The sequence below is a fragment of the Streptomyces sp. DvalAA-43 genome, from assembly GCF_900091725.1.
Classification (GTDB): domain Bacteria; phylum Actinomycetota; class Actinomycetes; order Streptomycetales; family Streptomycetaceae; genus Streptomyces; species Streptomyces pulveraceus.
The window spans coordinates 171,441-225,428 of sequence record NZ_FMBW01000091.1; the positions used below are offsets into that span (position 1 = coordinate 171,441).

General features: G+C 71.7%; 49 protein-coding genes, 2 pseudogenes and 1 riboswitch (1 of these 52 cut by a window edge). Of the genes and pseudogenes, 31 read left to right on the forward strand and 20 right to left on the reverse strand.

Features of this window, described 5'->3' with window-relative positions; all coding sequences use genetic code 11:
• On the forward strand, window positions 1-134 hold the end of the coding sequence (locus GA0115234_RS38280; protein WP_093550991.1) for a GNAT family N-acetyltransferase. The gene continues 409 nt to the left of window position 1, outside the view; only the last 134 of its 543 coding nucleotides appear in the window; its start codon lies beyond the left edge, outside the window; its stop codon occupies window positions 132-134.
• A gap of 231 nt (window positions 135-365) precedes the next feature.
• Complete coding sequence (locus tag GA0115234_RS38285) at window positions 366-854, forward strand: glutathione peroxidase (RefSeq protein ID WP_093550993.1); 489 nt, start codon at window positions 366-368, stop codon at window positions 852-854.
• A gap of 78 nt (window positions 855-932) precedes the next feature.
• Here GA0115234_RS38285 and GA0115234_RS38290 read toward each other — a convergent pair whose 3' ends face one another.
• A complete protein-coding gene (locus GA0115234_RS38290; protein ID WP_093550994.1) occupies window positions 933-2,159 on the reverse strand; it encodes an acyl-CoA dehydrogenase family protein in 1,227 nt (408 codons plus the stop codon).
• A gap of 173 nt (window positions 2,160-2,332) precedes the next feature.
• On the opposite strand from GA0115234_RS38290, the gene GA0115234_RS38295 reads away from it, so the two are divergent.
• Window positions 2,333-2,983 carry a TetR family transcriptional regulator gene (locus GA0115234_RS38295; RefSeq protein WP_093550996.1) on the forward strand — a complete coding sequence of 217 codons (651 nt, stop codon included), beginning with the start codon at window positions 2,333-2,335 and terminating at the stop codon, window positions 2,981-2,983.
• A gap of 29 nt (window positions 2,984-3,012) precedes the next feature.
• Here GA0115234_RS38295 and def read toward each other — a convergent pair whose 3' ends face one another.
• A complete protein-coding gene (gene def / locus GA0115234_RS38300) occupies window positions 3,013-3,558 on the reverse strand; it encodes a peptide deformylase (RefSeq protein ID WP_176729390.1) in 546 nt (181 codons plus the stop codon).
• A gap of 114 nt (window positions 3,559-3,672) precedes the next feature.
• Here def and GA0115234_RS38305 point away from each other — a divergent pair, with 114 nt between their 5' ends.
• The 6 genes and pseudogenes from GA0115234_RS38305 to GA0115234_RS38325 form a co-directional block, all read left to right on the forward strand.
• Window positions 3,673-4,911, forward strand: a complete 1,239-nt coding sequence (locus tag GA0115234_RS38305) for a Mur ligase family protein (RefSeq protein ID WP_093550998.1) — start codon at window positions 3,673-3,675, stop codon at window positions 4,909-4,911.
• Between the two features lie 34 nt (window positions 4,912-4,945).
• Window positions 4,946-5,674 (forward strand): type 1 glutamine amidotransferase, encoded by a 729-nt coding sequence (locus GA0115234_RS38310; RefSeq protein WP_093551000.1) that lies wholly within the window; start codon window positions 4,946-4,948, stop codon window positions 5,672-5,674.
• Window positions 5,675-5,844: 170 nt separating this feature from the next.
• The gene (locus GA0115234_RS38315) at window positions 5,845-6,873 is read left to right on the forward strand and encodes a 6-phosphofructokinase (protein WP_093551002.1); all 1,029 of its coding nucleotides are present in this window, start codon (window positions 5,845-5,847) and stop codon (window positions 6,871-6,873) included.
• A 111-nt stretch (window positions 6,874-6,984) separates the two neighbouring features.
• Window positions 6,985-7,935: a cytochrome c oxidase assembly protein gene (locus GA0115234_RS38320; protein ID WP_093551004.1), complete on the forward strand. Its 951-nt coding sequence runs from the start codon at window positions 6,985-6,987 to the stop codon at window positions 7,933-7,935.
• 66 nt (window positions 7,936-8,001) lie between these two features.
• Window positions 8,002-8,160, forward strand: coding sequence for a hypothetical protein (locus tag GA0115234_RS41665; protein WP_107405846.1), 159 nt, complete (start codon window positions 8,002-8,004; stop codon window positions 8,158-8,160).
• Between the two features lie 420 nt (window positions 8,161-8,580).
• Window positions 8,581-9,942, forward strand: a pseudogene (locus GA0115234_RS38325) (glycoside hydrolase family 6 protein); the annotation flags it as partial.
• 101 nt (window positions 9,943-10,043) lie between these two features.
• Here GA0115234_RS38325 and GA0115234_RS38330 read toward each other — a convergent pair.
• A complete protein-coding gene (locus GA0115234_RS38330) occupies window positions 10,044-11,642 on the reverse strand; it encodes an alkaline phosphatase D family protein (RefSeq protein WP_370804737.1) in 1,599 nt (532 codons plus the stop codon).
• 313 nt (window positions 11,643-11,955) lie between these two features.
• Between GA0115234_RS38330 and GA0115234_RS38335 the strand changes: the two genes are divergently transcribed.
• Genes GA0115234_RS38335 through GA0115234_RS38355 form a run of 5 tightly spaced genes read left to right on the forward strand, consistent with a single transcriptional unit; the run spans window position 11,956 to window position 22,104 of the window.
• Entirely contained in the window at window positions 11,956-14,886 is a 2,931-nt protein-coding gene (locus GA0115234_RS38335) for an alpha-L-rhamnosidase (RefSeq protein WP_093551009.1), read from the forward strand.
• Window positions 14,883-16,187, forward strand: a complete 1,305-nt coding sequence (locus GA0115234_RS38340; protein ID WP_093551011.1) for an extracellular solute-binding protein — start codon at window positions 14,883-14,885, stop codon at window positions 16,185-16,187. Before GA0115234_RS38335 ends, GA0115234_RS38340 begins: the two co-directional genes overlap by 4 nt.
• Window positions 16,184-17,146 carry a carbohydrate ABC transporter permease gene (locus tag GA0115234_RS38345; protein ID WP_256088916.1) on the forward strand — a complete coding sequence of 321 codons (963 nt, stop codon included), beginning with the start codon at window positions 16,184-16,186 and terminating at the stop codon, window positions 17,144-17,146. The genes GA0115234_RS38340 and GA0115234_RS38345 overlap by 4 nt, the downstream gene beginning before the upstream one ends.
• A complete protein-coding gene (locus tag GA0115234_RS38350) occupies window positions 17,143-18,018 on the forward strand; it encodes a carbohydrate ABC transporter permease (protein ID WP_256088917.1) in 876 nt (291 codons plus the stop codon). The genes GA0115234_RS38345 and GA0115234_RS38350 overlap by 4 nt, the downstream gene beginning before the upstream one ends.
• A 9-nt stretch (window positions 18,019-18,027) precedes the next feature.
• Window positions 18,028-22,104 (forward strand): glycosyl hydrolase, encoded by a 4,077-nt coding sequence (locus tag GA0115234_RS38355; RefSeq protein ID WP_093551013.1) that lies wholly within the window; start codon window positions 18,028-18,030, stop codon window positions 22,102-22,104.
• 127 nt (window positions 22,105-22,231) lie between these two features.
• On the opposite strand, the gene GA0115234_RS38360 is transcribed toward GA0115234_RS38355, so the two are convergent.
• The 5 genes from GA0115234_RS38360 to GA0115234_RS38380 are packed head-to-tail and all read right to left on the reverse strand — an operon-like array spanning window position 22,232 to window position 29,585.
• A complete protein-coding gene (locus GA0115234_RS38360) occupies window positions 22,232-24,436 on the reverse strand; it encodes an MGH1-like glycoside hydrolase domain-containing protein (protein ID WP_093551015.1) in 2,205 nt (734 codons plus the stop codon).
• A complete protein-coding gene (locus GA0115234_RS38365) occupies window positions 24,433-26,466 on the reverse strand; it encodes a beta-galactosidase (protein WP_093551017.1) in 2,034 nt (677 codons plus the stop codon). Before GA0115234_RS38365 ends, GA0115234_RS38360 begins: the two co-directional genes overlap by 4 nt.
• Window positions 26,463-27,320 (reverse strand): carbohydrate ABC transporter permease, encoded by an 858-nt coding sequence (locus GA0115234_RS38370; protein ID WP_256088918.1) that lies wholly within the window; start codon window positions 27,318-27,320, stop codon window positions 26,463-26,465. Before GA0115234_RS38370 ends, GA0115234_RS38365 begins: the two co-directional genes overlap by 4 nt.
• On the reverse strand, window positions 27,317-28,243 hold the full coding sequence (locus GA0115234_RS38375; RefSeq protein WP_093551020.1) for a carbohydrate ABC transporter permease: 927 nt from the start codon (window positions 28,241-28,243) through the stop codon (window positions 27,317-27,319). The genes GA0115234_RS38370 and GA0115234_RS38375 overlap by 4 nt, the downstream gene beginning before the upstream one ends.
• A 4-nt stretch (window positions 28,244-28,247) precedes the next feature.
• Window positions 28,248-29,585, reverse strand: coding sequence for an ABC transporter substrate-binding protein (locus GA0115234_RS38380; protein ID WP_093551022.1), 1,338 nt, complete (start codon window positions 29,583-29,585; stop codon window positions 28,248-28,250).
• Between the two features lie 143 nt (window positions 29,586-29,728).
• On the opposite strand from GA0115234_RS38380, the gene gcvPA reads away from it, so the two are divergent.
• The 8 genes from gcvPA (at window position 29,729) to GA0115234_RS38420 (ending at window position 38,587) form a co-directional block, all read left to right on the forward strand.
• Window positions 29,729-31,120, forward strand: a complete 1,392-nt coding sequence (gene gcvPA, locus GA0115234_RS38385) for an aminomethyl-transferring glycine dehydrogenase subunit GcvPA (protein WP_093551024.1) — start codon at window positions 29,729-29,731, stop codon at window positions 31,118-31,120.
• Window positions 31,117-32,715, forward strand: a complete 1,599-nt coding sequence (gene gcvPB, locus GA0115234_RS38390) for an aminomethyl-transferring glycine dehydrogenase subunit GcvPB (RefSeq protein ID WP_256088919.1) — start codon at window positions 31,117-31,119, stop codon at window positions 32,713-32,715. The genes gcvPA and gcvPB overlap by 4 nt, the downstream gene beginning before the upstream one ends.
• Entirely contained in the window at window positions 32,712-33,857 is a 1,146-nt protein-coding gene (locus tag GA0115234_RS38395; RefSeq protein WP_256088920.1) for an ATP-NAD kinase family protein, read from the forward strand. Before gcvPB ends, GA0115234_RS38395 begins: the two co-directional genes overlap by 4 nt.
• Before the next feature lie 62 nt (window positions 33,858-33,919).
• On the forward strand, window positions 33,920-34,666 hold the full coding sequence (locus GA0115234_RS38400) for an SDR family NAD(P)-dependent oxidoreductase (protein ID WP_093551025.1): 747 nt from the start codon (window positions 33,920-33,922) through the stop codon (window positions 34,664-34,666).
• A 49-nt stretch (window positions 34,667-34,715) separates the two neighbouring features.
• The gene (locus GA0115234_RS38405; RefSeq protein WP_093551027.1) at window positions 34,716-35,357 is read left to right on the forward strand and encodes a GntR family transcriptional regulator; all 642 of its coding nucleotides are present in this window, start codon (window positions 34,716-34,718) and stop codon (window positions 35,355-35,357) included.
• A 109-nt stretch (window positions 35,358-35,466) separates the two neighbouring features.
• Window positions 35,467-36,684, forward strand: coding sequence for a DUF4032 domain-containing protein (locus GA0115234_RS38410; protein WP_093551029.1), 1,218 nt, complete (start codon window positions 35,467-35,469; stop codon window positions 36,682-36,684).
• A gap of 69 nt (window positions 36,685-36,753) precedes the next feature.
• A complete protein-coding gene (locus tag GA0115234_RS38415) occupies window positions 36,754-37,473 on the forward strand; it encodes a lysophospholipid acyltransferase family protein (protein WP_093551031.1) in 720 nt (239 codons plus the stop codon).
• 64 nt (window positions 37,474-37,537) lie between these two features.
• On the forward strand, window positions 37,538-38,587 hold the full coding sequence (locus tag GA0115234_RS38420) for an NAD-dependent epimerase/dehydratase family protein (RefSeq protein ID WP_093551033.1): 1,050 nt from the start codon (window positions 37,538-37,540) through the stop codon (window positions 38,585-38,587).
• A gap of 19 nt (window positions 38,588-38,606) precedes the next feature.
• On the opposite strand, the gene GA0115234_RS38425 is transcribed toward GA0115234_RS38420, so the two are convergent.
• The 7 genes from GA0115234_RS38425 to GA0115234_RS38455 all read right to left on the reverse strand — a co-directional run bounded on the left by GA0115234_RS38425 (window position 38,607) and on the right by GA0115234_RS38455 (window position 43,645).
• The gene (locus tag GA0115234_RS38425) at window positions 38,607-39,374 is read right to left on the reverse strand and encodes an urease accessory protein UreD (protein WP_093551035.1); all 768 of its coding nucleotides are present in this window, start codon (window positions 39,372-39,374) and stop codon (window positions 38,607-38,609) included.
• Entirely contained in the window at window positions 39,371-40,048 is a 678-nt protein-coding gene (gene ureG, locus GA0115234_RS38430; protein WP_093551037.1) for an urease accessory protein UreG, read from the reverse strand. Before ureG ends, GA0115234_RS38425 begins: the two co-directional genes overlap by 4 nt.
• A gap of 26 nt (window positions 40,049-40,074) precedes the next feature.
• Window positions 40,075-40,737, reverse strand: a complete 663-nt coding sequence (locus GA0115234_RS38435) for an urease accessory protein UreF (RefSeq protein WP_093551039.1) — start codon at window positions 40,735-40,737, stop codon at window positions 40,075-40,077.
• Window positions 40,738-40,771: 34 nt separating this feature from the next.
• Window positions 40,772-42,493 carry an urease subunit alpha gene (locus GA0115234_RS38440; RefSeq protein WP_093551041.1) on the reverse strand — a complete coding sequence of 574 codons (1,722 nt, stop codon included), beginning with the start codon at window positions 42,491-42,493 and terminating at the stop codon, window positions 40,772-40,774.
• On the reverse strand, window positions 42,486-42,797 hold the full coding sequence (locus tag GA0115234_RS38445; protein ID WP_093551043.1) for an urease subunit beta: 312 nt from the start codon (window positions 42,795-42,797) through the stop codon (window positions 42,486-42,488). The genes GA0115234_RS38440 and GA0115234_RS38445 overlap by 8 nt, the downstream gene beginning before the upstream one ends.
• A gap of 11 nt (window positions 42,798-42,808) precedes the next feature.
• A complete protein-coding gene (locus GA0115234_RS38450; protein ID WP_093551045.1) occupies window positions 42,809-43,111 on the reverse strand; it encodes an urease subunit gamma in 303 nt (100 codons plus the stop codon).
• 249 nt (window positions 43,112-43,360) lie between these two features.
• Window positions 43,361-43,645 carry a type II toxin-antitoxin system Phd/YefM family antitoxin gene (locus GA0115234_RS38455; RefSeq protein WP_093551048.1) on the reverse strand — a complete coding sequence of 95 codons (285 nt, stop codon included), beginning with the start codon at window positions 43,643-43,645 and terminating at the stop codon, window positions 43,361-43,363.
• A 114-nt stretch (window positions 43,646-43,759) separates the two neighbouring features.
• On the opposite strand from GA0115234_RS38455, the gene GA0115234_RS38460 reads away from it, so the two are divergent.
• The 3 genes from GA0115234_RS38460 (at window position 43,760) to GA0115234_RS38470 (ending at window position 45,763) form a co-directional block, all read left to right on the forward strand.
• Window positions 43,760-44,395 (forward strand): ATP-dependent Clp protease proteolytic subunit, encoded by a 636-nt coding sequence (locus GA0115234_RS38460; RefSeq protein WP_093551106.1) that lies wholly within the window; start codon window positions 43,760-43,762, stop codon window positions 44,393-44,395.
• A 7-nt stretch (window positions 44,396-44,402) separates the two neighbouring features.
• Window positions 44,403-44,714, forward strand: coding sequence for a hypothetical protein (locus GA0115234_RS38465; RefSeq protein ID WP_093551051.1), 312 nt, complete (start codon window positions 44,403-44,405; stop codon window positions 44,712-44,714).
• Between the two features lie 391 nt (window positions 44,715-45,105).
• Window positions 45,106-45,286: riboswitch (cyclic di-AMP (ydaO/yuaA leader) on the forward strand.
• 3 nt (window positions 45,287-45,289) lie between these two features.
• The gene (locus GA0115234_RS38470; protein WP_093551052.1) at window positions 45,290-45,763 is read left to right on the forward strand and encodes a C40 family peptidase; all 474 of its coding nucleotides are present in this window, start codon (window positions 45,290-45,292) and stop codon (window positions 45,761-45,763) included.
• 66 nt (window positions 45,764-45,829) lie between these two features.
• On the opposite strand, the pseudogene GA0115234_RS44005 reads toward GA0115234_RS38470, so the two are convergent.
• Window positions 45,830-46,025: pseudogene (locus tag GA0115234_RS44005) on the reverse strand (LysE family translocator); the annotation flags it as partial.
• 189 nt (window positions 46,026-46,214) lie between these two features.
• Window positions 46,215-46,646 carry an ATP-binding protein gene (locus GA0115234_RS38480; protein WP_093551054.1) on the reverse strand — a complete coding sequence of 144 codons (432 nt, stop codon included), beginning with the start codon at window positions 46,644-46,646 and terminating at the stop codon, window positions 46,215-46,217.
• A gap of 202 nt (window positions 46,647-46,848) precedes the next feature.
• Here GA0115234_RS38480 and GA0115234_RS38485 point away from each other — a divergent pair, with 202 nt between their 5' ends.
• Window positions 46,849-47,709 carry a helix-turn-helix domain-containing protein gene (locus GA0115234_RS38485; protein WP_093551056.1) on the forward strand — a complete coding sequence of 287 codons (861 nt, stop codon included), beginning with the start codon at window positions 46,849-46,851 and terminating at the stop codon, window positions 47,707-47,709.
• Between the two features lie 23 nt (window positions 47,710-47,732).
• Window positions 47,733-47,939 carry a DUF397 domain-containing protein gene (locus tag GA0115234_RS38490; RefSeq protein ID WP_093551058.1) on the forward strand — a complete coding sequence of 69 codons (207 nt, stop codon included), beginning with the start codon at window positions 47,733-47,735 and terminating at the stop codon, window positions 47,937-47,939.
• Here GA0115234_RS38490 and GA0115234_RS38495 read toward each other — a convergent pair.
• Window positions 47,932-49,074 carry an 8-amino-7-oxononanoate synthase gene (locus GA0115234_RS38495; RefSeq protein ID WP_093551060.1) on the reverse strand — a complete coding sequence of 381 codons (1,143 nt, stop codon included), beginning with the start codon at window positions 49,072-49,074 and terminating at the stop codon, window positions 47,932-47,934. The genes GA0115234_RS38490 and GA0115234_RS38495 overlap by 8 nt on opposite strands.
• A 142-nt stretch (window positions 49,075-49,216) precedes the next feature.
• Here GA0115234_RS38495 and bioB point away from each other — a divergent pair, with 142 nt between their 5' ends.
• The 4 genes from bioB (at window position 49,217) to GA0115234_RS38515 (ending at window position 53,127) form a co-directional block, all read left to right on the forward strand.
• Window positions 49,217-50,383, forward strand: a complete 1,167-nt coding sequence (gene bioB / locus GA0115234_RS38500) for a biotin synthase BioB (RefSeq protein ID WP_093551062.1) — start codon at window positions 49,217-49,219, stop codon at window positions 50,381-50,383.
• Entirely contained in the window at window positions 50,376-51,680 is a 1,305-nt protein-coding gene (locus GA0115234_RS38505) for an adenosylmethionine--8-amino-7-oxononanoate transaminase (RefSeq protein WP_093551064.1), read from the forward strand. The genes bioB and GA0115234_RS38505 overlap by 8 nt, the downstream gene beginning before the upstream one ends.
• A 1-nt stretch (window position 51,681) precedes the next feature.
• Window positions 51,682-52,371: a dethiobiotin synthase gene (bioD, locus tag GA0115234_RS38510; protein ID WP_093551066.1), complete on the forward strand. Its 690-nt coding sequence runs from the start codon at window positions 51,682-51,684 to the stop codon at window positions 52,369-52,371.
• A 78-nt stretch (window positions 52,372-52,449) separates the two neighbouring features.
• The gene (locus GA0115234_RS38515) at window positions 52,450-53,127 is read left to right on the forward strand and encodes a class I SAM-dependent methyltransferase (RefSeq protein ID WP_093551068.1); all 678 of its coding nucleotides are present in this window, start codon (window positions 52,450-52,452) and stop codon (window positions 53,125-53,127) included.
• Between the two features lie 39 nt (window positions 53,128-53,166).
• Here GA0115234_RS38515 and GA0115234_RS38520 read toward each other — a convergent pair whose 3' ends face one another.
• Complete coding sequence (locus GA0115234_RS38520) at window positions 53,167-53,538, reverse strand: fic family toxin-antitoxin system, toxin component (protein WP_093551070.1); 372 nt, start codon at window positions 53,536-53,538, stop codon at window positions 53,167-53,169.
• The gene (locus tag GA0115234_RS38525; RefSeq protein ID WP_093551072.1) at window positions 53,535-53,762 is read right to left on the reverse strand and encodes an antitoxin; all 228 of its coding nucleotides are present in this window, start codon (window positions 53,760-53,762) and stop codon (window positions 53,535-53,537) included. The genes GA0115234_RS38520 and GA0115234_RS38525 overlap by 4 nt, the downstream gene beginning before the upstream one ends.
• Window positions 53,763-53,988 lie beyond the last annotated feature (226 nt).

Here is a 53,988-nt window from a genome sequence, read left to right on the forward strand (position 1 = left end):
GGCTGTACCGTTCGGCGGGCTGGACGGAGTGCGGCTCGATCCCGGAGTACGCCGGGGACCCGGCCGGAGTCCTGAAGCCGACGACCCTCTACTACAAGCCGCTCGGCCCCGCGCGGGCGACGCCCTCCCGATGACGGCGCGATCGCCGGGCCCCGTACCGATCCCCCGGGCGGGGCACAGGAGTTCGGCGCCCGGCGCGAACCGTACACGGGTCGCTCATCGGGGTCATGCCGTGTTCGAGGCGATGGCGGGACCCTCGCAGGTCGGCGAGGTGCGCGGGCTCCGGGCGGCCGACGACCGGCTTCGTACGGACCGGCTCCGGGCGTGACAATGGCTGCGGAAGTCACTTCTACGAGGAGACCCTCATGACGCTGCACGACATCCCCCTGCGCACCCTCACCGGCGAGCCCACCTCCCTGGCCGACTACAGCGGCAAGGTGGTCCTGTTGGTGAATGTCGCGTCCAAGTGCGGGCTCACCCCGCAGTACGCGGGCCTGGTGAAGCTCCAGAACGAGTACGCGGACCGCGGCTTCACCGTGCTCGGCGTGCCGTGCAACCAGTTCGCCGGTCAGGAGCCGGGCAGCGCGGAGGAGATCCAGACCTTCTGCTCGACGACGTACGGAGTCAGCTTCCCGCTGCTGGAGAAGACCGAGGTGAACGGCGACGGCCGCCACCCGCTCTACGTCGAGCTGGCCCGGCTGGCGGACGCGGACGGCGAGGCCGGTGACATCCAGTGGAACTTCGAGAAGTTCCTGATCTCCCCGGCGGGCGAGCCGGTAGCAAGGCTGCGCCCGCGCGTGGAGCCGGAGTCGCCCGAGCTCGTCACGGCCATCGAGTCCCTCCTTCCCGCCTGACACACCGCGCCCCCGACCGCCGGACGGGCCAGGATTCCGGCCCGTCCGGTGATCGGGGGCGGCCCCGGAGGGACGGCCTCAGCGGATCGGCATGCCCGAGAGGGTGCGGGCGATGACCAGACGCTGGATCTCGCTCGTGCCCTCGAAGATCGTGTAGATCGCCGCGTCCCGGTGCATCCGCTCCACCGGGTACTCACGGGTGAAGCCGTTGCCGCCGAGGATCTGGATGGCCTGGGCGGTGACCTTCTTCGCCGTCTCGCTGGCGTACAGCTTGGACATGGAGCCCTCGGCGGACTCGAACGGCTTGCCGGTGGTCGCCATCCACGAGGCGCGCCAGACCAGCAGCCGGGCCGCGTCGATCCGGGTGCGCATGTCGGCGAGCTGGAAGGCGACGCCCTGGTTGTCGATGATCGGTCGGCCGAACTGGGTGCGGGTCTTCGCGTAGTCCAGCGCCACCTCGTACGCCGCGCGGGCGGTGCCGACCGCCATGGCGCCGACCGCCGGGCGGGACGCCTCGAAGGTGGCCATCGCGGCGTTCTTCACCCGCTCGCCGCCGGACGCGGCACGTTCGCGGGCCCGTGCCAGGCGCTGGTCGAGCTTCTCCTTGCCCCCGAGCAGACAGTGGCCGGGGACCCGGACGTCCTCCAGCACGACCTCGGCGGTGTGCGAGGCGCGGATGCCGTGCTTCTTGAACTTCTGCCCCTGGGAGAGACCGGGGGTGTCCGGCGGCACGATGAACGAGGCGTGCCCCTTGGAGCCCAGCTCCGGGTCGACCACGGCGACCACGACATGGACGTTGGCTATGCCGCCGTTGGTCGCCCAGGTCTTGGTGCCGTTCAGCACCCACTCGTCCTTGGCCTGGTCGTACACCGCGCGGGTGCGCATCGAGGCGACGTCGGAGCCCGCGTCCGGCTCGGAGGAGCAGAAGGCGGCGACCTTCACGTCATCGGCGTCGCCGTACATCTGCGGGATCCAGGTCCCGATCTGCTCCTCGGTGCCGTTGGCGAGGACGCCCACGGCCGCCAGGCCCGTACCGACGATGGACAGGGCGATGCCCGCGTCGCCCCAGAAGAGCTCCTCCATCGCCATCGGGATGCCGAGTCCCGTCGGGTCGAAGAACTGCTGGGCGTAGAAGTCGAGGGAGTAGATGCCGACCTTGGCCGCCTCCTGGATGATGGGCCAGGGCGTCTCCTCACGCTCGTCCCACTCCGAAGCCGCCGGACGGATCACATCCGCGGCGAAGCCGTGAAGCCAGTCACGGACCTGCTTCTGGTCATCGTTGAGTTCGAGCGTGAACTCCGCCATGTTCCCCTCCACGTACTGCCGTGAAAAACCACTCGTTACTTGCGGTAACCGCAGTCTGTTACCGACAAGTAGCCTCTGTCAACCGCCCGGGTTCGGATCCGCACGGCGCTGGGCAGGGTGTTACGTTGCGCAGGCACGATGCATGTGCACGGCCAGGGGCGGGGAGAGGCGACATGGAGAGCACACGACAGGCAGAGCGACAGCGGACAGCGGCCGAGAGCCGCCGCCGGGAGCTGCTCGAAGCCGCCGACCGCGTGGTGCTCAGGGACGGGCCCGGGGCCTCGATGAACGCCATCGCGGCGGAGGCCGGAATCACCAAACCGATCCTCTACCGGCACTTCGGCGACAAGGGCGGTCTCTACCGCGCCCTCGCCAAACGCCACACCGACGCCCTGCTGATCGCCCTGCGCGCGGCCCTCGACGCCCCCGCCGAGCGCCGCAGGCGCGTCGAGTCGACGCTCGACACCTATCTCGCGGCCATCGAGGCCCGCCCGCAGGTCTACCGCTTCCTGATGCACCCGTCCGACGACGCGGCGCCCTCGACGGAGCAGGGCTTCGACGTCGGCCGGCACTCGGCGCCGCTGCTGCGCCGGCTCGGCGAGGAACTCGCCCTGGTGATAGCCGAGCGGGTGGACCTGGGCCCGGACAGCGCGGCCATGGCCCGCATCTGGGGCCACGGCATCGTCGGCATGATGCACGCCGCCGGTGACTGGTGGCTGGGCGAACGCCCCTGTTCCCGCGAGCAGTTGGTACGCAGCCTGGCCGATCTGCTGTGGGGCAGGCTGGCCGCGGCAGGCGACCGGCCGGGCGGCCCCGGATTCTGAGGCCTGGGTCACACCGGCCGCGGGAGTGGTCAGCCGGTGCGCGCCCAGGGCGCCCGGCGGGCCGCGCGCAGCGCCTTCCTGCGGCGCAGCCCGGTCAACCGGTCCGTGTAGACCGCGCCTTCGAGGTGGTCGCACTCGTGCTGGAGGCACCGCGCGAAGAAGCCGGTGCCGGTGACCCGGACCGGTTCGCCGTCGACCGTGAGCCCCTCGACGACGGCCCGGTCGAACCGCGGGGTGCCGGCTTCGAGGCCGGGCAGCGAGAGACAGCCCTCCGGACCGCGTACGGTGATGCCGTCGGCCTCGACGAGCCTCGGGTTGACGAGATGGCCGAGATGGCGGACGTCCTCGTCGTCCGGGCAGTCGTAGACGAACACCCGCAGCGGAACGCCGATCTGGTTGGCCGCGAGGCCGACGCCCTCGGCCGCGTACATGGTGGCGTACATGTCCTCGACGAGCCGGGCGAGCGAGGGACCGAAGTCGGTGACGGGTTCACAGATGCCGTGCAGCACCGGATCACCGAGCAGGCTCATGGCACGAATCAGTCCGGAACTGCCGGGGATCGGGCGGTTTCGCATGGCCGCAATCGTACGTTCCACGCGACCTCCACCTTCCCGGCGGTGCCAGGGTGCGGTCGCCGCGCCGGACATCGATAGGCTGGGCGTGGACCGATGCAAGGAGGATCTAGGACGATGGCAGGCAACACGGAGCCGCTGTCGCCGCGGGCCAAGCTGGCCGTGACGGCGGGCAAGGCCGCGGCGGCGGTGTCACGCGCCGCAGGGCGCGGCAGCGGATCGGTGATCGGCGGCCGGGTGGCGCTCAAGCTCGACCCCGACCTGCTGGGGCGGCTGGCGCAGCACCTGGACGTGATCCTCGTGTCGGCGACGAACGGCAAGACGACGACGACCCGGCTGATCGCCGAGGCGCTGCGGGCCGCCGGCCCGGTGGTGTCGAACGCGCTCGGCGCCAATATGCCGGCGGGTATCACCTCGGCGCTGGCGGGCGGCTCGGACGCGCAGTACGGCGTGATCGAGGTCGACGAGAAGTACCTCGCCGGGGTCGCGCGTGACACGACGCCCAAGGTGATCGCGCTGCTCAACCTCTCCCGCGACCAGCTGGACCGCGCGGCCGAGACCCGGATGCTGGCGGAGAAGTGGCGTGAAGGGCTGTCCGGCTCGAAGGCCGTGATCGTCGCGAACGCCGACGACCCGCTGATCGTCTGGGCCGCTTCCTCCTCCCCCAATGTGGTGTGGGTCGCGGCGGGACAGGCGTGGAAGGACGACGCCTGGTCCTGCCCCGCCTGCGGCGGTGTGATGCAGCGCCCCGGCGACGACTGGTTCTGCGGCGAGTGCGGATTCCGCAGGCCCGCTCCCAGCTGGGTCCTGCACGGCGACTACGTCCTGGACCCGCACGGTTCGGCCTGGCCGATCCACCTCCAGCTGCCCGGCCGCGCCAACAAGGCCAACGCCACCAGCTCCGCCGCCGTGGCCGCCGTCTTCGGTGTGCCGCCACAGGTCGCGCTGGAGCGGATGTACCAGGTGCAGGCCGTCGCGGGCCGCTACGACGTGGTGTCCTTCCTCGGCCGTGAGCTGCGGCTGCTGCTGGCGAAGAACCCCGCGGGCTGGCTCGAGACGTTCTCCCTGATCGACCCGCCGCCCACGCCGGTGATCCTCTCCGTCAACGCCCGCGGCGCCGACGGCACGGACACCTCCTGGCTGTGGGACGTGGACTACACCCAGCTCGCCGGTCACCCGATCTTCGTGCTCGGCGACCGCAAGCTGGACCTGGCGGTCCGCCTCGAAGTGGCCGGACTCGACTTCCGGGTCTGCGAGAACCTCGACGAGGCCGTGCAGCAGTCCCCGCCCGGCCGTATCGAGGTCATCGCCAACTACACCGCCTTCCAGGATCTGCGCCGTCGTGTCGGCAACTGACCCCGGGTCCGGCCACCTCCGGAGAGGACGAAGCATGAGCAACAACGGTCTGCGTCTGGTCTGGGTCTACCCCGACCTCCTCAGCACCTACGGCGACCAGGGCAACGCGCTGGTGGTGGAGCGCCGGGCCCGGCAGCGCGGTCTCGACGTGCAGCGCGTCGACGTGCGCAGCGACCAGCCGATCCCGACGTCCGGCGACATCTATCTGATCGGCGGCGGTGAGGACCGGCCGCAGCGGCTTGCCGCGGAGCGGCTGCGCCGCGACGGCGGGCTCAGCCGGGCCGCGTCGAACGGCGCGATCATCTTCTCGGTCTGCGCCGGCTACCAGATCCTCGGCCACGAGTTCATCAACGACCTCGGTGAGCGCGAGCCCGGCCTCGGGCTGCTCGACGTGGTCTCCACTCGTGGCGAGGGGGCCCGGTGCGTCGGTGACGTACTGGCCGACATCGACCCGCAGCTCGGCCTGCCGCCGCTGACCGGTTTCGAGAACCACCAGGGCGTCACCCATCTCGGACCGACGGCACGGCCGTTCGCCCGGGTGCAGTTCGGCCGGGGCAACGGCACCGGCGACGGCACCGAGGGCGCGTACAACGACACCGTCTTCGGTACGTACATGCACGGCCCTGTGATGGCGCGCAACCCGCACATCGCGGACCTGCTGCTGAAGCTGGCCCTCGATGTGAACGCGCTGCCGCCGACGGACGACCGCTGGTACGAGGCGCTGCGCGCCGAGCGCATCGCCTCGGCCACGCAGCCCGCCTGATGAGGCGCCGGACGTTCGACGATCAGACGCCCTTGCGTTCGCTCGTCTGAGCGGAGTCCAGCAGGCGGACGCCCGGTTCGGTCCCGCCACCCTGCGCCGGTAGGGTGGCGGGGATCCAACCGGACGACGTGGTCCGGTCGTCGGCCCACGTTGCAAAGGTTTCCCGGGCAATGCGAATTGGTGTGCTCACCTCCGGCGGCGACTGCCCCGGCCTCAATGCCGTCATCCGTTCCGTCGTGCACCGCGCGGTGGTCGACCACGGCGACGAGGTCATCGGCTTCCACGACGGGTGGAAGGGCCTCCTTGAGTGCGACTTCCGCAAGCTCGACCTCGACGCGGTCGGCGGCATCCTCGCCCGGGGCGGCACGATCCTCGGCTCCTCCCGGGTCCAGCCCGCCCATCTGCGCGGTGGCGTGGAACAGGCCAGGGGCCATGTCTCCGATCTCGGTCTCGACGCGATCATCCCGATCGGCGGCGAGGGCACGCTGAAAGCGGCCAATCTGCTCTCCGAGGCGGGTCTGCCGATCGTCGGCGTACCGAAGACCATAGACAACGACATCGCCTCCACGGACGTGACCTTCGGCTTCGACACCGCCGTCGGTGTCGCGACGGAGGCGCTCGACCGGCTGAAGACGACCGCCGAGTCGCACCAGCGGGTGCTGATCGTCGAGGTCATGGGCCGTCACACCGGCTGGATCGCCCTGCACTCGGGCATGGCGGCCGGCGCGCACGCCATCGTCGTGCCGGAGCGCCCGTTCGACATCGACGAGCTGACCGAGGTGGTCGGGGAGCGTTTCTCGGCCGGCAAGAAGTTCGCCATCGTGGTCGTCGCCGAGGGCGCCAAGCCCCGCGAGGGCTCGTCCATGGAGATCGAGCAGGGCACCAAGGACATCTACGGGCACGAGCGATTCGCCGGCCTGGCCACGCGACTCTCCAGCGAGCTGGAGCGGCGACTCGGCAAGGAGGCCCGCCCGGTGATCCTCGGCCATGTGCAGCGCGGCGGTACGCCGACCGCGTACGACCGGGTGCTCGCCACCCGCTTCGGCTGGCACGCGGTGGAGGCGGCGCACCGCGGTGAGTTCGGCATGATGACGGCGCTGCGCGGCACGGACATCGTGATGGTGCCGCTGGGCCGGGCCGTGGAGACGCTGAAGACCGTCCCGGCCGAGCGGTACGCCGAGGCCGAGTGCGTGCTCTGAGCGACACCCCGTCCGACGAACCGCCCCCGGTCGCAGCCGCGACCGGGGGCGGTTCTACTCTGGTCGGGACAACCGGCACGAAACGGGGACGTCCCCAGCAGGAGTGAACAGATGGATCACAGCGGGCACGGCATGGACATGGACCTGCCGCCGTTCACGCTGGGACGTGGGCTCCAATTCTCCGCGGACCCGTTCTTCCTCATCGGCTGCGTCCTCGCCATCGGCCTGTACACGTACGCCGTGCTGCGGCTGCGCAGACGCGGGGACAGCTGGCCGGCCGGCCGGATCGTGTTCTTCGTCGTCGGTGTGCTGAGCATCGCCCTGGTGATGTGCACCAAGCTCAACGACTACGGCATGGTCATGTTCAGTGTGCACATGGTGCAGCACATGGTGATCAGCATGCTGTCGCCGATCCTGCTGCTGCTGGGTGCTCCGGTGACCCTGACGCTGCGCGCGCTGCCGGTCGCGGGCCGTGGCCGCACCGGCCCGCGTGAGCTGCTGCTCAAGCTGCTGCACAGCCGGTACATGAAGGTCATCACGCATCCGGTCTTCACGATCCCGCTCTTCATCGCCAGCCTGTACGGCCTGTACTTCACCCCGCTCTTCGATTTCCTGATGGGCTCGAAGACCGGTCACATCGCGATGATGGTGCACTTCCTCGCGGTCGGCCTGGTGTTCTTCTGGCCGATCATGGGCGTCGACCCGGGGCCGCACCGGCCCGGCTATGTGATGCGGATGCTGGAGCTGTTCGCCGGGATGCCGTTCCACGCGTTCTTCGGCATCGCGCTGATGATGGCGACGACGCCGATGGTGGGGACGTACCAGCATCCGCCGGCCTCGCTGGGCATCGACGCGCTGAGCGACCAGGGCTGGGCGGGCGGGATCGCCTGGGCCTTCAGCGAGATCCCGTCGGTGCTGGTGCTGATCGCGCTGGTCTTCCAGTGGTACCGCTCCGAGCAGCGGACGGCGAAGCGCTCCGACCGCGCGGCCGACCGCGACGGTGACCAGGAGTTGCAGGCGTACAACGCCTATCTCGCCTCATTGCAGGCGCGCGGGCGGTAGCGGTGGAGCCGCCTCAGGGGTGACGATGGCATCCACGGCCGCACGGCCGGCGAGGAGGGTGCGGGCATGTCCGGATCCACGAAGGCCATGGGAGTGCTCACGCTGACGGCCCTGGTCGTGGTCACCGCGTACACGGTGGCGCTGGGGAGCAGCGGCTGGCTCTGGTTCGGCTGGGTGGTGCTCGGCCTGATCACCCTGGGGATGGCGGCGACGCGCCAGTCCTGAGCCACGGCCCTCGCCACCCCCTTACCGGCCGGGAACCAGAACGCGTTCCGACGCCCCCTCCATCCGTCGATGGAGGGGGCGTCCGCCGTCCCGCACCGATTCAACTCTTGACAGGTGCGCGTCACTGCGTCACCTTGGGAGCGCTCCCACAGTCAAGAGTCGCACACAGGGACGGTCGTGCGTCCGGCTGCGGGAGCGTTCCTGAAGGCCGGGTTCCGTCGTCCGCGGGACCCGTTCCGCACCGTGCGCACTCCGCTCCTCGCCCGGCACCTCTCCCCCACCACGCCACACCGATGGTCACCCCCCGCACCGGGGGCGCGGTGTGGGGCAGCGCACCCCGAGCCGCTGCCCCGGTCACGACACATCCCCGAGGCCCGTGGACCGACCACCCACGGGCACCCGAGAAAACTTGGAGCCGCAATGAGAAGGACAGGCACCACTTCGCGCGGAACACGCCGAAGGCTCGCCGCGCTCTCCGCCCTCGCGCTGGGCGCGGCGCTGACGGTCGCCCTTCCCGCACCGGCGTCGGCGGCCGGCCGGGTCGACAACCCCTACGCGGGCGCCACCCCCTATGTGAACCCCGACTGGTCCGCCAGGGCCGCCGCCGAACCGGGCGGCGGAGCCATCGCCGACGAACCCTCGTTCGTCTGGATGGACCGCATCGCCGCCATCGCGGGCACGGCGGGCGCACGGGGGCTGCGCGCGCATCTCGACACGGCACTGGCACAGGGCGCCGACCTGTTCCAGGTGGTCGTCTACGACCTGCCGGGCCGGGACTGCGCCGCGCTGGCCTCCAACGGCGAGCTCGGAGCCACCGAGATCGACCGGTACAAGAACGAGTACATCGACCCCATCGCCGACATCCTCGCCGACCCGGCCTACGCCGGACTGCGCATCGTCACCCTCATCGAGCCGGACTCGCTGCCGAACCTGGTGACCAACGCCGGCGGCTCGGACGGCTCCACCGAGGCCTGCGCGACCATGAAGGCGAACGGAAACTACGAGAAGGGCGTCGGCTACGCCCTGCACACCCTGGGGGCGATCCCCAACGTCTACAACTACGTCGATGCCGCCCACCACGGCTGGCTCGGCTGGGACTCCAATTTCGTACCGGCGGCGCAGGAGTTCAAGAAGGCCGCCACCACGGAAGGGGCGGCGGTCTCCGACGTCCACGGATTCATCGTCAACACGGCCAACTACTCGGCCCTGAAGGAGCCCTACGTCAAGATCACCGACACGGTGAACGGAACGACGGTACGCCAGTCCAAGTGGGTGGACTGGAACTACTACGTCGATGAGTTGTCGTTCGCCCAGGCACTGCGCACCGAGCTGGTGAACCAGGGCTTCGCCTCGGACATCGGCATGCTGATCGACACCGCGCGCAACGGCTGGGGCGGCTCCGCCCGGCCCACCGCCGCGGGGCCGCTGACCGGTGTGGACGCCTATGTCGACGGCGGCCGGGTGGACCGGCGCATCCATGCCGGCAACTGGTGCAACCAGAGCGGCGCGGGGATCGGCGAACGGCCGGCCGCCGCCCCCGAGCCGGGCATCGACGCCTATGTCTGGGCGAAGCCGCCGGGCGAGTCGGACGGCAACAGCCAGCCCGTCGACAACGACGAGGGCAAGGGCTTCGACCGGATGTGCGATCCGACGTACACCGGGAACGGCCGCAACGGCCACAACCCGTCCGGAGCCCTGCCGGGTGCCCCGCTCGCGGGCCACTGGTTCTCGGCGCAGTTCCAGGAGCTGGTGCGCAATGCCTACCCGCCGCTGAACGGCGGGAGCGCCTGACCCCGGCACAGCCCTCTCCGGGCAGGTGGTGACGCCCGCCCGGACACGGATCGCCCCCTGTCGCTCCGGCGGCAGGGGGCGGTCGCGTTCCCTCAGGCCTGCTGGAGTCCCGGGTGGCCGGCCTCGGTCACGTAGGAGGTCCGGGTCGAGACGGGCGCGCCGGGGGTGGTGACGTACGGGAGCACCCGGAAGTCGGCTCGGCACTGCTCCCGGGTCAGTGAGCAGCGTACGTAGCCACGCTGGAAATTGGTGAACTTGATGTGGTCGTTGGCGGCGAGCAGCTTGGCGCCGGAGGGGTCCAGATCCGTCCCGTCCTTGGTGGTGGAGATGGACGAGCCGACGAATTCGACGCCGAGCGTGGGCGACCCCGGGTCGTCGAAGTCCTGCTTGAGGTTGGCGGCGAGGTGGCGGTGCATGTCGCCGGTGAGGACGACGGGGTTGCTCACGCTGCGGTCGGTGAGCTGCTTGAACAGCCGTCGGCGGGCGTCCACGTAGCCGTCCCAGAAGTCCATCACAAAGGCCTGGCCGGGGCCGGGGTCGGTGTCGACCTGGGTCACGGGGATCTGCTGGGAGATCATGTTCCACGTCGTGTCGGAACGTCCGAGGCCGTTGTACAGCCACTGCTCCTGTTCGGGTCCGAGGATGGTACGGCCGGGCGTCAGCCGTTCGTCGCAGCCGCTCCTGGTACCGTCGCCGCAGGGCTGGTCGTCGCGGAAGAGGCGGGTGTCGAGGATGTGGAAGGTGGCCATCCGCCCGTAGCGCAGTCGGCGGTACATCCGGGCCTCGAAGCCGTTGGGCTTGTTCGGCAGCCGCAGCGGCAGGTGTTCGTAGTACGCCTGGAAGGCGGCCGCGGCGCGTTCGCGGAAGACCGCCGGGTCCTGGTCGGGTTCGTTGTCCGCCTTGGACTTGTCGCCCGCCCAGTTGTCCTCGACCTCGTGGTCGTCCCAGACCAGGGCGAACGGGTGGGCCTGGTGGGCGGCGATCAGGTCGGGGTCGAAGCGGTGGAGGGCGTGGCGGTTGCGGTACTGGACGAGGTTCATCGGCTCGGGCCGCAGTTCGGCCGCGACGGGGACGTTGCGTACGCCGCCCATGGCGTCGATGGCGTTCTCGTAGATGTAGTCGCCGAGGTGCAGGACCAGGTCGACGTCCTCCTCCGCGAGGTGCCGGTAGGCGGTGTAGAAACCCTCGAACCACGCCTGGCAGGAGACGAAGGCGAAGTCGAGCTCCTTGGGCCGGCTGGTCGGCGGGGGTGCGGTGCGGGTACGACCGACGGGGCTGAGCACGCCGCCGGCCCGGAAGCGGTAGTAGTAGTGCCGGTCGGGCTGGAGTCCGGAGACCTCGACATGGACGGAGTGGGCGAGTTCGGGCACCGCGCGGGCCTGTCCCCGGCGTACGACGGAGCGGAAGCGGTCGTCGCGGGCCACCTCCCACTGCACGTCGACGGCGGACGGCGGCATGCCTCCGGTTCCGTCGGGCGCGAGGGGCTGGGGGGCCAGTCGGGTCCACAGCACGACCCCGTCCGGCCACGGGTCGCCGGAGGCCACCCCCAGGGTGAACGGGTTCTCGTGGAAGAGTGTGTCGCCCCAGGCCCTGCCCGCCGACAGACCGGCCGCGGCCAGGGCGATGCCGACCGTTCCGCCGAGCATCGACCGTCTTCCGAACACTCCAGTACCACCTGACCCACTGTTCATTTGCATGAAACTCGTCCCTTCGTCGAACGGAATTCCGTCCGGTACGAGGTGGGATCGGCGCGTGATTTCACGCCCGTCCATGTGGTAATCACAGCGTGAATATCACAAGGGAATCATGCGCCACAAGACTAGCCACGCATGGTCATTTTGCCGTTCACAGGTGGTTAGTTGGGGATACACCAACCATTTTCGCCATGGTCGACGACAGACCGGCACCACCCTTGACACCCCTCGGAGCTGCTCATAGTCTCCACGCCACAGAATTAACGTTAGATTTCACATCGGGAAATTCGGTACGACGGAAGGACGTGCTGTGTCCGGTTCCCCGGCAGCGGGTGTACCCGCCCGCCATCCCGCCGAGGGCCGGACGGCGGGCCGTCCTGGCGTCCGGACTCTGCGGCCGTACGCGCTGCGCTGCGAGCACCGCATCACCCCGCTGGGCATCGACCAACCCGCGCCCCGGCTGTCCTGGCGTCTGGCCTCCGACCTCCGGGGTGACGACCCGGTGGCGTACCGGGTCCGTGTCACCGAGGACGCCGGGGACCTGGAGGACGGCGGCCGGCTTCTCTGGGACACCGGCCGGGTCGCCGATCCCGGCGCCACGGCCGTCGACTACGCGGGCCCGGCGCTCCCCGGCCGTACCCGTTTCCACTGGCGGGTCTCGGTGTGGCCGGCCGGATCGGATGCGCCGTCCGAGGCCGACTCGTGGTTCGAGACCGGTTTCACCCGGGCGGACGAGTGGTGTGCCGCGTGGATCGCCCAGGGCCCGTGTCCGGTCGACGTCATGGACGCCCCCACCGAGGGCGAGTTCGCGCTCGACGACCACGGGCTCGCCCCGTGCCCCCTGTTGCGCCACTCCTTCACCGCGCCCGCCGGTGCCCGGGGCCGCGTCCATGTCAGCGCGCACGGTCTGTACGAGCTGCGGCTCAACGGCGAACGGGTCGGTGACGCCGAGCTGGCCCCCGGCTGGACCGACTACCGCCACCGCGTCCAGTACCAGACGTACGACGTCACCGCCCTGCTGCGGGAGGGCGAGAACGTCCTCGCGGCCACCGTCGCCGACGGCTGGTGGAGCGGCTTCGTGGGCTTCGAGCCGCGCCGGTCCGGGGCGCACTACGGTTCGTCCCCCCAGTTCCTGGCCGAACTCCACCTGACCGGGCCGGACGGCCGGGCCTCCGTCGTCGCCACCGACGGGACCTGGCGCACCGGCACGGGCGCGATCCGCCACGCCGATCTGCTGAAGGGCGAATGCCACGATCTGCGGCGTGCCGCCGACGGCTGGGAGCTGCCCGGTTTCGACGACTCCGGCTGGCCCCGGGCGCTGGTCGCGGGGGCCGATCACCACCTGCTGGTGGCATCCGTCGACGAGCCCGTCCGGGCGATGGCCGAGCTGCGGCCGTACTCGGTCGAACGTGTCCTGCCCGGCACCCATGTCGTCGACTTCGGCCAGAACCTCGCCGGGCGGATCAGGCTGAAGGTCCGTCATCTCGCCGCCGGGGCCCGGGTGGTGATCCGGCACGCCGAGGTGCTGGACGGGTCGGGGCGGCTGTACACGGCCAATCTGCGCACCGCGGCCGCGACCGACGTGCTCATCGGGGACGGCCGCGAGCACATCGTCTTCGAGCCGCGCTTCACGTATCACGGGTTCCGGTACGCGGAGATCAGCGGTGTGCCCGAGCTGGCCGAGTCGGATGTCGTCGCCGTGGCGCTGCACAGCGACACCCCGTGGGCCGGGGAGTTCGACTGCTCGGACGCCGAGCTGAGGCGGCTGCACGACTGTGTGGCATGGGGGCAGCGCTCGAACTTCGTCAGCGTGCCCACCGACTGTCCGCAGCGCGACGAGCGGCTCGGCTGGCTGGCCGACGCGCAGGTCTTCCTCCCGACGGCCGCGCTCAACGCGGACGTCGCCGCGTTCTTCACCAAGTGGCTGCGCGACATCGATGACGCCCGCACCCCCGACGGCGGGTTCACCAATGTCGCCCCGCGTCTCGTGGGCGTCGCCGACGAGGGCGCGCCCGGCTGGGCGGACGCGGGGGTGATCATTCCGTGGCATCTGTACCGCGTCTACGACGATCCCCGGTTCCTCGCCCGGTCCCTGGAGGCGATGTGCGCCTGGGTCGATCTGATCCACCGCCACAATCCGGACCTGGTCTGGCGCCACCGGGTGGGCCCGCACTTCTCCGACTGGCTCGCTCCGGGCACCCCCACCCCCCGTGAGGTCGTCGCCACCGCGTACTTCGCGCACAGTGCCCGGCTCACCGCACGGGCCGCAGAGGTCCTGGGGCGGAAGGATGCCGGGGAGCGCTACCACCGGCTGGCGGACGACATCCGCCGTACGTTCGCCGAGCGCTTCGTCACCGCCGAGGAAGCCGACGCCGAGGTCGCGGACGGAGTCTCCGTGCGGGTCGCGGGCGACACGCAGACCGGGTATCTCCTCGCGCTCGCCTTCGAGCTGCTGCCCGACGCTCTCGTCGGTGCCGCCGCCCGCCGGCTCGCCGCGCTCGTCGAGTCGGCCGGTCCCGCGCTGCTGACCGGCTTCCTCGGGGTGGCGCTCGCCGCGCCCGTCCTCGATGCCCATGGCCGGGCCGATCTCGCCCATGCGCTGCTGCTCCGCGACGAGGTGCCGTCGTGGCGGTTTCCGCTGCGGCACGGCGCCACGACGATCTGGGAGCGCTGGGACGGGTGGACGCCCGACACCGGATTCCGGGCGCCGTCAATGAATTCCTTCAACCACTACGCGCTCGGCTCGGTCGGCGAGTGGCTGTACCGCGGTGTCGCCGGACTGGACCAGGCGCCGGACTCCACGGGCTACCGGAAGCTGCGGATCCGGCCGCGCCCCGGTGGCCTCCGCCACGCGAGCGCCCGCCACGAGTCGGTCCGCGGCACCGTCACGGTGACCTGGGAGCGGCACGACGGCCGGATCGCGCTGCGCGTCCTGGTGCCGCCCGGCGCCACCGCCGAGGTGTACCTGCCGACGACGGACCCCGGTTCGGTCCGTGAATCGGGGCTGGTGCCGAGCGCCGACGACCCCCACATCGTGTTCGTCTCGGCCGCCTTCGACCACGTGCTCTACCGCGTGTCCTCGGGCGCCTACCGCTTCACCGCGACCCATCCCCCGGTGGGCGGCCGTGCCGGGACGCCCGAGGCGGCCCGGCCGCGGCCGTCGCTCACCCCGAGCCGACGCACATCGGAACCGGCGGCGAAACCTTCGTTCGCCCGTTCGTACGAGGAGGACACACCATGACGACGGGTTCTCGCTTCCGGCCGGACCGAAGAACGCTCGGCCGCCGGGGATTACTCCGGATCGGCGGCGGGGCCGCGGCGCTCGCCGCCCTCTCGCCCGTACTGACGGCCTGCTCGGATTCCGGAGGTTCCGGCAAGCTGCGTCTCGTCGGCGTCGCCGACCAGCAGAAGCCGGTCGAGGAGCTGGTCGCCCGCTACCGCACATCCCACCCCGACGCGGAGTTCGCCACCTCCTTCGCGCCCACGGACCAGGTGCAGACGGTGCTGCGCACCCAGCTCGCCGGTGGCAACGCCCCCGATGTGCATGTGCTCTATCCCGGCAGCGGCAGCGCCATGTCCATGGTCGAGCTGGCCAAGGCCGGACTGCTCGCCGATCTCAGCGAGCAGTCGTGGACCAAGGAAGTCCCGTCGAACTTCCACCCGGCTTACCGACACGAAGGAAAAACGTATCTCTACTCGGCGGGAAGCAGCGTCATCGGCGCCATCCACAACAAGAAGGCCTTCGCCAGGGCCGGGGTCGAGCCGCCCAGGACATGGAAAGAACTCCTCGACGTCTGCGCGGAATTGAAGGCCAAGGGCATCATCCCGATCGCGCTCGGCACGCAGACTCCCTGGGTCACCCAGCTGATCAGCTACGCGCTGGTCCCCAACGCCGTCTATGCGCGGAACCCCGCATTCGACGCCGAGATGGCTTCCGGGAAGGCGCACTTCCGGGACTCCGGATGGGCCGACGCGATGGGCAAGTACCAGGAGCTGCAACGCCGGGGCTTCTTCAACGAGAACCCCAACGGGACGACGTACGAGCAGCAGACCTCGATGGTCGCGAGCGGCAGGGCGGCGATGGCCGTCCAGGTCTCCGCCGTGCTCGCCAACTTCCGCCAGGCCGCCCGGAATCCGGACGACCTCGGCATGTTCCCCTTCCCCGGCGGTGACGACGCCGCGAAGCTGTGGATCCCGGCGGGCATCGTCGTCGGGCTCGGGATCTCGGCGCGGTCCAGGAACTCGGCCGAGGCGAAGGCGTTCGTCGAGTTCCTCGGGAGGCAGCAGAACGTCGACCGCTGGGCGCGGTCCGTGGCCGCGATCCCGTTCAAGCGCGACGCCGCCACGAGGACCGACCCGGCCCTCGACGGCTTCCTGCCGCTCATCGACGACAACCGGGCGGTCCCCTTCATGGACCAGAGCTGGCCCAACGCCGAGGTGCAGCCCGCCCATTTCGCCGCCGTGCAGGACCTCCTCGCGGGGAAGACGGATGTCGACGGCGCCCTGGGACAGATGGACGAGGCCTACGGGAAGAAGTCGTGACGAGCACCTCCGAGAAGACCGTCCCCGGCCCGGCGGGCAGGGCCGCCGACGGACCGGACACCGGTCGCGGCCGCCGGGTCCGGCACCGCGATCACACCATCCCGCCCTGGCTCTTCGTCGTGCCGGCTCTGGTCGTCTACGGCATCGTCGTGCTCTACCCGAGCCTCGCCGGGGTGATGTACGCCTTCACCGACTGGTCCGGCATCGGCGGCTTCTCCTTCACCGGCACGGACAACTTCCGCGCCCTGCTCGACGACGGCCGGGCCCTGGAGTCCGTCAGCAACACGCTGCTCCTCACCCTCGCCGTGGTCGTCGTCCAGAACGGCATCGGCCTGCTGCTCGCGCTCGGCGTCCACACCAGCATCAAGTCGCGCGCGGTACTGCGGCTGGTCTTCTTCGCACCGGCCGTGGTCAGCCCGGTCATGGTCGCGATCCTCTGGAAGTACGTCTACAACCCCGAGAACGGCGCCGGTCTGAACGGTCTCCTCGGTGCGGTCGGGCTCGGCGGACTGCGCCAGGACTGGCTCGGCAATCCGTCACTCGCCCTCTGGTCCGTCGCGGCGATGGTGGTCTGGCAGTACGCGGGCTACTCGATGGTCGTCTTCCTGGCCGGGCTCCAGGGCGTGCCCGCCGAACTCCACGAGGCCGCCCGGATCGACGGGGCGGGCTCCTGGCAGCGCTTCCGCTATGTCACCTGGCCTCTCCTGGCCCCGGCACTGACGATCAACCTGATGCTGTCGACCATCGGCGGCCTCAAGCTCTTCGACCAGGTCTACGCCGCCACCAACGGCGGACCGGGCACCTCCAGCGAGACGCTGTCGACCGTCCTGTACAAGGAGGCGTTCGTCTACGGGAAGTTCGGCTACAGCACCGCTGTGGCCCTGGTCCTCGCACTGTTCGTGGCCGCGGTCTCGCTGGTCCAGCTCCGGTATCTGCGTGCGAGGGAGGTCACCGCGTGAGTACCGCAACGGCCCGCGGCCCGGCGAAGGCGAAGCCCGGACGTACGGGGCGCCGACCGAAGTACGGGCAGTACGCCCTCGAACTGCTCATGATCGCCGTCGCCGTCGTCTTCCTGTTCCCGGTGTACGCCCTGGTCACGCTGGCGATGAAGGACCCCCGGCAGATCTCCGAATCGCCCCTCTCGCTGCCCTCGCCGCCCACCTTCGGCAACTTCGGCGACGCCTGGTCCTCCGCGTCACTGGGGCCCGCCCTGCTCAACAGCACGGTCATCACGGCCGTCAGCCTGCTGCTGCTCATCGTCCTCGGCTCCACGGGGGCCTACTACCTCGCCCGGTGTGCCCGCGGCCTCGGCTACGGGCTGTACATCCTGTTCCTGCTGGGGATCGTGCTGCCGTTCCAGCTCGGCATGATCCCGCTCTACCGGCTGGTCGACGACCTCGGCTGGCTCGGCACGTACCAGGGCATGGTGCTCTTCTACACCGGCATCCAGCTGCCGTTCACGGTCTTCCTGTACACCGGATTCATCCGCGCCCTGCCGCAGGACTACGCGCAGGCCGCGCTGATCGACGGCTGCGACCACCGGCAGGCGTTCACCCGGATCGTGTTCCCCCTGCTGCGCCCCATCACCGGCACCGTGATCATCCTGAACGCGGTGTTCATCTGGAACGACTTCTTCACCCCACTGCTGTATCTGGGCGGTTCCGACAAGGAGACCGTGCCGGTCGGCATCTTCGCGTTCGTCGGCCAGTACGTCTCGGACTACGGACTCGTCTTCGCCGGACTGGTGCTCGCCGCACTACCGATCCTGATCGTCTTCGTGGTCCTCCAGCGCTATGTGATCAAGGGCTTCGCGGGCGGTCTCAAGGGCTGAGGAGCTCCTGTGACGCATCCGGCTCATCCGCTCCTCCCGCCGAGTGTCGCGGCGGTCCTCGCCGGGCCGCCGCGCGCCTTCTCACCGGTCGCCCTCTGGTGGTGGAGCGGGGAGCGGCTCGACCGGGCCCGGCTGCGGGCGCAGCTGGAGCGCTTCGCGCAGGGCGGGGTGCACCAGCTCGTGCTCCTCGACCTGGCACCGTCGGGGCCCCTGTTCGGCTCCGACGCCGACGACCCGCCGTTTCTCTCCGAGGCGTGGTGGGCGTTGCTCGACGGGGTGTGCGACGACGCCCGCGCACTGGGTGTCGGCCTCTGGTTCTACGACCAGCTCGGTTTCTCCGGCGCCGATCTGCAGGCACGTCTCGTCGACGAGCGGCCCGCCCACGGGGGCCGCCGTCTCGACCGGGTGCGGACCGTGGTGGAGTCCTCGGCGGACCGGCCCGGCGAGCTGTGGTGTCCGCCGGGCGGCCGGCCGCTCGCGGGCGGCGCCGAACCGCTCGACGGCGACGGCCGGAGCCTCGGTCCGGCCGTCCCGGCCCCGGTGGCCGACGGGGTCGTACGGGCACCCGGCCCCGGCCGGTGGCGTCTGACGCTCCATCACCACGGGGCGCTCGGCTTCGACTATCTCGGCGCGGAGGCCTGTGCGGCGCTGCTGGACCGGGTGCACGGGGAGTTCGAGCGCCGGCTCGGCGACCGGCTCGGGTCCGTCGTCGTCGGCTCCTTCCAGGACGAGCTGCCCTCCCTGCCCACCTGGTCCACCGGCTTCGCCGACGCCTTCCGGCGCCTTCGCGGGTACGACATCACCGAGCGGCTCGACGCCCTGTACGAGGACTGTGCCGATCCGGACGTCCACCGGATCCGCCGCGACTATCACCTGACCCGTGCCGAGCTGGCCGAGGAGGCGTTCTTCCGGCCGCTGGCCGCCTGGCACGAACGACACGGGCTGCTCATCGGCTGTGATCAGCAGGACCCCGCGCGCGCCGGACACCCGGTCGCGGGCGTGGAGCTGTACGCCGACTATCCGCGGACCCACCGCTGGTACTCCGCGCCCGGCTCCGACCACCACGGGGACGCCCGTGTCCACTCCTCGCTCGCCCACCTCTACGGCCGTCCCCGCACCTGGATCGAGGCCTTCCACTCCACCGGCTGGGGCGGCACGCTGGAGGAGACCTTCGACTGGCTGCTCCCGTGGCTGCGGGCCGGTGCCACGCTCTACAACCCGCATGCCGTCTACTACACGACCAAGGGCGGCTGGTGGGAGTGGGCGCCGCCCGCGACCGACTGGCGCCAGCCGTACTGGCGTCACCACCGCGTCTTCGCCGATGCCGTGACCCGGCTGTGCGCGATCCTGAGCCTCGGTCACCATCTGTGCGACATCGCGATCCTGCTGCCCACGACCACCGCCCAGGCGGGCACCGCCCTGGACGGCGTCGACGACGCGGCGGCCCGTGCCCAGTCGGTGTATCTGGAACTCGTCGGTGACATGACCTGGTTCCGCACCCGGCCGGGCGCAATGGACCGCCTGGGCCTGGACGCCGATGTGATCGACGACGCGTCCGTGGCCCGCGCCCATGTCTCCCGGCTCGACGACGGGGTGCGACTGCGGGTCGCGGACGAGGCGTACGCCACCGTCGTGCTGCCCTCGTGCACCGTCCTGGAACGGGAGACGGCTCGGCTGCTCGTCGAATTCGCCTCCGCCGGCGGACGGTTGATCGCACTGGGCGACCTTCCCGAGCAGTTGGTCGGTCCCGGCACGGCCACCTCGGCCGGGCTGCGGGCGTGCTTCGCTGACGGCCGGGCCGTGCGTGTCCCGATGACGGCCGAGCCGGACCGTCCGCTCGCCGCTGCTCTCGGCGGCGCGCACCCGGTCGTCCGCGCCCCGGTCCCCGCGCTCGCGCGGCGCGTGGACGGCGCTACGGTGGTGTTCCTGACCGCGGCCGCCCCACGGGCGACGCGTGCGGCGGTCGCCGCCCCCGACGAGCGGGGCGCCGCCCTGGGCTGGCTGGACGCCCGTTACGACTTCGACCCCGGCCGGTACGCGCGGCGGGCCCGGGTGCGGGTGCGGGACGTGGAGGGCCCGGCCGTTCTGGTGGATCCGTTCGGCGGCGCTCCCCGGACGCTGCCGGTGCTGCCCGCCGACGACGACGCGCGGGCCGTCGAGGTCGATGTCCCCTTCGATACGGGACCGGCGGCTGTCCTGGTCTTCCCTGCCCACGGCGTCCTCCCTGCCCACGGCCGGGAGCCGGCGGCTCCCGTGGCGCGGAGCTCCGGGCCGGGTACCACCGTCGTGGAGATCCCCCCGGACGCGGAGTGGGACATGGTGCTCGTCCCGACGCTCGACAACACCTGGGGTGATTTCGCCCGCCCCGCGACCGGTCCGCCCACCGGTCCGCCCGTCACCGAGTGCCGGACCTTCGGGCACCGGGTGGAGGCGGCCGGTGAGGACGGCCTCCGGGACGGCTGGGCCGCGTCCTCCGGTACCGCCCGCCCGGCGCGGGCCACGGTGCACGCGACGTTCGGCCCGCGCGCGGTCGTGCTCCGCGAGGGGCCCGGCCGGGACGGTGGCCCTTCGATGCTCGAATGGTCGGAAACCCTGGGCGTCCACAAGGACCCGGTGCATCGCGCGGTGCTGGGGCCGAAGGGGCATGTGCCGGAGGAGTTCGCGCACCTCGGCCCCGCGGTCGCCGGAGAGACGGTGCGGCTGCGGGTGGCGCTGCACCTGGACGCGCCCTTCGACGGACACCTCGCGGTCGGGGCCGCGGCGGCCAAGCGGGCCCGGCTCGACGGCACGATCCTGACGCTCGACGACGGGGGCCACCTCGCGCTGGGCCCGGTGCGGGCGACGGCCGGAGCCCATCTGCTCGAACTGGAGCTGACACCCGATCAGGACTGTGAGCTGCGGGCACATCTGGCGCTCGTGCGCGATCCCGAGGGCTACCGGCGCCCGGAGTGGATCCACGCCCCCGGAACGATGGGCACGACACTGCGGCTGTCCGCGCCCCCCGCCCGTGCCGTCGTCCAGGTGGCCTCCCGGGCGCCCTGCGTACTGCGGGTGAACGGGCAGGTCATGGGCAGGCAGGGCGGTTTCGACCCGTACGCCGCACACGCGGTGCCGCGTGTGCGGCGGCACGACGTGGCGGCGGCCCTGCGTGCCGGTGACAACGACATCACCGTCGAGACGTCCGGCGACGGCGAGCGCGCGGTCCTGGTCGACGCGGTCCTCGTCGACGGGCACGGCGGGCGGATCGCGGTGCTGCACAGCGGTTCCCACTGGTGGGCCGAGGGGGCGCGGGGGCGCGGGCCGGTCCGGGTACGCCGCGAGCCGGTGGGTGATCCCGCCGCGCTGTTCCTGCGCCGCCGCCCCCATCCGCTGCCGGGGGCCGCGTGGCTGGACCCGGAGGCCGACGACGGCACGGTGGTGCCGGTACGGTTCGCGGTGCCGGGGAGCCGGGGCGGTGTGGAGTGGCTGTGGTGCGAACTGCCGCCCGGAACGAGCCGGTTGACGGCGACGGTGCACGGCGAGGTCACCGTCCATGTGGACGGCTCCGCGTGCCCCGCCGCCACGACCGCCGTCGACGCGCGGGGGGTGCGTACCGTGACGGCCGAACTGCCGCCCGCCGATCGCGGCGGACCGCGGACCGCGGCGCTGCGGGTCCGGACCCGCCCCGGGTACGAGGGCGGTGCCGCGCTGGCCGGTCCGGTGTGCTGCGCGGTGGGCCCCGGACGGATCCGGCTCGGCGACTGGGAGGGCCAGGGGCTGGCCGAGTACAGCGGCGGAGTGCGGTACGGCCGCGTGGTGACCGTGCCCGCCGATGCCGCGGCGGGTCCGCTGTGGCTGGACCTCGGGCGGGTCCGGGGCACGGCCGAGGTACGGGTCGGGGGCGCCGAAGCGGGAGTGCGGGTGTGTTCCCCGTACGTGTTCGATCTGACGGGGCTGGTGGTGGCCGGGGCCAATGCTGTGGAGATCACCGTGTTCGGGACGCTGGCGCCCCACCTGGACGCGACGAGCCCGACCCATTTCGTCTTTCCCGGGCAGCGGGTCAGCGGCCTGCTGGGACCGGTACGGCTGCGCACCGGGCGGGTGTGACGGGGCGGGGCGCGGCGGGCCGGGCCGGGGCAGCCACGTACCGCCCCGGCCCGCCGCGTCGGGCACGCGCGGAGAGCCCACCGTTCCGCGCCGCGATCGCGCCGCCGCCCGCCCCCGTTCCGCCCCGCTATCTGTCTCCCGTCAGCATCGGCAGCAGCAGCGCCGCGGACCAGCTGAAGTTGGGCGAGTTGAGCGGCGCACCGGTCGTCGGGTCGTAGTTCTCCATGATCGGTCCGTCGCCCGCGAGACCCGACGCATGGGCGAGGAGCCGGTCCGTCAGGGCGTCCGCGTCCTTGCCGTAGCCGTAGCGGCGCAGGCCGCCGAGGGCGTAGTAGGCCTGGTCGAACCAGACGGGGCCGCGCCAGTAGGCCGTCGGTGAGAAGTAGGGGGAGCTCTTCGCCACGGTCGGGAAGGGAACGGCCGTGGCGAACTCCGCCGGGTCCGTCAGTTTCCCGCGCACGGCGCGGGCCTGTGCGGCGGACGCCGTGCCGGTCCACAGCGGGACCGCGCCCTCGATGCCGCGGCCGCGGTCCGTGAGCGGGGCGCCGGTGCCGAGCGCGATGTCGTGGAACCAGCCGTCGGCGGGGTCGTACATCTTCGTACGGACGGCGGTGGAGGTGGCGGTGGAGCGCCGCTTCCAGCGCTCGGCGTCGGCGCCGCGGCCGAGCGCGCCCGCGATGCGCGCCAGGTAGCCCTGGTCGGCGGCGAGATAGGAGTTCAGGTCGACGGACTCCTGGTCGATGGAGTAGCCGAGGAGCGTTCCGTCGGCGGCCTTGTTGGCGACGATGCCGGTGCCGAGGGTGGCGTCGAAGCGGGGCGCGTTGTCCATGCCGCTCTCCCAGGCCGCGGCGAGGCGCCGTTCCTCTGGAGAGTCGTTGGCCGGGTCGACGGTGGCGCCGTACTCGGCGAGGCCGTTGTGGTCGTGGTCCCGGTTGCGGTACCACCAGGCCTGGTACGCGGCGAGCTTCGGGTACATCTCGCGCAGGAAGGCCCTGTCCCCCGTCTTCGCGTACACCTCCCACACGGCCCATGCGGCCAGCGGGGGCTTGGAGTTGCGCTCGTTCCAGTTGCCGCCGCCGCGTGCGGGGTCGTTGTAGAAGATGACGTCCGGGATCATTCCGGCGTCCTGGGGGCGGGTAGTCGAGTCCGGCCCGATCTGCCAGTCGAACATGGCGCGGATCTGCGACTCGGCCAGCTCGGGCGCGAAGCGGGCGGTGCCGACGGCCTGCTTCCAGGTGTCCCAGGCCCAGATGCCGCCGGTGAACCACTTGTAGGAGATCGACGGTGTGATCCCGTCGTGCTTGATCCGCCCGGCCGCGCTGCGCCAGTTGGTGACGAGGGTCTCCAGGGACTTCACGGCCGTGCGCCGCCGGTCGGCGGGGACGCCGCGGATCACCCCGGCCACGTAGCCGCGCCAGCGTGCGTCGGAGGAGGACACGACGGACGCGGGGCGGGCCAGTACGTCGCGGGCCCTCGCCTTCTCCTTCGTGCGCTCGGCGGTGGTGAAGGTGTAGGACTCGGTCCAGTCGAAGCTGTGCGCGCGGCCGGGCGCGAGGGTCACCGGGGCCGCGGCCTCGGTGCGGTAGGTGTCGCCGTCCACCGTCGTGCGGACGCGGTCCTTGTGGGTGATCTCGAAGCGTTCCGTGCCGTCGGTGAGGTAGTCCCAGGTCTCGCGGACCTTCGCGAAGTCGACGCCGACGCCGGAGCCGGTGGCGGTCAGCGACGGTGCGCCGTGCATCGGCCGGCCGGCCGGCCGCAGCAGGCTGCCCGTCCAGTCGGCGCCCAGGGTGCGGGGTGACCGGCCGGTGTTGCGGACCTCGGCCCTGACCAGGGCGGTGCGGTCGGTGGCGAAGCGGAGTTCCAGGGTGAGGCGCAGCCCGCGGCCGAGGTCGTAGGACTGGCGGAGCAGGCCCGGGAGCGAGGTGAGGCGGGGTGCGCCGCCGCCGGCCAGGTCCAGGGCGCGGCCGTGTTCGGTGAGGCGGATGCGGCTGAAGGACTTGCTGAGCCACCAGGGGTATTCCTGGGCGATGTAGAGGGGCCCGGAGAAGCCGCCGTAGCCGTCCTTGTCACCGGCCTCCGGCAGGGCGTACGCGTGCCACGCTCCCCGGTCGGCGAAGACGTTGACGGGGTTGTTGTCCTCGTCGTCACCGGGCTGCGCGGTGGCAGGGGTGCCGTGCAGGTCGAGGACGTCGGCGTAGGCGGGCGGGGGCTCGGGGTGCCCGTGGGCGGTGGCCGTCTGCGGTACGGCGAGGGCGCCGCCGACCAGGAGGAGCGCGGTCAGTGCGCCCAGCGGACGGTGCCCGGTCAGGTGTCGGTCTCTCCAACGGGTCATTTCCCGGTCTCTCCAAGGGATTCGGTGGCGATGCGCAGGACTGCGGCGCCGAGCGGGCCGAGGGCGATGTGGTCGCGGACGGCGGTTCCGGTGAGCAGGTCGGTGCCGCCTGCGGCGAAGCGGCCGGTCAGCGGGGTGCTCGTGTCGTGGTCGCTGTGGTTGAGGACGAAGAGGTACGTGCCCCGCGCGCCGGAGCGCACGGTCGCCTCGACGCCCTCGGGGACGTCGAGCACGGGGCGTACGCCCGCTGCCCGCAGCGCCTCTTCGAGCACAGCCTCGATGCCGTCGCCGAGGTGTGCGCTCGCGTACCACGCGGTGCCGGTGCCGTACGGGTGGCGGGTGACGGCGGGGCGGCCGGTCAGCTCACCGGCCGCGTACACGTCCACGACCTCGGTGTCCGGACCCCCGGGCTCGATCCACTCGCTCCACAGGGTGGCCTCGGCGCCGGAGGCGAGGGGCACCGCCGCTCCGTCGGGGATCGGCCAGAACTCGTCGACGGACACGCCGAGTACGTCCCGCAGCGGTCCCGGCGCGCCGCCGTCGTGGATGTGGTCGTGGCCGTCGACGACGCCGCTGAAGGGGCCGCAGACGAGGTGGCCGCCGCCGTGTACGTAGGCGGCGATGCGTGCGGCGTTCTCGGGCCGCAGCAGGTGGAGGTTGGGGGCCAGGACCGCCCGGTAGCCGGTCAGGTCGGCGTGCGGGGGGACGAAGTCGGTGGTGACGGCGCGGGCGTGGAGTGCCGCGTACCAGGGGCGCAGGAGTTCGCGCCAGCGCATCCGCGCGGAGGGGTGGTCGTCGCCCTCCAGGGCCCACCAGGAGTCCCAGTCGTGGACGATCGCCACGTCCGCCGGGGTGGTGGCGCCGGTGAGCTCGCCGAGCCGGGCCAGTTCGGCGCCGAAGCGGACCGTCTCGCGCCAGCCCCGGGACGCGGTGCCGCGGTGCGGGAGCAGCGCGCTGTGGTACTTCTCCGCGCCGGCGCGGGAGGCCCGCCACTGGAAGTACATGATGCCGTCGGCGCCGCGGGCCAGCGCCTGGAGCGACCAGAGGCGTTGCAGGCCGGGCTTCTTGGGGACGTTGACCGGGCGCCAGCTGACGGCGGAGGGTGCCTGTTCGAGGAGGAGCCAGGGCCGGCCGCCCTTGAGGGAGCGCATCAGGTCGTAGTTGAGGGCGGCGTTGACGTGGGCGCGCGGGTCGGCGGGGTCCGGGTAGGCGTCGTCGGAGACGAGGTCCTCGTGCTCGGCCCACTTCCAGTAGTCGAGTGCCTGGCACATGGACATGAAGTTGGTGGTGGCCGGGGTGTCCGGGTCGAGTTCGCGCAGTGCCTCCCGCTCGGCGCGGTGGCAGTCGAGGAGGGCGTCGGAGCAGAAGCGCCGCCAGTCCAGGAGCTGCGTGGGGTTGACGGGTCCGGGGGCGGTGCGCGGCGGTTCGATCTCCTCGTACGTGCCGTAGTGCTGGGACCAGAAGGCGGTGCCCCAGGCGTGGTTGAGGGCGTCGATCGTGCCGTAGCGGTCGATGAGCCAGGCACGGAAGTGGGTGGCGGAGCGGGCGCAGAAGCATTCGGTGATGTGGTCGCCGTACTCGTTGTGGATGTGCCACAGCGCGAGGGCCGGGTGGTGTGCGTAGCGCTCGGCGAGGGTGCGGGTGAGGCGGAGCGCGGCGGCGCGGTATTCGGGCGAGGAGGGGCAGTAGTGCTGGCGCGAGCCGAATTCGAGGCGTACGCCGTCGGCGGTGACCGGGAGGATCTCCGGGTGGGCGCGCACCAGCCAGGCGGGCGGTGACGCGGTCGCGGTGGCGAGGTCGACGGCGATGCCGTGGGCGTGCAGCAGATCGAGAAGCCGGTCGAACCAGTCGAAGTCCCAGGTGTCGGGGCCGGGTTGGAGCCGCGCCCAGGAGAAGACGCCGACGGTCACCATGGTGACGCCGGCCTCGCGCATCAGCGCGGCGTCCTCGGCCCAGACGTCCTCGGGCCACTGCTCGGGGTTGTAGTCGCCGCCGTACAGGACGCCCTGGACACGGGTCAGACGGTTCATCCCTTCACCGCCCCGCCGAGGAGTCCGGCGACGAACTGCCGCTGGAAGAGCAGGAAGAGGAGCATCAGCGGAAGCGTGGCGAGGAGCGAGCCGAGCATCAGGCCCGAGTAGTCGACGTGGGAGAGCCCCGTGAGGGTGTTGAGCGCGACGGGCACGGTGTATTTGTCCTCGGAGTTCAGCATGAGCAGCGGCCAGATGAAGCTGTTCCACTGCGCCATGAACGTGAAGATGACCAGGGCGCCGAGCTGTGGGCGCACGCACGGCAGCACGACCTGGTAGAAGGTGCGCAGCTCGCCGGAGCCGTCGATCCGGGCCGATTCGAGGAGTTCGTCGGGGAAGTCGACGAAGCTCTGCCGCATCAGGAGGATGCCGAAGGAGTTCGCCAGGAACGGCAGGACCACGGCCTGGTACGAGTCGATCCAGCCGATGCTCGCCATCATCTGGAAGAGCGGCACGAGCAGGACCTGGAACGGGATCATCATGGTGGCGAGCACGGCCCCGAGCAGCAGCCCCCTGCCGCGGAAGCGGTACTTGGCGAGTCCGTAGCCGCACATGGCGGAGATCAGCGAGCTGAGCACGGTGTGGACGACGGCGATGCCGACGCTGTTGAGAAGGACCCGCCCGAAGCCGATGGTGTCCTGGAGCCGCACGAGATTGTCGAGCAGCCGGCCGCCGGGCAGGAACGGCGGCGGGGAGTGGAACAGCTCCGATGTGGAGTGCGTCGCGGCGATCGCCATCCAGAGGAACGGCACCAGGCTGACGACGGCGCCGGCCGCGAGGAGGAGGCGGGTGAGGTACCGGCCGGCGCGCCGGGCCGGGTGGATGCGTACAGGGGCCTGCTGGAGGGCGGTCACCGGCGGCGCTCCCTTCCGAAGGCGACGTACTGGAGGGCGGAGATCGCGGCGATGAGGGCCACGACGACCCAGGCGATGGCGGCGGCGTAGCCGAAGTCGAGCTGCTGGAAGCCGACTTTGTAGAGGTAGACGACCGGGGTGAGGGTGGCGTCGTCGGGGCCGCCGCGGGTGAGGACGTAGTTCTCGTCGAAGAGCTGGAGCGTGCCGATGGTGGAGGTGATCACGCAGAACAGGACGACGGGGCGCAGCTGCGGCAGGATCACACGCGCGTACGTGGACAGAGTGCCGGCACCGTCGATCGCGGCGGCCTCGTACTGTTCCTTGCCGATGGCCTGGAGCCCGGCGAGCAGGATGACGGCGTTGTATCCGGTCCAGCGCCAGGTCAGGGAGGCGATCAGGGAGACGCGAGCCCAGGTGGGGCTGTTGAGCCAGTCGATCCGGCCGATGCCGACGGCGCCGAGGATCTGGTTGACGAGGCCGCCGTCGGTCTTGAGGAGGACCTGGAAGACGACGGCGTACGCGACGAGTGTGGTGACGGCGGGCAGGAAGTAGACCGCGCGCCAGGTGCCTCGGAAGCGCAGCCAGGACTGGTTGAGCAGTACGGCGAGGACGAGCGCCAGGCCGATCATCACGGGGACCTGCACCACGAGGATGATCCCGGTGTTGAACAGGGACTCCAGGAACGCGGGGTCGTCGATCATCCGCCGGTACTGGTCGAGTCCGACCCAGTGGGTGGTTCCGGCGTCCTCGGTGGTGAAGCTCTGCAGCAGGCTCGCGCCCAGCGGATAGGCGAAGAAGAGCGCGAAGAGGGCGGCCGCGGGTCCGGCGAAGAGCCAGGCGGTGGGGCGCCGCCGTCTGCGGCGTGCCGGGGACGGGGCGCGGGCGGGGGCGACCGCCCGGTCGTAGGTGGTCTGGACGGCCATCGGGTTACTTCACCCTCTCGCGGCCGGTGGCCGTGGCGAGTTGCCGCGCGGCCGAGTCCAGGGCGGCGCGCGGGTCCTTGCCGCGCAGCATCACACCGGTGACGGCGGAGACCATGATGTCGGTGGCCTTCGCGTCGTCCTTGTCGTACTCGACCGGCGGGATGTTGCGGGCGAGCCGGGCGAACACGTCGAAGGCCGCCTGCCCGCCGAAGAACTCCTGCTTCGTGCTCAGATAGGGGTCGTCGAGTGCGGGCAGATAGGCGGGGAAGAGGCCCTCGCGCTTGAGCATGGAGACCTGGTTGGCCTTGCCGGTGAGCAGGAACTCGATGAACGCCCAGGCGAGGCGGGGGTTCTTGCTCTGTGCGGGGACGCAGAGCGTGGAGCCGCCGATGTTCGAGGTCCGGGCGCCGTCGGCGGTGAATCCGGGCAGCGGCACCACACGGAATCTGCCCTTCAGCTCCGGCATCTCGTCGGTGAGCGTGCCCGCCCACCAGGCGGCGGAGGGCGTGGTGGTGACCTTGCCCTCCTTGGTGCCGGTGACGAGCCCGTCCCAGCCCTTCTCGTAGTCGACGAGCCCCTTGTCGTGCAGGGTCTTCATCAGGGTGAGGGCCTTCACGGCCTCCGGGGTGTCGACCGCGACACGGCCGCCCTTGAAGTAGGACTGGCCCTGCTGCTGGAGCAGCATCGGCAGGATCCCGGTGTCGGTGGAGTCCATGATCAGCGTCTTGCGGCCGGTGGCCTGTTTGATGCGGATGCCCGCTGCCACGTAGTCGTCCCAGGTCAGCAGTGACGCGGGGTCGACTCCGGCGGCACGGAAGAGGTCCGTGCGGCAGTAGAGCGCACAGGGACCGATGTCCCAGGGCAGGGCGAAGACCGCGCTGTCCTTGCCGGTGACCGTGTGCCACGCGGCACGGTCGAAGTCGCCCCCGTAGCGGCCGCCGAGATTCGTCAGGTCGTAGAAGCCGCCCGGGAAGTTGCCCAGGTAGCGCGGCATGTGGCTGCCCTCGACCGTGAGGACGTCGGCGAGGCCCGAGCCGCCGCGCAGGCCCACGGTGATCTTGTCGTAGGCGTTGTCGTAGCCGATGTCGACGATGTCGACGGTGGTACCCGGGTGGTGCTCCTCGAAGGTGCGGGCCAGGCGCTTCATGGCCTTGGCGGCCACGTCCCACGACCAGACGGTGATCTTCCCGCTGACCTTGCCCCCTTCGTCGTCCTTCCTGCCGCCGATGTCGCGGGCCTGGCCGCCGCCCGCACCGCCCATGGCACATCCGCCGACCAGGGACGATGCCGCGGTCGCGATGCCGGTGGCCAGAACGGCCCGTCGGGTGGGTCCTGTTGACACTCTTGCCTCCTGGAGCCTGAATGCCTAATGCTGTATTCAGAACACTGAATGACGGAGGCTGCCGTCAAGAGGTGTACACCCAAAGACTTTTGCTGCTGTGGTCCACGGCCGGCCCCCGAGCCGGCTCACGCGAAAGGCGCGGCATGACGTCACCCCAGGACTCCGCCCACACCTACACCCATCCCTACATCCCCAACGCCGTCCCGGCCGTCCGGCAGGCGATGCTGGAGGAGATCGGCGCCGCGGGCGTCGAGGACTTCTACGCCGACATCCCGGACGGCATCCGGCTGCACCGCCCCCTCGACCTCCCGGCCCCCCTGCGTTCGGAGGCCGAACTCACCCGGCACATGGAGGGGTTGCTCGGCCGCAACACCTCGACGCGGCAGGCGCTCAGCTTCCTCGGATCCGGCTGCTACCAGCACCACGTACCGGCGGTCGTGGACGAGGTGGTCAACCGCAGCGAGTTCCTCACGGCATACGCGGGCGAGCCCTACGAGGACCACGGCCGCTTCCAGGCGCTGTGGGAGTACCAGTCGATGATGGCCGAGCTGCTCGACGTCGAGATCGTCAACGTCCCGGTGTACGACGGCTTCCAGGCGGCCGGGACCGCCCTGCGGATGGCCGGCCGGATCACCGGCCGCCGCCGGGTGCTCGTCGCCACCGCGATCGACGGCGACAAGCTCTCCCGCATCCGTGACTACGTACGCCCCGACCACGACGTGACAGTGGTCCCGGTCGATCCGGGCACCGGCTGCGCCGACCTCGACGCGGTGCGCGACGCGCTCGCCGCCGGTGACACGGCCGCCGTGTACGCGGACACGCCCTCCGCGCTCGGCATCGTCGACGGGGCGCTCCCCCGCCTCGCCGAACTCGCCCATCAGGCAGGGGCGTTGTACGTCATGGGCTGCAATCCGCTCACGCTCGGAGTGCTCGCGCCGCCCTCCGCGCTCGGCGCCGACATCGCGTGCGGCGACATCCAGCCGCTCGGCCTCCACCAGAGCTTCGGCGGCGGCAACGCGGGCTTCATCGCCACCCGTGACGAGGAGCGGCTGGTCGCCGAGTACCCCTCACGCCTGTTCGGCCTGGTCCCGACGACCGTCGAGGGCGAGTACGGCTTCGGCGACGTCGCCTACGAACGGACCTCGTTCGCACTGCGCGAGGAGGGCAAGGAGTGGGTCGGCACGGCCGCCGCGCTGCACGGCATCGGCGCCGGGGTCTACCTCGCGCTGATGGGACCGCAGGGCATGCGGGAGATCGGCGAGACGATCCTCGCGCTCACCGCGTACGCCCGCCGACGCCTCGCCGAGGTGCCCGGAATCGAGGTCCCGTACGGCGACGCCCTGCACTTCGCCGACTTCACCGTCCGCTACACGGGCGGCAGGACCGCGGCCGAGATCCGTACCGGACTCAAGGAGCGGGGCATCTTCGGCGGCGTACCGACCGGCGAGCAGGAGGCCGCGTACTGCGTCACCGAAGTCCACACCAAGGCCGACATCGACCGGCTCGCCGCGACCCTGGAGGAGATCGTCAAGTGACCGCCCACGCACCCGTGTCCGTCTCCCCCGAGGAGGCGCGCATCGCCGCCAAGCCGCGCCTGCGCCGATTCCGGCAGGCGTCCTGGGACGAGAGGCTGATCTTCGAGCTCGGTTCGCCGGGCGAGCGCGGCGTCCTGGTCCCGGTGGCGGACCCGTCCGTCGAGGCTCCCGCCATCCCCGCCGCCCTGCGCCGCGCCGAGCCGCCCGCCCTGCCGGAGATGTCCCAGCAGCAGGTCCTGCGGCACTACTTGCGGCTGTCGCAGGAGAACCTCGGCGCCGATCTCAACATCGACGTCGGCCAGGGCACCTGCACCATGAAGTACAGCCCCAAGGTCAACGACCAGTTCGTCCGCGACCCGCGGATCGCGGCGCTGCACCCCCTCCAGGACGCCGACACGGTCCAGGGCGTCCTCGGGATCATCCACAGCCTGGAGCAGCTGCTGAAGGAGATCTCCGGCATGGACCGGGTCTCGCTCCAGCCGGGTGCGGGCTCCGCCGCGATCTACACCAACGTCGCGATGATCCGCGCCCACTTCGCCGCGCGCGGTGAGCTGGAGCAGCGCGACGAGGTCATCACGACGATCTTCTCCCACCCGTCCAACGCGGCCTGCGCGAAGACGGCGGGCTTCAAGGTCATCACCCTGCACCCGGACGCGGACGGCTATCCGGACATCGAGGCGCTCAGGGCGGCGGTCGGCCCGTGCACGGCGGCGCTGCTCATCACCAATCCCGAGGACACGGGCATCTACAACCCGCGCATCGAGGAGTTCGTCCGGATCGTGCACGAGGCGGGCGGCCTCTGCTCGTACGACCAGGCCAACGCGAACGGCGTCCTCGGCATCACCCGGGCCCGGGACGCGGGCTTCGACCTGTGCCATTTCAATCTCCACAAGACGTTCTCGACGCCGCACGCCTGCGGCGGCCCGGCGGCGGGTGCCTGCGCGGTCACCGCGGAGCTCGCCCCGTATCTGCCGCGCCCCACCGTCGAGTTGGACCCGGAGACGGGTGTGTACCGGCTGGACGACGACCGGCCCGAGTCCGTCGGCAAGATGCGGCCGTTCTACGGCGTGGTGCCGAATCTGGTGCGCGCGTACGCGTGGATCATGTCGCTCGGCGCCGAGGGCCTGCGGGCCGCCGCCGAGACGGCCGTCCTCAACAACAACTACCTGCTCCACAAGGTCCGGCGGATCCCGGGCGTCTCCGTGCCGTACGCGGCGGGGCGCCCGCGCGTCGAGCAGGTCCGCTACAGCTGGGAGAAGCTCCACGAGGACACCGGCCTGCACTCCGAGGACCTCGGCCTGCGCGCCGCGGACTTCGGCACGCACTACTGGACCAGCCACCACCCCTACGTGGTGCCGGAGCCCATGACGCTGGAGCCGACCGAGTCCTACACCCGCGCCGACCTCGACGAGTACGCCGCGATCCTCGCGGAGATCGCCCGCGAGGCGTACGAGGACCCGGAGACGGTGCGCACGGCACCGCACCGTTCCACCATCCACCGGGTGCGCCCCGAGGCCCTGGACGACCCCGCAACCTGGGCGGTCTCCTGGCGCGCCTACTGCCGCAAGGTGCTGGGCGGAGCGGGCCGCCCGTGACGAGGGTCGGCCTGGTGGTCAACCCGGTCGCCGGGCTCGGCGGCCGGGTGGGCCTGGGCGGCACCGACGGCCCGGACCGGGCCCGCACGGCCCTGGCGCTGGGCGCACGCCCGCTGGCGGAGACACGCGCGGCCGCGGCCCTGGGCGAGCTGGCGGCGCGTGCCGCCGGGCCGGCCCGGGACGGGCTCCTCGTCGTCACCGCCGCCGGTCCGCTGGGCGCCGGGTCCGTCGCCGCCGCGGGACTCACGGAACGGGTCGTGTACGCCGCCGGGGCCGGGCGGGACACCTCCGCGGCGGACACGGTTGCCGCGGTGCGCGCCGTGGTCGCCGAGGGGGTGGACCTCCTGCTCTTCGCGGGCGGCGACGGCACCGCGCGGGACGTGCTCGGCGCCCTCGGCGACGTACCCTGCCCGGTCCTCGGCGTGCCGACCGGCGTGAAGATGCACTCGGCCGTCTTCGCCGTCAGCCCGCGCGCCGCGGGTGAGGTCGCGGCGGCCTGGCTCGCCCGTACGGGCGGCGTCCGACTGCGGGACGCGGAGGTGATGGACCGCGACGAGGACGCCGTGGGCGAAGGGCGCGTCACCTCCCGGCTCTTCGGGTGGCTGCCCGTCCCCGACGTGCCGGTCCGGGTGCAGCAGCGCAAGACCGGCAGCACCGCGACCGCGCCGGACACGGTCGCCGGGATCGCGGCCGAGGTCGCCGAGCGGGTCGGGGAGGGGCTGCTCGCGCTCGGCCCCGGCAGCACCACCCGGGCGGTGGCGGCCGTGCTCGGCGCGGACGTCTCGCTCACCGGGGTCGATGTGCTCGCCCTGCGGCCGGGCCACCCGCCCCGGGTCGTGGCGCGCGACGCCGCCGAGGAGGCCCTCCTCGCGCTCGCCCCTGACTGGGTCGCCCTCTCCCCCATCGGCGGACAGGGCTTCCTCCTGGGCCGCGGCAACCAGCAGATCTCGCCCCGCGTCCTGCGCGCGGCGGGCGGACGCGAGCGCCTGCTCGTGCTGTGCACGGAAACGAAACTGGCCGCGCTCGGCGGCCGCCCCCTCCTCCTCGACACCGGCGACGACGCGCTCGACGCGGAGCTGTCCGGCCACCTTCCCGTCATCACCGGCAGGCGGCGCACCTCGCTGTACCGCCTGGCCGGGTGACCCCCGTACCCCCGACACCGGACACAACTCGTACCCCCGACACCGGACACAAGGAGCCCAGGATGATCTCCCTCGACGGCAAGCGCGCGATCGTGACCGGCGGCGGAGCCGGCATCGGCCGCGCCACCGCGCAGGTCCTCGCCGAGCTCGGCGCCCGCGTGGTGATCGCCGACATCGACACGGACGGCGGCGAACGCACCGCCAAGGACACCGACGGGATCTTCGTGCGCTGCGACGTGTCGCGGCGCGAGGACTGCGAGGCGGTCGCGCACACGGCGCAGGAGCGGTTCGGCGGTGTGGACGTCCTCTTCAACAACGCCGGCATCATCCGCCGCTCCACGGTCTGCGAGATCACCGAGGACGACTGGGACCTGGTGATGGCCGTGAACATCCGCTCGGTGATGCTGATGAGCCGCCTGGTGATCCCCGGGATGGCGTCCCGGGGCGGCGGCTCCATCATCAACACCGGCTCCGGATGGGGCATCCGGGGCGGTGGCCGGGCCGTCTCGTACTGTGCGTCGAAGGGCGCCGTCGTCAATATGACCCGCGCCATGGCCATCGACCACGGCCCCGACAACATCCGCGTCAACTGCGTCTGCCCCGGTGACACGGCCACCGGGATGCTCGCCGAGGAGGCCCGGCAGCTCGGCGAGAGCTCCGACGCCTTCTACGCCGACGCCGCCGACCGGCCGCTCGGCCGGATCGGGCAGCCCCGCGACATCGCTCAGACCGTGGCGTTCCTCGCCTCCGACGCCTCGGCGTTCCTGAGCGGAGCGGTCATCCCGGTCGACGGCGCCGGTACCGCGTGACTTTCCGGTAGCGGATAATCGACCGGACCGAAGGGGAGGGCAGCCTCACATGCCAATCGAAAACCGCCCGCTGCGCGAACAGGTCAAGGAGGAACTGATCAAGCGCCTCGGGCGCGGCACGATCGCGACCAACTCGCCGATCAACGAGGGGCAGCTCGCCACCGAACTCGGCGTCAGCCGTACTCCGCTGCGCGAGGCCCTGATCACGCTGGAGCGCGAGGGCGTCATCACCAGCGAGCGCGGCAAGGGCTTCCGCTTCACCCCGCTCAGCGCGCGGGAGTTCCGCGACCTGTCCGCGATCGTCGCGACTCTGGAGGCGCTCGCCCTGGAGTCCAGCGATCCGGAGCACCTGGCGGCGACGGCCCCCCGTCTCCTGGAGGAGGCACGCGCCTTCTCGGTCCCGCAGGCACCGCACGACGTCATAGAGCGCTACGACGACGCGTGGCACGACCTCCTCCTGTCCGGCTGCACCAACGACCGCCTGATGAAGCTGATCACCTCCCTGAAGGTGACGATGCACCGCTACGAGCGGGTGGCCCTGGGGGACCAGGACATCCTGGAGCGTTCCGCGGAGGAGCACGAGCGGATCGCGGAGTGCCTGCGACGCGGCGATCTGGACGCGGCCGTCGCGGCGCTCAAGGAGAACTGGAACAGCGGGATGCACCGGATCCTGGAACATCTGAAGGACTGACCGCGGGCGGCGCGGTGACGGTGCGGGTCGGACCCGGGTCTTGACCCGCACCGCCTTCCCGGGGTCCGATCGGGGTCGACCCGCCGCGCGACCCAGGGACCGTGACCGCATGACTCTGCAGATCAGCGCCACCAACCCCGAACACCCGGCCCTCCTGCTCGCACTGCCCTGGCACACCCCCCTGGAGCAGTGGCCGGACGAGTATCTGGTGCCGCTCCCCCGCGGCATCTCCCGGCACGTGGTGCGGTACGCCCGAGCGGGCGAGGAGACCGTGGCGGTGAAGGAACTCGCCGAGCGTCCCGCGCTGCGCGAGTACGAGCTCCTGCGGACGCTCGACCGGCTCGGGATACCGGCCGTCGACCCGCTCGGCGTGGTCACCGGCCGCACCGAGGCCGACGGATCGCCCCTCGAACCCGTCCTGATCACCCGCCACCTGGGCGGTTCGCTCCCCTACCGGTCGATGTTCGAGACGACCATGCGCCCGGGTACGGTGCACCGCCTCATGGACGCGCTCGCCGTCCTCCTCGTGCGGCTGCATCTGACGGGGTTCGCCTGGGGCGACTGCTCGCTGTCCAACACCCTGTTCCGGCGGGACGCGGGCGCGTTCGCCGCCTATCTCGTGGACGCCGAGACCGGGGAGCTGCACCCGCGGCTGAGCGACGGGCAGCGCGCGTACGACATCGATCTCGCGCGGGTCAACATCAGCGGCGAGATGCTCGACCTGGAGGCGGCCGGCGCGCTGCACCCCTCCATCGACCCGATCGCGTTCGGTCTGGAGATCGAGGAGCGCTACCAGGCGCTGTGGTCGGAGCTGACGCGCACCTCCGTCTACCCGGCGGGCAAGTACCACTACATGGAGCGCCGTATCCGCCGCCTCAACGACCTGGGCTTCGACGTCGCCGAGATGCAGATATCGCACGCGGACCACGGGGACACGGTCACGTTCGTGCCCAAGGTGGTGGACGCCGGTCACCACCAGCGCCAGCTCCTGCGCCTCACCGGGCTGGACGCCGAGGAGAACCAGGCACGACGGCTCCTCAACGACCTGGAGAGCTGGATGGCGACCCAGGACGACTACGCTCCCGGCGACCGGAACGGCGCCCGCACCGAGGTGCTGGCCCACCGCTGGGTCCGCGAGATCTTCCGGCCCGCCGTCCGCGCGGCGCGCGACCACGTGCCCACCCGGACGGACGCGGCCGAGCTCTACCACGAACTCCTCGAACACCGCTGGTCGCTGTGCGAACAGGCCCAGCAGGACATCGAACTCGACGCGGCGGTCGCGGACTACGTGGGGAAGGCGCTTACACCGGACGACAGCGGCACATAGGCTGCCCCTCCCGGAGCCGTGCGCCGGCGAGCCGGACAGGATCCAGACGAGAGGCCCAGGAGCCGCCCCGTGTTCTACCAGGTGCTCAAGTACGTCGTCATCGGGCCGCTGCTCCGGTTGTTCTTCCGCCCCAGGATCGAGGGCCTGGAGCACATTCCGGAGGAGGGCGCGGCCATCGTCGCCGGCAACCATCTGTCGTTCTCGGACCATTTCCTGATGCCCGCGATCCTCAAACGGCGCATCACGTTCCTGGCCAAGGCCGAGTACTTCACCGGACCGGGGGTGAAGGGACGGCTGACCGCCGCCTTCTTCCGCGGCATCGGACAGATCCCGGTGGACCGCTCCGGGAAGGAGGCGGGGCAGGCGGCGATCCGGGAGGGGCTCGGTGTGCTGGGCAAGGGCGAGCTGCTGGGCATCTATCCGGAGGGCACCCGCTCGCACGACGGCCGCCTCTACAAGGGCAAGGTGGGCGTGGCCGTCATGGCGATCAGGGCCCAGGTGCCCGTGGTGCCGTGCGCGATGGTGGGTACGTTCGAGATCCAGCCGCCGGGACAGGTCGTCCCGCGCATCAGGCGCGTCACCATCCGCTTCGGTGAGCCGCTGGACTTCTCCCGCTACGCCGGGATGGACAACCAGAAGGCCGCGATCCGGGCGGTCACCGACGAGATCATGTACGCGATCCTGGGGCTGTCCGGTCAGGAGTACGTCGACGAGTACGCGGCCAAGGCGAAGGCCGCGCAGGCCGAACAGGACGGTCAGCCCAGGAAGTTCCCGAAAAGGCGACGCTGACGGCGGATCCGCGCTCGGTGAACGCCACCGGCACGGGCGACCGCCCGGCCCTAGCGTGACCCTCATGGCCAAGGGAAACGCATGGGTTCTGGGAGCGACGGGACAGATCGGACGAGCGGCCGTGCGGTCGCTCGTCGAGGACGGCTGGGAGGTGACGGCCGCCTCGCTCGGCGGCGGCCGGGACGCACGGTGGGACGAGGGGGTGCGCACCAGGGCCCTGGACCGGGACGCCGAGGGGGCGCTCGCGGCGGCGCTGGGCGACGGCTGCGACGTACTGGTCGACATGGTGGCGTACGGGGCGGAACACGCCCGTCAGCTGACCGGTCTCGCGGACCGGATCGGTTCGGCGGTGGTCATCTCCAGCGGTGCGGTGTACGAGGACGACCGGGGCCGCAGCTTCGACACCCAGGGCGATCCCGACGGCGCGCCGCACTATCCGGTGCCGATTCCCGAATCGCAGCGGACCCTGCCGGCCGGTGACGCGACGTACGGGACGCGGAAGATCCGGCTGGAACGGGATCTCCTGGCCGCCGGGGACACGTTGCCGGTGACGCTGCTGCGGGCCGGGGCGGTCCACGGGGAGCACTGCCGCTCGCCGCGTGAGCTGTACTTCGTGAAACGGCTGCTGGACGGCCGCGACCGGCGGGTGCTCGCGTTCGGCGGGGAGTCCCGTTTCCACCCGGTCCATGTCTCCAATCTGGCCGAGCTGATCCGGCTCGCCGCGCGGCGGCCCGGTTCGCGGGTGCTCAACGCCGGGGACCCGCAGGCGCCGACGGTCGCGGAGATCGGCGCGGCGGTCGACGCGGTGCTCGGCCGCACGACCACGACCGCGTTGCTGGCGGGCGCGCCCGGGGAGGACGGGGTCGGAGGGACACCCTGGAGCGGCGCCCACCCCATCGTGTACGACATGACGGCCGCCGAGCGCGAGCTCGGGTACCGGCCGGTCACGGACTACGTCCGGTCGCTGCCCGCCACGGTCGAGTGGATCGCGGCGCAGCTGGACGGGAGGGGCTGGAAGGAGGCCTTTCCCGCCATGCTGCGGGCGTACGGGGAGAAGCTCTTCGACTACGCGGCGGAGGACGCCTGGCTGGCGGCGTACGACCGCAGGGCGTGAGGGACAGGCCCGGCCGTGTTCACTCCACCGGGGCGCCGGCCAGTTCGTCCAGCGCCCGGTCGAGGACACGGCGCAGCGGGCGTGCGTCGGGAGCGACGGCGGTGACCAGCACGGCCGGTCCGGCGAGCGGGGTGAGGACGGCGGTCTCGCCCAGCAACCGCGCCGCAGGCGGCTTCTCCTCGAACGCCGGGTCCACGACGAGGAGTTGACCGGCGGCCCGGTGGCCGTCCAGGACCGCCGCGCCGTCCCAGCCGCCGGGTGCTCCTGGCCCGTACGCGAGCTGCTGGTCGAGCAGCGGGCGGCCGGCGCGGTGCACGGTGAGGCGGCTGACGAGGGTGCCGGTGCTCTCGGCGTGGCGGCCGAGGATCTGTTCCTCCCGCAGCACCAGCCGTGCGGTGGCGGCGAGCCGGACCCGGGTGGTCGTGCGCAGCACGCTGCCGTGTGCCGAGACGAGCTGCTGCGGCAGCCAGCGCAGCTCGGCCCGCTCCGCCACGTCCAGCTCGATGTCGTACGTGGCGCTCCCGCCCGCCGGTCCCGGCAGGGCCACGGTCGCGGCTGCCGCGTCGACGGTGAGCCGGGCGCCTTCGCCGACCCGGGCCACGAGGGCGAGCCGGTCGCCGCCGAGCGGTGCGCTCATGGCGCCGACGACGGTGACCCGGCTGCCGGTCCCGGCGGTGTTCCTGGTCCGGCGCAGGGCGAGTGGCCCGTCGCCCCTGAGCACGGGGAGCGAGGTGGTGCCCCGGCTGTCGAGGGCCGCGGCGATCCGGGCGGTGGCCCGGACGCTCATGCGGTCCAGTCGGCGAGCCGGGCACGCACCCAGTCCGCGACGGGCCCCACGCCCTGCTCGGAAGTGAGCGAGGTGAGGGCCACGGGGAGCGGGCCGCGCTGCTGTGCGGCGTCGTGGGCCATCCGGTCGAGGTCGGAGCCGACGTGCGGGGCGAGGTCGGTCTTGTTGATGACGAGCAGGTCGGAGGTGGTGACGCCGGGGCCGCCCTTGCGCGGGATGTCGTCGCCGCCCGCCACGTCGATGACGAAGATCTGGGCGTCGACCAGCCCCTTGGAGAAGGTCGCGGTGAGGTTGTCGCCGCCGGATTCGACCAGGATCAGATCGAGGGGCCCCAGGGTGTCCTCCAGTTCCTCGACCGCTTCGAGGTTGGCGGAGATGTCGTCGCGGATCGCGGTGTGCGGGCAGGCGCCGGTCTCCACGGCCCGGATGCGCTCGGGCGGCAGTACGGCATGGCGCAGCAGGAAGGCGGCGTCCTCGCGGGTGTAGATGTCGTTGGTGACCACCGCGATGGAGAGCCGGTCGCGCAGGGCCCGGCAGAGGGCGGCGACGGTCGCGGTCTTGCCGGAGCCGACCGGTCCGCCGAGTCCGATGCGCAGGGCGCGGCGGGTGCCGTCGGGGCGGGCGGCGTCGGCGCTCACGGCGGCGGGGCCGTGCCGGGTGTGATCGAGATGCATGGGTGCGGCTCCTGATGCGTAGGGGGTCATGAGGCGAACAGGCGGACCGGACGGGCCGCGTGTGCCTCGGCGCCGATGTCGAGGAGCGGGGCCGAGGCGGCGGGCAGCGCGTCGATGGTGCCGTGCGCCGCCGCGGCGGCCTGCTCGGCGATCCGGTCGAGTTCGGGGGCGAGGCGGGCGAGGACGGCGGTGGCCTCGAAGGGGTCGAGGGAGAGCAGCCGGACGACGGCGGTGGCCGGTCCGCTGACGGTTTCGTAGGCGGCGCAGTGCGCGGCGTCCTCGGGCCCGAGCCCGGCCGAGCGCGCGGTGAGGCCGAGGACGACGGGCTGGTGGGCGCCGCGCGGCCGGGCCGTGGCGAGCGCGGTGAGTTCGGTGCCGGGCCAGGTGGCACGGGCCGCCCTCATCAGTTGCCGGCCGAGCTTGCGGGCGACGGCCCGCAGTGCGGGTGACGGGGTGCGGGCGTCGGCGGCCTCGTCGAGCGCGAGCGGATCGTGGCCGTGGGCGGCGGCCGCGGCGAGTGCGGCGGCGGTGAGCCCGGTGGTGTGCAGGCGGCCCCGGCAGAACTCGGCGAGGTCCGCCGCGTCACGGATCCGTCCCGCTGCCACCGCCGGTTCGGCCCCGCCGGAGTGGGCGTGGCCACCGGCGGGGAACCGGCCGTCGGCGAGGACGAGCAGCGCCGCGCGGCTCATCGAGCCACCCGTCCCGGGCCTCGTGTGTGCCGCATCAGAAGAGGAAGTAGCGCTGGGCCATGGGCAGTTCGGTGGCGGGTGCCGGTTCGACCGGTTCGCCGTCGATCGTCACGGCGAAGCTGTCGGGGTCGACATGGACCTGCGGCATCGCGTCGTTCTCCCGCATGTCCGCCTTGGTGACGCCCCGGGTGCTGGTGATCGGTACGAATCCTTTGCCGAGGCCGAGGCGTTCCGGCAGACCGTCCTCGATGGCCGCTTCGGCGGTGAAGTTGACGGAGTTCGCCGCCGGGGCGCGGCCCACCGCGCCGAACATCGGGCGGGGCAGCACGGGTTGCGGGGTCGGAATGGAGGCGTTGGCGTCACCCATCTGCGCGTACGCGATCTGGCCGCCCTTGATGACGGTCCGCGGCTTGACGCCGAAGAACGCCGGTTCCCACAGCACCAGGTCGGCGAGCTTGTCCGTCTCCACCGAACCGGTCTCCCGGTCGATCCCCTGGGCGATCGCCGGGTTGATGGTGTACTTGGCGACATAGCGACGCACCCGCCGGTTGTCGGCCCGTCCGTCGCCGGGCAGTGCCCCGCGGCGCTTCTTCATCACGTGCGCGGTCTGCCAGGTGCGCAGCACGACCTCGCCGATGCGGCCCATGGCCTGGGAGTCGGAGGAGATGATCGAGATGGCTCCGAGGTCGTGGAGGATGTCCTCGGCCGCGATGGTGGACGGTCGGATCCGGGATTCCGCGAAGGCGAGGTCCTCCGGCACGGCCGGGTTGAGGTGGTGGCAGACCATCAGCATGTCGAGGTGTTCCTCGATGGTGTTGACGGTGTGCGGGCGGGTCGGATTGGTGGAGCTGGGCAGGACGTACGGCTCGGAGACGACGCCGATGATGTCCGGGGCGTGCCCGCCGCCCGCCCCTTCGGTGTGGTAGGCGTGGAGGGTGCGCCCGGCGATGGCGGCGAGGGTGTCGGCGACGAATCCGGCCTCGTTGAGGGTGTCGGTGTGGATGGCGAGCTGGGCGCCCGTCTCCTCGCAGACGCCCAGGCAGGCGTCGATGACGGCGGGGGTGGCTCCCCAGTCCTCGTGGATCTTGAATCCGAGTGCGCCGGCGCGCAGTTGGGAGTGCATGGCCTCGCGCGACATGGTGTTGCCCTTGCCGAGCAGGCCGATGTTGACGGGGTACGCGTCCAGTGCCCCGAACATCCGGGCCAGGTGCCACGGGCCGGGGGTGATGGTGGTGGCCTTGGTGCCTTCGGCCGGTCCGGTGCCGCCGCCGACCAGGGTGGTGATCCCGGACGAGAGCGCCTGGTCGATCAGGGTCGGCGAGATGAAGTGGACATGGGCGTCGATGGCTCCCGCGGTGAGCAGCATGCCGTTGCCCGCGATGATCTCGGTCTCGGGGCCGATGACCAGGTCGGGGTGGACGCCGTCCATGGTGTCCGGGTTGCCGGCCTTCCCGATCCCGGTGATCCGGCCGTCGCGGATGCCGATGTCCGCCTTGACGACGCCCCAGTGGTCGATGATCACGGCGCCGGTGACGACGGTGTCCGGCGCGCCTTCGGCGCGGGTGGTGCGGGCCTGGCCCATCGATTCGCGGATGACCTTGCCTCCGCCGAACACCGCTTCGTCTCCGGCGAGTCCGGGGCCGCCCGAGCGGTCCTCCTCGATCTCGACGAGCAGACCGGTGTCGGCGAGCCGGATGCGGTCGCCGGTCGCGGGGCCGAAGAGGTCGGCGTGGACGGCGCGGTCGAGTTCAGCCATCGAGGGCACCTCCGGTCCCGCCGCGCAGGCCGGGGACGATGCGCCGTCCGGCGATCGGGACGAGCTCGATGTCGACCGGTATGCCGGGTTCGAAACGCACGGCGGTGCCGGCGGCGATGTTCAGCCGCAGGCCGCGCGCGGCCGAACGGTCGAAGTCCAGGCCGGGGTTGGCCTCGGCGAAGTGGTAGTGGGAACCGACCTGGACGGGCCGGTCGGCGGAGTTGAGGACGGTGAGGCGGGTGACGGGGCGGCCCTCGTTGAACGGCACGGGCCCGTCCGCGTACAGGATCTCTCCGGGAATCATCGACGCCCCCGTCAGACGATCGGTTCGTGGACGGTGACGAGCTTGGTGCCGTCCGGGAAGGTCGCTTCGGCCTGGACGTCGTGGATCATCTCGGGCACCCCGTCCATGACGTCGTCGCGGGTGAGCACCGCACGGCCCGACGCCATCAGTTCGGCGACCGTACGGCCGTCCCTGGCCCCCTCCAGCAGATGGGCGGTGATCAGCGCGAGCGCCTCCGGGTGGTTGAGCCGCAGTCCGCGCGCCCGGCGCTGCCGGGCCACATCGGCGGCGACATGGATGAGCAGGCGTTCCTGTTCGTGCGGGGTCAGTCGCATGCGTCCACCTCACAGTCTTGCGCCCAGTGCCGGACCGGGGCGTGGCGAGGCGTCGGCCGCGTCCAGCAGGGGAGGTTGAACGGCGGTCCGCCGACTCGCGGCGAGACGGTGCACGGTAGAGCCGAAATTTTTCCGGCGCGTTAACGAACCCTCCGGCGGACCGGCCCCACGCCGACACGCCGGGCGCCCCCGTCGCGGCGGACGGGGGTACCCGGCTCTCCCGTATCGGGGAACGTCGGCGTGCGGCGGTCAGCTGCCCGGCTCGTGGTGCCCCGGGTGCTGCGCCGCGATACCGAAGCGCCGCCGTTCGCCGGGAGCGGACACCGAGGAGCCGATCGAGGAGACCGAGCTGATCACCTGCTCCTCGGCGGCCGCCTCCCCCTTCTCCAATCGCTCCAGGTCAGCGGCCGAGACAAGCGCCACCAGCGGCTTGCCGTGGCGCGTCACGACCACGCGCTCACCGCCGTAGACGACACGGTTGATCAGTTCGGCGAGCTCAGCTCGGGCTTGCGTCACCGGAATCTCATAGGCCATGCTCCCCATCATAACCTTCTGTACGTCCTGTACATTTTTTACGGACACCAGTGCAGAGGCCCGTGAAGCAAGCGCAGACCCCCGTACAGACCCCGCAGGAGAGGCATCGCCATGCTGTTCCGTCCCGCAGCCCGTCATGTACTGCCCGAGTTCACCGAACGCACGAGCAACGGAACCCGCACCCTCGACCCGTACTCCAAGCTGCTCGCCGAACGGATCGTCTTCCTCGGCACCCCGGTCGACGACGCCGCGGCCTCCGATCTGATCGCGCAGTTCATGTACCTGGAGCACGCCGCCCCGGACCGGCCCATCGCGCTCTACATCAACTCCCCCGGCGGCTCGTTCGGAGCCATGTCCGCGATCTACGACACGATGCAGTACCTCACCTGCGAGGTGGAGACCTTCTGCCTCGGCCAGGCCGGTTCCTGCGCCTCCGCCCTGCTCGCCGCGGGCGCGCCCGGCCGCCGGCACGCGCTGCCCGGCGCGAGGGTCGTCGTGCGACAGCCGGAGCTCGCCGAGCCGCTGCGGGGCCAGCCGTCCGATCTGGAGATCGAGGCACAGGAGCTGGAGCGGGTCCGCACGATGCTCACCGCCCTGTTGGCCCGTCACACCGGCCGCGACGCGGGACAGATCGGCGACGACATCGAGCGCGATCTCATTCTCGACGCGGCGGGCGCCAAGGCGTACGGCCTGGTGGACCACGTCCTGGAGAACCGGAACACCTCGCTCCCTCCGCACGGCGCGAGGTGAACACCCGATGCGGCCACCACCGGAGTTCCCGCCGCTCCCCGCACTGACGCGCGCCGAGGGGGAGTTCATCGACCGCTACCTCGAAGTCCTCGACCAGGTCGGCCGGATCAACCCGGCCCGTGGCAGCGACACCTACGGGGCGCTGCGTGCCGCACAGGCGCTGGCCTCGCACGCCGGAGCACTGCGCGACGCCCTGGCGTTGATGCACGAGCGCGGCGAGGCGCGGATCCACACCGCGACGCTCACCCGGGCGCTGCGCGTCCTGGACGGGGAGCGACGGGCCGGGCGCGTCACCGTACCCCCCGCTCCGACGAGTTGACCGAGCCACGCCATTCGCACGCGCGGCACCGTCCGGTCAACTCCCCCTGCCCCGGGGTCCGGCGGCCGTCACCCAACTCCCGTACCCGACACGCCCGACGGGCCGACCGAAATTCCTCGCTCGTTCGGCGTAGGGAGTCCCTCTCGTGAGGGACTGCTCAACTTGCGCTTTCCGTGTGGGCAGTGGACGGAATCCACCCTTCCGCTGCTGGTACGGCGTAGGTCCGCAGCATCGGAAGAGCATCAAAAATCATCATGTCCACCCGAACGGATCAGTCGTGAGGAGCCTCACATATCCCTGTTTCGGCTCGGAAATCCGACAGTCGGTGAGTCAAGATCCCTGGGACGACAAGCCCCCGCCACCGCGGCGGGGCGGTCCGGGCGGACGCCGAGTCCTGCCGCCGCCCGGATGCCTGGTCGACAGAAGTGGATCGGCAGGAGTGGAGGACCCGAGCACAACGGGTCGACCTGAACACCGGTCGACCCTCGGGGTGAAGCCGCCGAACGCGGCCGGGCAACTTCGCCAGCCCGAACCCGACAGGTCATCCTTCACAGGCGGCTGACGAAGGGTTGCGCATGACTGCGCAGGTTCATGTCCCGTCTCTGCTCGCCCGAGCCGGTACGGCCTCGGTTCTGACTCTCGCCGCCGTCGGCGGCACCATGTTCGCGCCGGGCGCCGCGACGGACGCCCAGGCGGCGACCCTGTCGATGAAGGCGCTCAACATCGCGGCATCGAAGAAGGGATCGCCGTACAGGTGGGGGGCCACCGGCCCCAGCCGCTTCGACTGCTCGGGCCTGACGCTCTACGCGTTCAAGAAGGCGGGCAAGAAGCTCCCCCGCACCGCCCAGCAGCAGTACAACCGGGCCCGCCACATCTCGGCCTCGCACCGGCAACGCGGCGACCTGGTCTTCTTCCACTCCGGCCGCAGCGTCTACCACGTGGGGATCTACGCCGGCAAGGGCAAGATCTGGCACTCGCCGAAGACCGGCGCGGTGGTCCGGCTGGAGAAGATCTGGACCAGGAGCGTCTACTACGGCCGGATCAACTGAGGCGGGGCCCGTCCGGCGGGTCGGAGCCACGCCCCGCCGGACGGGCCCACACGCGGGCCACGCTCGGCGCAGCAGCTGACCGGTCACCAGCACCGAACCCAGCACGGTGAGCGCCGCACCGCTGCCGCCCCCGACGGCGCGCGGTACGGGACCGGCGCAGCCACCCGCCCAGCCGGTCCACGAACAGCGCCACGGCGGGGAACCAGACCAGCACCACGACGATCGTCGCGGGCAGCAAGGTCCTGGGCAGCGGGAGGCTCCCGGTGACGGAACCGGCGGGACGGCCGCTCATCGGCAGCGCGCCGACCCATTCCACCGCGCCGTGGGGTCCGCGGCGGCGGCCACGCTCCAGGCCCTGTTACGCAGCGGGTTCGGGCGGGCGGGGCCGGCCCGGCGGACGGGCGGCGGGGCCGGGTGACCGCGCGGGCGGGCAGGTGCCGGAACACGTCGGTCAGCTCTGTACGGGGACGCTCCAGGGAAGCGCGATCCACACCGTCTTGCCTCCGTCGGCGGTGGGGGTGACGGTGAGCCGGCCGCCGCACTGCTTGGCCAGACAGCGGATGATGACCAGGCCGCGCCCGTTGTCCTGCTGCACGGCGGCGGGCAGCCGCCTGGGCCAACGGGGGTGACTGTCCGTCACGCCCAGATACAGGTGTTCCTCCCGCTCCAGCCGGAGGTCCACGGTGAAGGTGGGCGACTGCCCGAAGGTGTGCTGGACGGCGTTGGTCGCGAGCTCGGAGACGATGAGCCGGATGCTGTCGGCGAAGTCGGTGTCGGCGGCCAGGCCCCATTCGCCGAGCACCCGGGCCACGAACCTGCGGGCCGCCGGAACCGAGACCGGCTCGCTCGCCAGAGTGACGTGTACTTCTTGCTGGTCTGCCATGGCGGGCCGTCCTTTCCCACCCGTACCGACCGCGATCGGCCCGGGTTGCGCTTCGAGCCAGACTGCCATCGATGCTGCCCGCTGTGACAGCGATCCACCAAGATATGCATATATCTGTCGCTCGATGCGGTGAACCCTGCGACGCGAGACCGTATGCGGGCGGCACACTGTCGGCTCGGCGGAAGAGGGAGGGAGGCCGCGGATGCAGCACGGCCCTGCGGTGCGACGCCGCAAGCTCGGGGAGGAGCTCCGGAGTCTGCGCCATGCGTCGGGACTGACCAGTCGGGACGCGGCACGGATGCTCGGCTGGCACCAGTCGAAGGTGAGCCGGATCGAGACCGGGGTGAGCGGGGTGCAACCGGCCGATGTCACCCGGCTGCTGGACGCGTACGGCGTGGACGACGCCCGGCTGCGGGATCTGCTGGCCACCCTGGCGGGTTCGGCGGGCGGCGGCGGCACCGGATGGTGGCACGCCTACCGCGGTCTGATCCCGCCCCAGTACCGCGACTTCATCAGCCTGGAGTCCCAGGCGCGGACCGCGCGCACGCTGGAGACCTCGGTGGTGCCGGGGCTCCTCCAGACGGCCGACTACGCGCGTGCGGTGACCCGGGCCTCGCTCGACGGGCTGCCCGCCGGCCGGCTGGACTCACTGGTGGAGGTGCGGCTCGCCCGGCAGGGGGTGCTGCGGACCGATCCGCCGCTGCGGCTGAGTGCGGTGCTCGACGAGGCGGTGCTGCGGCGCGAGGTCGGCGGGTGCCGGGTGATGCGGGAACAGCTGCGTCATCTGACCCGGGTGGCTCAACTTCCCCATGTGCAGCTCCAGTTGCTGCCGTTCTCGATGGGCGGCTACGCCGGCCTCACCGGACCTTTCGTTATCTTCTCATTTCCGAACACTTCTGATCTAGATGTGGTCGTTCTCGACCATTTGACGAGTAGCCTCTATCTGGAGCGGAAAGAAGACCTTGAGGCGTACAGCTCGGCCTTCCGCACGATGCAGGCACACGCGCTGTCGCCGGAGCACTCTTTGGATCTCATCGCCGCGATCGAGCGCGGCGGTCAGTGACCCCGGACGCCCGAGGGGGCCTCATGTCGGATTGCCTCGCACAGCACGGCTTACGGTGGCGGCGCAGCAGCCGCAGCACGGGTATGAACAACTGCGTGGAGACCGCGTCGTCCGGTGACGGGCGGCTGGCCGTGCGGGACTCCAAGGACGCGTCCAGGCCACCGCTGCGGTTCTCCGCGGCGGCCTGGACCTCGTTCGTCGCCGGTCTGCACCGGGATCCGGTCAGCTGACGGGAGCGGTCCGCCGCAGGACCGACACGGCGGTGGCGATCTGTTCCTCGGTCAGGTCGGCCCGCGCCGTCAGCCGCAGCCGGGACACCCCGTCCGGCACGGACGGGGGCCGGAAGCAGCCGACCAGGATCCCGGCGGCGCGGCAGTCGGCCGCCCAGCGCACCGCCGCGTCCGCCGAGGGTGCCCGCACCGAGACCACGGCCGCGTCGGGCCGCACGGCGGTCAGACCGGCCGCGGTCAGCCGCTCGTACAGCGCGGCGGCGACCGTACGGGCCCGGCCCGCCCGTTCCGGCTCACGGCGCAGCAGGCGCAGGCTCTCCAGCGCGGCGCCCACGGCGGCGGGCGCGAGGCCGGTGTCGAAGATGAACGTACGGGCCGCGTTGACGAGGTGTTCGATGACCCGGGCCGGTCCGAGGACGGCTCCGCCCTGGCTGCCCAGGGACTTGGAGAGGGTCAGTGTGGTGACGATCCCCTCGCCGCCCGCGAGCCCGGCGGCGTCGAGCGCACCCCGGCCGCCCTCGCCCAGCACGCCGAGGCCGTGGGCGTCGTCGACGAGCAGTGCGGCGCCCTCCGTACGACAGGCATCGGCGAGTTCGGGCAGCGGTGCCGCGTCGCCGTCGACCGAGAAGACCGAGTCGGTGACGGCCAGCGCCCGCCCCTCGTGCGACCGCAGCGCCTTGCGCACGGCCTCGGGGTCGGCGTGCGGAACGACGGCGGTCGCGGCACGGGAGAGCCGGCAACCGTCCACGATCGAGGCGTGGTTGCCGGCGTCGGAGACGATCAGCGAGCCGTGGCCGGTGAGCGCCGTGAGGGCGGCGAGGTTGGCCGCGTAGCCGGACGACAGCACCAGGGCCGCCTCGAAGCCGCAGAATTCGGCCAGCTCTTCTTCGAGTTCGGCGTGCAACGCGGTGGAGCCGGTGACCAGCCGCGATCCGGTCGCGCCCGCCCCCCATCCGCGCGCGGCCCCGGCCGCGGCGGCGGTGACGTCGGGGTGCCGTGTCAGACCCAGGTAGTCGTTGCTCGCGAGGTCCAGAAGTCCGGACGCGGCGGGCCGGGGGCGCAGTGTACGGACGAGTCCGGCGTCGGCGCGGCGGCGCGCCTCCGCGTCGATCCAGTCGAACGGGTCGAAGGGCATGAGCGGTCCCTTTTGTAGGCAGCTCACAGACCCTAACCGCGGGCGCAGCAGGTCATGGTGTGGCAATACACACACGCTCGACAGGCTCTGTTGTCCGGTTCCTCCTTGGCTGCGGGCCGTGCGGTAGGCCAGGATCTTCGCCATGGACCTCCTGAACACGCTGGTGGACAAGGGGCTGCGGCGCGAGCTGCCGACCCGCGAAGAAGCCCTCGCCGTACTGGCGACCTCGGACGACGACCTGCTCGACGTGGTGGCCGCTGCCGGAAAGGTGCGCCGTCAGTGGTTCGGGCGGCGCGTGAAACTCAACTACCTGGTCAATCTCAAGTCCGGTCTCTGCCCCGAGGACTGCTCGTACTGCTCGCAGCGGCTCGGCTCGAAGGCCGAGATCCTCAAGTACACCTGGCTGAAACCGGACGAGGCGTCGCAGGCCGCCGCCGCGGGTGTGGCGGGCGGGGCCAAACGGGTGTGTCTGGTGGCGAGCGGCCGCGGGCCGACGGACCGTGACGTCGACCGGGTGTCGAAGACCATCGAGGCGATCAAGGAACAGAACGAGGGCGTCGAGGTGTGCGCCTGCCTCGGTCTGCTCTCCGACGGACAGGCCGAACGGCTGCGGTCGGCGGGCGCCGACGCGTACAACCACAACCTCAACACGTCCGAGGGGACGTACGGGGACATCACCACCACCCACACCTACGCGGACCGCGTGGAGACCGTGCACCAGGCACAGGCCGCCGGGCTCTCGGCGTGTTCCGGACTGATCGCCGGGATGGGCGAGAGCGACGCCGATCTGGTCGATGTCGTCTTCTCGCTGCGTGAGCTGGACCCGGATTCGGTGCCGGTGAACTTCCTGATCCCGTTCGAGGGGACCCCGCTGGCCAAGGAGTGGAACCTCACCCCGCAGCGCTGTCTGCGCATCCTGGCGATGGTCCGGTTCGTCTGCCCGGACGTGGAGGTACGGCTCGCGGGCGGGCGCGAGGTGCACCTGCGCTCGATGCAGCCGCTGGCCCTGCACCTGGTCAACTCGATCTTCCTGGGCGACTACCTGACCAGCGAGGGTCAGGCGGGCCAGGCGGATCTGGACATGATCACCGACGCCGGTTTCGAGGTGGAGGGCGCGGGCACGACGACGCTGCCCACGCACCGGGCGCGGCAGGGCGGCGGATGCGGTTCGCACGACGGCGGATGCGCCCCCTGCGGTGACGCGCCCGGGGAGGCCGCCGCCGAGTCCCCGGGGGGGCCGGCCGCCCGCACGGATCTGGTGGCGGTCCGCCGTCGCGGCGCGGGAACGGATCTCGCCCCCAATGCCTGAGGCCCTCTCCCCGGCCGAGCTGCGGTCCCTGGACCGGGCCCACGTCTGGCATCCTTACGGCCCGATGCCGGGGCGCCAGGACCCGCTGGTCGTGGAGTCCGCGTCCGGGGTGCGGCTCAGACTGGCGGAGCCCGCCCACGGGCGGACCGAGCTGGTCGACGGCATGTCGTCCTGGTGGTCGGCGGTGCACGGCTACAACCATCCGGTGCTCAACGAGGCGGCCCGCGGCCAGCTGGACCGGATGAGCCATGTGATGTTCGGCGGGCTCACCCATGAGCCCGCCGTACGGCTGGCCACCCGGCTGGTCGAGATCACCCCGGAGCCGCTGCGCCATGTCTTCCTCGCCGACTCGGGGTCGGTCTCCGTCGAGGTCGCGGTCAAGATGTGTCTGCAGTTCTGGCGCTCGGCGGGGCGGCCCGCCAAACAGCGGCTGCTGACCTGGCGCGGCGGCTATCACGGGGACACCTGGCAGCCGATGTCGGTGTGCGACCCCGAGGGCGGCATGCACGAGCTGTGGTCGGGCGTCCTGCCCCGCCAGGTCTTCGCCGACGAGCCCCCGGCCGGTTTCGACGCGGAACCGGATGCCGCCTACGTACGGCATCTCCGGGAGCTGATCGCCGAGCACGCCGACCGGCTGGCCGCGGTGATCGTGGAGCCGGTGGCGCAGGGCGCGGGCGGGATGCGGTTCCACTCCCCCGCGTATCTGCGGGTGCTGCGCGAGGCGTGCGACGAGCACGACGTACTGCTGGTGTTCGACGAGATCGCCACGGGTTTCGGCCGGACCGGGCAGCTGTTCGCCGCCGGGCACGCGGGGATCTCGCCCGATGTCATGTGCGTGGGCAAGGCGCTGACCGGCGGCTATCTGACGATGGCGGCGACACTGTGCACCTCCCGGGTGGCGGAGGGCATCTCGCGCGGCGAGGTCCCGGTGCTCGCGCACGGGCCGACGTTCATGGGCAATCCGCTCGCCGCCGCGGTGGCGTGCGCCTCCATCGATCTGCTGCTGGGCCAGGACTGGGAGCGGGAGGTGGCGCGCATCGGCGCGGGGCTGCGGGAAGGGCTCGCACCGGCGTCGGAGCTGCCCGGGGTACGGGACGTACGGGTGCTGGGTGCGATCGGCGTCGTACAGCTCGATCACGAGGTGGACATGGCGGCCGCGACCCGGGCCGCGGTGCGGGAAGGGGTGTGGCTGCGGCCGTTCCGCGACCTCGTCTACACGATGCCGCCGTATGTGACCGATGACGAGGACGTGGCACGGATCTGCCGGGCCGTGTGCGCGGCGGCGCGAGAGGGATGAGATGACGGTTCTGGTAGTGACGGGGACGGGCACGGAGATCGGCAAGACGGTCGTGACAGCGGCCGTGGCGGCGGCGCGCGCGGACCGGGGCGTCGCGGTGCTCAAGCCGGCCCAGACGGGGCTGGCTCCCGGCGAGCCGGGTGATGCCGCCGAGGTGGCGCGGCTGGCTGGCGGCCATGTCACCGCGGTCGAACTGGCCCGGTTCCCTGATCCGTTGGCACCCGCCACCGCCGCCCGCAGGGCAGGTCTCCCGCCGGTGCGGCCGTACGAGATCGCCGATGCGGCGCAGAAGCTGGCGACCGAGCACGATCTGGTGCTGATCGAGGGTGCGGGCGGGCTGCTCGTACGGTTCGACGACGAGGGCTCGACGCTTGCCGATGCCGCCCGGCTGCTGGCCGCCCCGGTGCTGGTGGTGACGCCCGCCGGTCTGGGCACGCTCAACACCACCGCGCTGACCTCGGAGGCGCTGCGGGCCCGGGGGCTGGAGTGCCTGGGTGTGGTGGTGGGCAGCATGCCCGCGGAGCCGGACCTGGCGGCGCGCTGCAATCTGGTGGACCTTCCCGTGGCGGCGGGTGCCCCTCTGCTGGGTGCGGTGCCGGCCGGCGCGGGGGGCCTGGATCCCGCAGACTTCCGGGCGCGGGCCCGGAGTTGGCTCGCGGCGGAGCTGGGCGGGAATCGGCCGGCCGGATGAGGGGATGAGCCGCACCGGACGGGGGAGAATCCAAGTAGCCGTACTTTCTGCCGGAGCGCCCGGTCGAGGAGGTCCGTCATGCGCCTGCGCAGCACGAGAATCCCGGAGGACGCGGTGCACCACCCCGTCTTCGCCCGGTTCTACGCCCGGATGAGCGTGGCGGCGGAGACCAGGGCCGGACTGGCGGCGGTGCGCTCGGAACTGCTGGCGGACCTGTCCGGCCGGGTCATCGAGATCGGTGCGGGCAATGGCCTGAACTTCGCGCACTACCCGCCCGCGGTGTCGGAGGTGGTGGCCATCGAACCCGAGCGCAGCCTCCGGCAGTTGGCGGTGCGAGCGGCGGTGCGGGCGGGGATCCCGGTGGATGTGGTGCCGGGTACGGCGGAGGCGCTGCCGGTGAAGAGCGAGGCGTTCGACGGGGCCGTGGCCTCGCTGGTGCTGTGCACCGTACGGGATGTGGAGCGTTCGCTCGCGGAGCTCGTGCGGGTGCTGCGGCCCGGCGGTGAGCTGCGCTTCTTCGAGCATGTGCGGGCCGACGACCGAGGCATGGCGGCCACGCAGTGGGCACTGGACCGTACGGTGTGGCCGCTGGTGACGGGCGGGTGCCATACGGGGCGCGACACCCTGGCCGCCATCGAGCGGGCGGGGTTCGTGGTGGAGGCCTACCGGCGGGTCAGGATGCCGGAGTGGGGAGTACGGCTGCCCACGTCGGCGTGCGTGCTGGGGACGGCGCGGCGCACGTCCATGGTGGACTGACACGACCACCGGCCCGCCGTCGCGCACCCGAACCGGCTGTCACAGGCTCCACTGGCGGAGTTCGTCGGCGATGGCCCGGACGTCGGCCTTGCCCTCCTTCACCAGCCGGGCCAGGTCGCGCACCTGCTCGGGCGAGGTGATGACCTTGAGCCCGGAGGCGACGAGATATCCGTACGCGACGGCCGAGGAGAACATCGCGTTGGAGTGTTCGAGCGCGGGGACGTGGAGCAACAGCTGCAGGAGGGCAGCGGCCCGGGAGTGGGGGTCGCTGTAGACGGGGCTGCCGAAGATCTCGGCCTCGTGACGGGCCACCGCGGCCACCAGCGCACCCCAGTCGACGACCTGCGGGTCACCGGGGGTCTTGTGCTCGGCCACCATGAGCAGCCAGGAGAGGTCGATCTGGAGGTTCAACGCGTGCCTTTGCGCTCCGGGCCGAACTCCTCGGCGAACACCGACTCGTACTGCTTCATGAAGTCGGCCGCGGCCTCGACGAAGGTGTGTCCGACCTCGCCCGCATCCTGTCTCACGAGCTCCTCTATGTAGCGGTTCACGCTCATCCCCCTTTGCAGCGCGCGCTGTCGCGCGGCCTCGGCGGTGGCCTCGTCCACTCTCACGTTCAGCTGAGTCTTGGGCACAGAAACACGCTAGCGCGCCCGCGCTAGCACCGGCAAGGGGAGCCCTCCGGTGCCCCGTACACGGGTTCCGCCGCGTACCGGTCCGCGGATCGGCACGTGCACGGACCCCCCGGCGACCGCCTCGAAAGGGCCCTGTGGGTGTGATGCCACCCATAGGGCCCACGTCACATCCTAGGGCGGGTAGTAGGAGCGAGGTCGCCCGAAAGGCATGAAACCTAAGCAGAGC

What these genes read in the sequence shown, in the direction of transcription:
- GA0115234_RS38340 (WP_093551011.1), top strand. Translation starts at nt 14,883, where the DNA reads ATGACGACGGGTTCTCGCTTCCGGCCGGACCGAAGAACGCTCGGCCGC.
- GA0115234_RS38465 (WP_093551051.1), top strand. Translation starts at nt 44,403, where the DNA reads ATGCGGCCACCACCGGAGTTCCCGCCGCTCCCCGCACTGACGCGCGCC.
- GA0115234_RS38480 (WP_093551054.1), bottom strand. Translation starts at nt 46,646, where the DNA reads ATGGCAGACCAGCAAGAAGTACACGTCACTCTGGCGAGCGAGCCGGTC.
- GA0115234_RS38330 (WP_370804737.1), bottom strand. Translation starts at nt 11,642, where the DNA reads ATGAACAGTGGGTCAGGTGGTACTGGAGTGTTCGGAAGACGGTCGATG.
- GA0115234_RS38375 (WP_093551020.1), bottom strand. Translation starts at nt 28,243, where the DNA reads ATGGCCGTCCAGACCACCTACGACCGGGCGGTCGCCCCCGCCCGCGCC.
- GA0115234_RS38400 (WP_093551025.1), top strand. Translation starts at nt 33,920, where the DNA reads ATGATCTCCCTCGACGGCAAGCGCGCGATCGTGACCGGCGGCGGAGCC.
- GA0115234_RS38285 (WP_093550993.1), top strand. Translation starts at nt 366, where the DNA reads ATGACGCTGCACGACATCCCCCTGCGCACCCTCACCGGCGAGCCCACC.
- GA0115234_RS38445 (WP_093551043.1), bottom strand. Translation starts at nt 42,797, where the DNA reads ATGATTCCCGGAGAGATCCTGTACGCGGACGGGCCCGTGCCGTTCAAC.
- GA0115234_RS38360 (WP_093551015.1), bottom strand. Translation starts at nt 24,436, where the DNA reads ATGACCCGTTGGAGAGACCGACACCTGACCGGGCACCGTCCGCTGGGC.
- ureG (WP_093551037.1), bottom strand. Translation starts at nt 40,048, where the DNA reads ATGCATCTCGATCACACCCGGCACGGCCCCGCCGCCGTGAGCGCCGAC.
- GA0115234_RS38405 (WP_093551027.1), top strand. Translation starts at nt 34,716, where the DNA reads ATGCCAATCGAAAACCGCCCGCTGCGCGAACAGGTCAAGGAGGAACTG.
- GA0115234_RS38450 (WP_093551045.1), bottom strand. Translation starts at nt 43,111, where the DNA reads ATGCGACTGACCCCGCACGAACAGGAACGCCTGCTCATCCATGTCGCC.
- GA0115234_RS38485 (WP_093551056.1), top strand. Translation starts at nt 46,849, where the DNA reads ATGCAGCACGGCCCTGCGGTGCGACGCCGCAAGCTCGGGGAGGAGCTC.
- GA0115234_RS38505 (WP_093551064.1), top strand. Translation starts at nt 50,376, where the DNA reads ATGCCTGAGGCCCTCTCCCCGGCCGAGCTGCGGTCCCTGGACCGGGCC.
- GA0115234_RS38515 (WP_093551068.1), top strand. Translation starts at nt 52,450, where the DNA reads ATGCGCCTGCGCAGCACGAGAATCCCGGAGGACGCGGTGCACCACCCC.
- gcvPA (WP_093551024.1), top strand. Translation starts at nt 29,729, where the DNA reads ATGACGTCACCCCAGGACTCCGCCCACACCTACACCCATCCCTACATC.
- GA0115234_RS38495 (WP_093551060.1), bottom strand. Translation starts at nt 49,074, where the DNA reads ATGCCCTTCGACCCGTTCGACTGGATCGACGCGGAGGCGCGCCGCCGC.
- GA0115234_RS38365 (WP_093551017.1), bottom strand. Translation starts at nt 26,466, where the DNA reads ATGAACCGTCTGACCCGTGTCCAGGGCGTCCTGTACGGCGGCGACTAC.
- bioD (WP_093551066.1), top strand. Translation starts at nt 51,682, where the DNA reads ATGACGGTTCTGGTAGTGACGGGGACGGGCACGGAGATCGGCAAGACG.
- GA0115234_RS38440 (WP_093551041.1), bottom strand. Translation starts at nt 42,493, where the DNA reads ATGGCTGAACTCGACCGCGCCGTCCACGCCGACCTCTTCGGCCCCGCG.
- GA0115234_RS38310 (WP_093551000.1), top strand. Translation starts at nt 4,946, where the DNA reads ATGAGCAACAACGGTCTGCGTCTGGTCTGGGTCTACCCCGACCTCCTC.
- GA0115234_RS38290 (WP_093550994.1), bottom strand. Translation starts at nt 2,159, where the DNA reads ATGGCGGAGTTCACGCTCGAACTCAACGATGACCAGAAGCAGGTCCGT.
- GA0115234_RS38490 (WP_093551058.1), top strand. Translation starts at nt 47,733, where the DNA reads ATGTCGGATTGCCTCGCACAGCACGGCTTACGGTGGCGGCGCAGCAGC.
- GA0115234_RS38295 (WP_093550996.1), top strand. Translation starts at nt 2,333, where the DNA reads ATGGAGAGCACACGACAGGCAGAGCGACAGCGGACAGCGGCCGAGAGC.
- bioB (WP_093551062.1), top strand. Translation starts at nt 49,217, where the DNA reads ATGGACCTCCTGAACACGCTGGTGGACAAGGGGCTGCGGCGCGAGCTG.
- GA0115234_RS41665 (WP_107405846.1), top strand. Translation starts at nt 8,002, where the DNA reads ATGTCCGGATCCACGAAGGCCATGGGAGTGCTCACGCTGACGGCCCTG.
- GA0115234_RS38420 (WP_093551033.1), top strand. Translation starts at nt 37,538, where the DNA reads ATGGCCAAGGGAAACGCATGGGTTCTGGGAGCGACGGGACAGATCGGA.
- GA0115234_RS38425 (WP_093551035.1), bottom strand. Translation starts at nt 39,374, where the DNA reads ATGAGCGTCCGGGCCACCGCCCGGATCGCCGCGGCCCTCGACAGCCGG.
- GA0115234_RS38305 (WP_093550998.1), top strand. Translation starts at nt 3,673, where the DNA reads ATGGCAGGCAACACGGAGCCGCTGTCGCCGCGGGCCAAGCTGGCCGTG.
- GA0115234_RS38435 (WP_093551039.1), bottom strand. Translation starts at nt 40,737, where the DNA reads ATGAGCCGCGCGGCGCTGCTCGTCCTCGCCGACGGCCGGTTCCCCGCC.
- GA0115234_RS38410 (WP_093551029.1), top strand. Translation starts at nt 35,467, where the DNA reads ATGACTCTGCAGATCAGCGCCACCAACCCCGAACACCCGGCCCTCCTG.
- GA0115234_RS38470 (WP_093551052.1), top strand. Translation starts at nt 45,290, where the DNA reads ATGACTGCGCAGGTTCATGTCCCGTCTCTGCTCGCCCGAGCCGGTACG.
- def (WP_176729390.1), bottom strand. Translation starts at nt 3,558, where the DNA reads ATGCGAAACCGCCCGATCCCCGGCAGTTCCGGACTGATTCGTGCCATG.
- GA0115234_RS38320 (WP_093551004.1), top strand. Translation starts at nt 6,985, where the DNA reads ATGGATCACAGCGGGCACGGCATGGACATGGACCTGCCGCCGTTCACG.
- GA0115234_RS38315 (WP_093551002.1), top strand. Translation starts at nt 5,845, where the DNA reads ATGCGAATTGGTGTGCTCACCTCCGGCGGCGACTGCCCCGGCCTCAAT.
- GA0115234_RS38455 (WP_093551048.1), bottom strand. Translation starts at nt 43,645, where the DNA reads ATGGCCTATGAGATTCCGGTGACGCAAGCCCGAGCTGAGCTCGCCGAA.